The following is a 56,161-nucleotide window of genomic DNA, read 5'->3' as shown; positions in this document are numbered from 1 at the left end:
ACAGGCACAATCCGCCTTGATGACCTGCCAGTTCGCCTAGGCACCAGCTCAGGTAGTCAGAGCTGCGAATCGCCTTGAGCTTGTCGTCACTGTTGCTTTCGTTGATGAACAGCGGCACATCACCGGGCGTGTTTACGGCAAACCCATCGAGCAATTGACTGCCGCTGGCGCTGCGTTGACGGCTGCTGCCGTCCTGTTGTTTGAGCAGGTGCAAGCCACCGTGCAAGTACAGCAGGCGGGTGCCGGTGCCGCGCGTGTGGCGGACATCGAAGTCGCCGTCGTCGTTGAATAACGACTGAAACCCTTCCGGGGCATGGCTGGCCGCCCAGTGACAGAGCAGGTCGTAGTTGCTGGAATAGACGCTGTGATAGTTGCGCAGTTCGCTGTTGATCAACTGCAAGGTTGCCGTCGGCAGCAGGCGCCAGGGGATGTGCACGCTGCGCACCGCGTGAATCAAGGCTTCTTTGATTGCGTAGTAGCGGTTCAGCGGTGCCGATGAGCTGATTGCCAGGGCGGCGTTGATGCGTACCGTGGTGTTCAAGGCACTGAGCACCGGTTCGAACAGTTCACTGCCAAAGGACTTGAACAACGCCTGGTCGGTCAGGCTCAGGGGCTTGTGGCGCACGCGCTGGGCTTCTTCGAACAGGGAAAAATAGGTAAACGGGCGCCACAGCGCACGACTGGCACCATTGCCCAGCAGGAGGCCGGTGCTGGGGTGTGCGGCATTCAGGTTCGGCCAGAGGTGGAGGCTGGCGTCGAGGTCGGCGTCGGGCATGGGGCAATGTTCCAGGTGCGTCTTTGGATCGGCGCGACTTTAGCATGCCATCGGCTTGTCATCAGTGTTGGTGACTATGCTGGTTTTGCTAGCGACGAAGAAGAGGAAGGTCATGCAAGGATTTTGTAAGCGGTGGGCTCTGCTCTTACTGCCCCTGGCCACTCTGGCTGAGGCTGTCCAGAGCAGTGAGCTGGCAGCCCGCCAGAGCATCCCGTCCCCGGCGGTGATTGCCCATCGAGGGGCTTCCTTCGATGCCCCGGAATCCACCGCTGCCGCTTACCTGCTGGCCCGCGACCTGGGTGCCGACTACCTTGAGCTGGACCTGCAGCGCAGCAAGGATGGCGTGTTAGTGGCGGTGCACGATGACACCCTGCAACGCACCAGTGATGTCGCCCAGCGCTTCCCCGAGCGCAAGGACAGCCCGGTCAGTGCCTTCACCGTGGCCGAGCTGAAATCACTGGATGCTGGTAGCTGGTTCAATCAGGCCCATCCCGAACGGGCACGAGAGGGTTTTAAAGGCCTGCAGATCCTTACCCTGGACGAAATCATGGACATTGCCGAAGGCCACCCCGACAAGCGCCCAGGCTTGTATATCGAAACCAAAGAACCAACGTTTTCCCCAGGCATCGAGGCCGACCTCAAAGCCCGCCTGCGCGCGCGTGGCTGGCTGGACAAGCCGGGACGCGTGGTGCTGCAGAGTTTTGATCGCAATAGCCTGACGCTGTTGCACCAGCATATGCCGCAGGTGCCCAAGGTGCTGCTGTTATGGATTGGCAAAGGCTATATCGAGCCAGCCTCCGGGCAAAGCTTTGCCGAATCCGGTGAGCGCGATAAGGCGGCCTTCTATGCGCGCCAGCAACCCAAGGACAACGCCGAGTTTGAGCGTTGGCTTGATTACGCCAAGGACGCCGGTGCCATTGGCACCGGGCCGTCGGCAACGCGGACGGCGGGAGGGTCACAAAGCTATGCCGACCTGGTACAACCCTGGATGAATAAGCTCAGTCATGACAAAGGCTTGCTGGTGCATGTGTACACGGTTGACGAGACGGTGGATTTCGCCAAAGTCATGGCGGCGGGTGTCGATGGCATTTTCACCAATCGCAGTGCTCAGTTGTTGCGCTATTTATCCCGGCCGCCAGCGCTGAATGAAGCACAGATCCTTACGGCGAGCGGTTATTGAGGATCTGGTCGGAAATCGGCGGCTACCGTAGACTCCGGCCTTTGCGTAGTCGCCCAGGACCGGTTCCCCATGACCTTCTCACTGTTGTTCGCTGTGCTCGCTTCCGGATTTATCTACGGCATCACCCCAGGGCCGGGCGTGCTCGCAGTGCTGGGGATCGGTGCATCGCGTGGTCGGCGTGCCGGGGCTGGGTTCCTCTGTGGTCATCTGCTCGGTGATGTACTGTGGTGCAGCACGGCCCTGGTGGCGATTGTCGGGGCTCGGCAGATCGGCAGTTCAGTATTCGACATTCTTGGCTTGCTCAGTGGCTTGTACCTGTTCTGGCTCGGCCTGCGTGCCTTGCGCAGTCGTCCGGGGAGCACTGGCGGCGAGCAAGGGCCGGTGCGCAAGCCATTCTGGCACGGCATCGTTTTCGGCCTGACTAATCCCAAGGCGTACCCGGTGGCGGTGGCCACCTTCACCGCGCTGATCTCCAGCCGTGCCGAAACCCTGGAGTGGTCAATGTTGCCAGCGTTGATTGCGCTGAGCTTTCTCGGCGGCCTGCTGGCTTATGTGATCCTGATTGCAATCGTCGGCGCCCGCCACGTTCGCACCCTCTACACCCGCTATGAACTGTGGATCACCCGTGCTTGCGGGGTGATGTTCATCGGCTTTGCCGTCAATGCCCTGATGCATGCGCTGCCGGGGTTGATGCCACGTTCCTGAGCGACTTTCGCCTTACATCGCTGGCAAGGCCAGCTCCCATAGGTCCGGGGTTTACAGGTGACATTGTAGGAGCCGGACTTGCCGGCGATGGGGCCGTCTCGGTAGTCAATCAGAGCGGCTGGAGCAAGCTTTCCTTACGGCTGCGATTACGCCACAAACGGTACGCGCGAATCCCCGAACGTACCGATCCAAACAGCATGCCGTGCTCCATTTCCCGTGCAATCCCCGAGCGCACCAGCATGCGTAAGAACTGCCCGCGCGCTCGGGCAATACCGAAGTGGATGCCCCGTGCAGTGAGGGTGTCGCGCACTTCGCGCAGCGCGGAAATACCGCTGACGTCGATGGAACTCACCGCTTCGGCGTCAAACAGCACTGCCCGTGGCTCAAGCTCCTGTTGTACCGCTTCGAGCAGGCGCATCTTGAAGTAGTCGGCGTTGAAAAACAGAATCGCATCATCGAAGCGATACACCACCAGGCCTTTGACCGTGCGCGCTTCCTTGTGCTGACGGATGTCCACCTGGCCTTCAACGCCGGGCATCCAGCCGAGCACCGCATCGGTGGGTTGGTAGATGCTGTAGAGCAAACGCAGGATCGCCAGGGTCACGGCAATGATAATGCCCGGCAACACGCCGACCCCCAGCACGCCTGCGGTGGTCAGTACACACAGCCAGAATTCGAAGCGGCTGAGCTTGTAGATTTTGCGCAGGGATTTCACGTCGATCAGGCCCCAGCCGGCCATCAGCAGCACCGCGCCCAGGGCTGCCTGAGGAATCCAGGCCATCGGCGCGGTAAAGAACAACAGGATGATGGCGATCACCAAGGCGGCGATAATCCCCACCAGTTGGCTCTTGCCACCGACCATGTCGTTGACGGCGGTGCGTGAGTCGGCGCCACTGATGGCGAAACCTTGGGACATCCCGGCAGCGATGTTGGTTACGCCAAGTGCGAGGAATTCGTGGTTGGCATTGATCGCGTAGCCATGCCGGGCGGCAAAGCTGCGGGCAGTGAGCATTGCGCTGCAAAAGCTCACCGTGGCGATACCAAGGGCGTCACGCAGCAGACTTTTCATCTCACCGAGGTTGGTTTCAGGCCAGGCCAATTCTGGAATACCGGCAGGCACCGGGCCGAGAATCGCCACGCCGAAGTGGTCCAGGCCAAACACGCCGACCACCAGTGTCGCCAGCACCACGGTGACCAGTGCGGCGGGTAGGCGCGGGAATCGGCGGGGTATCCAGATCAACAGCGCCAGACCGGCCAGACCGATGCTCAGCGTTACCCAGTGGATTTCCCCCAGACGCTGCAGCAGGTTGATCAGACTGAGGATGAAACCATCACCTTCAATCTTGAACCCCAGCACTTTACCCAACTGACCGGCCAGCAGGCTCAAACCGATGCCGTTGAGGTAACCGATCAAAATCGGACGTGAGAAAAAACTGGCAATAAAGCCGGCGCGGGCCAACCCGGCGCCGATCAACATCAGGCCCACCAGGAGGGTGATAATCACCGACAACTGCGCCAGTCGGGCGGGATCCCCCATCGCCAGCGGGGCAATGGCCCCGGCCACCATGGCGCAGGTGGCCGCATCTGGGCCGACCATCAACTGGCGCGAACTGCCGACCAGGGCATAGACCATCATCGGCAGAATGCACGCGTACAGCCCGTACTGCGGCGGCAGGCCGACAATTTGCGCATAGGCGATGGCAATCGGTATTTGAATCGCTGCTACCGACAACCCGGCCTGCAGGTCGGCGTGGAACCATTCGCGGCGATAACGCAAGAGATTAGCCAGGCCCGGGAGCCAGCGAGACAGCAGCATGAAAGGGTCCTTTCGAGTGTTGCGCGACAGGGCTGAAAAACAGGCAATTGCCTTTATTAAAGCGTATTGCGAGTACCGGGGTAGGGGTTCAGATCAAAAGGTTGTGCTGGCGGCTGTCGCCAGCTTGTCCGGGCTAGGGGGTGGGGGATAGGGAGGTTTTTGAAACGATTACAACAGCTGCGAGGGCACAAGTAGATAAGATCAAAAAACAATAGTTGGTGAGTATGAGTGTTTTTAATTTTTTAGGAAATGCCAAGATTTCAGGTAATGAACCAAGTTCTCTTTTCGCGCTTAGGACTGGCATGGTTAAAACTATAGCTATGGCGTTGAGCCTGTAAATGGCGCCTACCCATCCGCTGTGCAGCAGCATTTTCCTGTTGTTGAGTATCCAGGCGGAATTGACTAAATGGATCTCCGCTTTTTCTAGCTTGAAACGTATTAAATAGGCCATGTAGAACAAATTCAAAAGCATCGCTGCTAGTACCACTCCAGCAATAATGCCAAGCTCAAATCTTGTAGTGCTCATAGGTCTCGTGAATATCAGTTGTCGCCAATGTTTGTCGAGTTTTTAGAGTCGTCGGTTCTTACGTCAGTGCAGGTGCTAAGATGTACGTGCTATGTTTTTGATAAGCTCACGGTAATCGTAAGGCAGCACAGTAGTAAAATTAAAGAGAGATAATTGCTTAATATAAGTAACTTTAATTTTTTAGGAAATGCCAGTATTTCAGGGAGGTCGACTAGATTTCTTTTTTTACTTAATTTAGGCATGGCTAGCATTATTGCAATTGCATTTAGCTTGTAAATGGACCCTATCCACCCTGTTTTTGCTAGGGCTTTTTTGTTGTCTTGTATCCAGTTTGAGTTGGGGAGGTGGCTTTCAGCAATGGGTAGCTTGAAGGTTGCTAAATACGCCATGAAGACAATATTCAAAAGCATCATTATACTTATTGCGCCAACGATAAATCCTAATTCTATTTGGTTCACTTTTAGAATGCCTCGTAGATGGCATTGCCAAGCAGTTCACCGCCTTTACCACCTATATGGCCGGCGGCGGCTCCACCAATGATTGAGCCTATAAAAGCACAAGCAAATGCACCAGGTCCTCCAGTTGCAATGCCGAGTGCAATAACGCAAAGGCTGGTTGCGGCCATTGCGCCTACGCCACCCCCGGCCGATCCGCTTAGTATGGTAATTCCGAGCTTGCTTGTTTCAACATATTTTGCTTTCCTGCATTCGTCTTCACGACCACTTGAACACGCATTGTTGATGGATATTCCGGTTGCGGTAATATCTAATCCTATGCCTAAGTATGTTCCGTGTTTCAAAAGATTTGAAGCTTTCGCCACGTCATTAATTGTGTCGGCGTACCCTGCGATTACTCCAGAGTGTAAATAGCTTTTCGTGGAGATCCCAAGTGTTTTCTTGATAGACCCCTGGTTGCGCAGGCCTGACCCGTAGCTGGCAAAGCTTTTTAGTTGGTTTTCGAGCTTTGCAAATAGGATTTTTCGTTTTACGTAAAAGGCTTCCCGGCTGAGGATTGTTCCACTTCTAAGATGATCTTTATGGGCTGTGTCAATTTCTTCAAGCGTTATCTTGATACCTTCCAGATGTTTGCTCCAAGAGCTGCTCATGCTGCCAATGCCAAGAGCGGAGTATCCCAGCGTTTTTGTTAGAAGCTCATGGTTCTCAATAAGAAAACCATCGCTTTGTGCGCCGTTGGTCGTCAATGCCGTATGGGTATTGGCGGCCATCCTCATATAAAAAGCTTCTTCGGCTGTACAGGAGGGAGTAGAGTTGTCTCCAACGATTATAATCTCGCCTGGTAAGACTACCGAGTTAACAATGTGCGAATTCAATATGTCGAATTTTGCGCTAGAGTTTTTACCTAGCTGTAAATTTGACTTAAGGTATGAGTAATTTTGTACGTGTGGATTTATGAAGCTCTTGACTTCTGGCATCGGCGATTGCCTCAGGAGTACTTTTTATTATTGATTCGATCCCAGCCGCCAGCAACGTTACCTCCGCCGCTACCATCCCCTCGTTTTTGCTGGGTGTAGGTCGTTTTTATCCGGCCGTAATTTAGACTGATGGACTCAGTTGGAACGCCATCATTCGCACTTTGCGAATAGTCTGAAATAATCACTTCTTCCAATGTGATCTCAAAGTACTTGAGTTTTTCACCGCCGGCACGATGTAGTGTAACGACAACTTCTTTTAAGTGTTCGCCTGCACAGCTGGCCTCTATGAGCTTGCAGCTGGATTTGTCTAGATTTTTGGTGAACGTGAAGTCGCTCACGGTTGTGCGTCCAGAAGACGCTCCGCCAGACGAACTTGCGGTAGCTGATGTGCTTTGATGAGTACCGAATCGGTACCCGGTGATTTCTATCCAGTCCTTGTGTTGATCATCAAGGGCTTCGCCAGGAATACCATCGATTTTGAGGAAAGCGTCAAATTCCATGTTCAACCATCCTTGTCTGCATGTCATTTGAACAGTAGAACATTTTGAACGGGTAACGCCACCCCTGTTGGGGGGCTCAGGAGCGAGACCTGTTATCTGAATATTTCAACGTAGGATTCTGCTATCCATGCCGCCTACTTTGTAAACAAGGACAGGGTGCGTTATGGGCTCGGTGGGCAAGTTTGGTGAACAGATGGGCTGAGAGAATGTAGGGCGACAGCGTGCCTGGGTAGTGCTGCAAAGTAGTTAAATTCCGCTCGAGTGGCGGTGGAGGCTGTTGCGCTGGATAACCTGCGGATGCCCCGTATGAAAGGGCTAGGCGCCTCATCGCTTCCAGTTCAAAGAGCTGTAGAAGACTAACGAGTCAGGGGAATGCTGGAGCGGGTGAAGGGAATCGAACCCTCGTTATCAGCTTGGGAAGCTGGAGTAATGCCATTATACGACACCCGCTTTCAGGGCTGACGTTGTACCAGATGTGCGCGGCGATTTGAAGCCTTGGGTGGTAAAAAAGCCTTGTTAGGGGGCCGGTAGCGCGAGGTCAGGCATCTTCCTTCTGCCCTATGGGGCCGCTGATGCAAGAGGCTGCGCTACCGCCAACCAGGGTATTCAGATCGCCAGCGCATGATGCCCCGGCACGTACTGATTACGAACGCGCGATTCGCGCACAGGCGCTTTCAGGAAACCCAGCAGTACGTCACGCGTAGCATTGCAGGCGGCCTTGTGCTCCATGTCGAGGAAGTGGCCGGTGGCGCGAATCTCGCTGAAGTGGCTGTTGCGCACGTGCTGGCTGAACTGCCGGGCATCATCGGTGGTGGTGTATTCGTCCCACTCGCCGTTCATGAACAACACCGGGATGTCGATCACCCGTGCCGAGCGCAGGGCGTTGCCCAGATCATGGTCAAGCACCTGGTTGATGTGAAAGTGCATCTGCGCGTATTCGTGGTTGTCCAGGCTGCTGACGTGCCGGTAGTTGAAGCGCTTGAACAACGACGGCAGGTGTTTGCCAATGGTGTCGTTGACCAGATTACCGACCTGGTAGCGGTCACAGGCACTGAGGTACTGGCAGCCACGTTCGAGGTAGTCGCGCATCGGTTCGTTGATCACCGGTGAGAACGAGCTGACCACGGCCTTTTCGATGCGTCGAGGCTTGTGCGCCAGTGCCAGCAGGGTGCAGGCACCGCCCCAGGAGAACGACATCACGTGGTCGGCGGCGAAATGCTCGATCAATTCGAGGAGGATCTGCCCTTCGGTTTCCTTGGTCAGCAAGCGCTCGTGGCGGTTGTGCGCCTTGGACTTGCCGGCATAGGGTTGATCGTAAAGCACCACGTTGAACTGCGGATGCAGGCTACGCACTGTCTGGGCAAACGAGGCCGTAGTGGCCAGCGAGCCATTGATCAGGATGATCGTCTTCTCAGCGGCGTCTGCGCGATAGAACTCCGTGTAAACCCGATACTGACCTTGTATATCAAGCACAGCAATTTCTGGCCTCATGTCGTCGACTCCTGGCGCAAAAAGGGTGTTCGCACATGCAAGGATGCGCGTTCTTTATGACAGGTAGGCATACGCCTTGAAGTGAAGCTGAGGGCCCTTGTCGATCCGTGTGCTGCGCTGGTCGACCGGTATTGTTCTAGGTGGGCAATCTGCCGGACGCCAATGCTTCGAGGCACGGGTCACCAGCAAAAAGGTGTCTTGGACTGCAGGCGTGACTGGCAAGTCACATGCAGACCGACGATTGGATTCAAGCAGGCAGCGCAGTAACCCGCAAGTGCCTTTGGGGAAATTGGCGAAATCTTTCCGCTAGGCGGTCGTGACTTCAAATTGCCAGGATCTCCTCGGGATAGAGCGCACGGTATTCGCCAGGAAGCAGCCCCGGGTCCAGTTGCAGAGGGCCCATGCACTCGCGGTGCAGGCGCACGACCTTGTTGTCGAAGTGACCGAACATGCGTTTTACCTGATGATAACGGCCTTCGACGATGCTCAGGCGAGCGCTGCGCGGACCGAGCAAGGTCAGTTCGGCGGGCTGGGTGGTGAGGTCTTCGAAGGCGAAATAGAAGCCTTGGCGAAACTTGTCGATGTAGTGAGGCTCGATGACCTGCTCAGTCTCGACGTAGTAAATCTTCGCCAGTTTGGTTTGCGGTTGTGTCAGACGTCGTGACCACTGGCCGTCGTTGGTCAGCAGCATCAGGCCGGTGGTGTTGAAATCCAGGCGTCCGGCGATGTGCAGTTCGTGCTTGTCTGCCTCACCAATCAAATCCAGTACGGTGCGGTGCTCCGGGTCCTGGGTGGCGCTAACGCAGCCTTGGGGTTTGTGCAGCATCAGATAGCGCGCCGCGCGTCCGTCCTGAAGCACTTGATCATCGATCTCGATGCGGCTGAACTCGCGCACTTCCAGGCGCGGGTCACTTACGTAATAGCCGTCCACGCGCACCCGTCGCTCGGCCAGCAGCAAGCGTACTTGCTGACGGTTGAAGCAGGGCAGGTTACTGAGGAATCGATCGAGACGCATACGAGGCCAGACGCTGGGCGTTGCAGTTTAACCGGCGCTTACGTTGTTTGCCGCCTGCAGTTGCTCGAGCACTTGGGCGCAGGCCGGGCACAGGCAGGCTTTGTTGCGCTGTTCGCCAGGAAGTGCCTCAATGACTTCGGGGGCGATGCTGACGCTGTAGCACCAGCACGCCTGAGCCGCAGTGCGTGGGTCGGCAAGGCTGCAACGGTTGCTGGCGCCACAGGCGGGACAGCTTTGCGGGTTATTCATCGTCGGACCTGGACATCTCTACGCAGACGCGATTGCGTCCGCTTTGTTTGGCACGGTAAAGCGCATGGTCGGCGCGGGCAATCAGGCTGTGCAGGGTATCGTCAGGCTGCAGGCTGCTCAAGCCGATACTGGTGGTCAAACGGATCACTTTGTCGGCGAAGTTGAATGGCCGTTGTTCGGTGTGCCGGCGGATTTTTTCCGCGACCTCTTGGGCCTTCACTGCGTCGCTATCCTTGAGCAGAACGATAAATTCTTCACCGCCCCATCGACAGATAATATCCGCCTGACGCAAGCAATTTTCCAGTACCTGGGCAAACTGGCGCAGCACTTCGTCGCCGGCCAGGTGGCCATGGGTATCGTTGAGTTGTTTGAAGTGATCCAGGTCGATCAGCAAGGCGACCAGGCGCTTGGGTTCACGCAGGGCTTCGTTCAGCGCTTGCGCGGCCAGCAGGTCGAAACCGCGGCGATTGGGCAACCCGGTCAGGCTGTCGAGGGTGGCCAGGGTTTCAATGTTGTCCTGGTGGCGTTTGACCATGGCATTGAGCAGTGACAGTACGACCAGGCCGATGATGGTGCAGATTGCCAGGTTCAGGTAAAGCGACTGGCGGATGTTGTCCAGGGCGCCGTCTTCTCGTTTGTCGACGAACAGATACCAGTTCAGTTCCGGTACCAGGCGTACATTGAGAAAGTGGCTGTCGGCGTTGCGACTCAGGTACTCATAGCTGCCGCTGATCGGCGTGGGCATTTGTTTGAGCAGTTCGCGTACCCCATCCAGCTCGCGCAGCGCCTGCCCGGTGCGCGCGCCGTGCGCCCCACCTTTGGAGCCGGTCAGGACTACCTGGCCTTGGCGATCGACGAAGTAGACCTGGCGCTGGTAGCGTTGCTGGTAGTCATCGATCAGGCGCACCACGGCTTCGGCACTTAGACCGATACCCGTCACGCCGATAAAGTTGCCGTGGTAGTCGTGCACACGGTAGTTGATGAAGACCGTGAGCTTGTCCTGGTTGGCCATGTCCAGGTCGACGTTGATTTCGTAGGGCGCCTGCATTTTCAGCACGCGAAAGTACCAGGCATCGCGCGGTTCCTGCGCGTCGATTTGCTTGAGCACACCCATTTTCGCCTGGTAGTAGTTGCCGCTGGCGCTGGAGACGAAATAGGCGGTGTAAGCGTGGTACTGGCCCATGACCTCATTGAGGTAGCGGGAGATTTGCGTCGGGTCACGCTCGCCAGCCAACGCCCAGTCACGCAGAAAGGTGTCGTGGGCCATCATCGAGGAAATCAGGATCGGTCGCACCAGATCCTTCTGAATTTCCGAATACACCGTGTCAGAGGTCAGAGGCAGCTCGGTATTGACGATGTTGTCGCGGATCGAACTGCGCGAGGCGAAGTAACTCAGCAGCGATGTGGCGAGAAAGCCGCAGCCGAGCAACAAGATCAAGGTCAGGATCAACGAGCGCTGCGAAAACAGGGCGGAGCGAGGCAATATGACAGTCCCTTGTTATAGGCCAGTGGCGTTCATTCTAGTGCGATGGCCGAAAAATAACTGGACAAATATCAAGGGTATTGGCGTTGTTTCAAATTATTGCGGCAATGGCACCGGATTCGCTTTGGGAGGTCTTATCCAGTGTCGATGTGGCATTGCTCATCGACGCCGACCAGCGCCGCTGGGATGGGCAGTTCCGCGGTCCAGGAGGCCGCTATGTATCGCCGACTTTTGCTTGTTGCAGTGCTGAGTTTGCTGACCGCCGCGTGTGTCCCTTACGGAGGTAACGGTTACTATCGAAGCGAAGTCTATACTGCTGATCGCTATGGCTATCCAGGTTATTACCGGCCGGTCTATCCCAATAACCGCGGCTACTATGTGGCGCCACAGCCACGCTATTACTCACCGCCGCTGAACCACTACCGACCAGCGCCACATTACTATCGTCCTGCTCCCCACGACTATCGCTCAACACCGCATTATTACCGCTCGGCGCCGGATCGTTACTACAAGGCCTATCCCGGGCGCGGGCATGAGCGTTACCGGCAGGGGGCCACACGCCATGACCGCTACGACCGCCGCGGTGACGGTCGCGGCGAGCGCAACTGGCATCGTTGAGCTCTTCAAGCCAGGTCTGCCAAGGGATGGCGACCTTCCCAGGCTTTGGCAAAATGCGCGTTGATCACAGCCTCTGGCACCTGGGCGATATCCGCCCAGTGCCAGCGTGGTTTCTGGTCTTTGTCGATTAATCGGGCCCGCACACCTTCACTGAACTCAGGGTGCTGGCAACAATTGAGGCTCATGGTGTATTCCATCTGGAACACCTGGACTAACGACAGGTGCCGTGCCCGTTGGATCTGCTCCCAAACCAGGTGCGCGGTCAGTGGGCAGCCTTCGAGCATGGTGCGCGCGGCGTTGGCCAGTAGTGGGTCGGGGTGATTGCGCAGCGTGGCGATCGCGCGCCAGGCGCAGACCGGATCGCTGACATCCAGCAGTGCATCGATTTGCTGGCGGCGGGGCAGCCATTGGGCGTCTGGCATCTCAGCCTGGGTCCGATGCTGCTGGGCCTTGAGCAGGCTGTTCAATTGCAACGCAGTCTGTTCCTGCCAGTTCAGTTGCAACAGGTCGTCGATCAGCTCTTCTTGCTGGTTTTCCCCCAGCAGGCGGTCCGCCAAGTCCAGATCCAAGGCGTCGCGAGCATTGATGCCGGCGCCGGTCATCCCTAGAAACAGTCCGAGTTTTCCCGGCAGGCGGGCGAGAAACCAACTGGCGCCAACATCTGGGTACAAACCGATACTGATTTCGGGCATGGCCAGGCGGCTGCTTGGCGTGACGATGCGCACATTGGCCCCTTGCAGCAGGCCCATGCCACCACCAAGTACATGACCGTGGCCCCAGCACAGTAAGGGTTTGCGGTAGGTGTGCAGGCGGTAGTCCAGGCGATACTCATCGGCGAAGAAACGCGCGGCCAATGGCGGCACCTGCCCGGGATGATTGCGGCAAGCCTGGACCAGGCTGCGCACATCACCCCCGGCACAAAACGCTTTGGCGCCGGCCCCGCGCAGTAGCACGCAGACAATTTCCGGGTTGTTGGCCCACTCAGCCAATTGCTGGTCGAGCACTTCGATCATCGGTAACGACAAGGCATTTAGGGCTTTGGCGGCATCCAGCGTGGCGATGCCGATGCGTGCGCCATCGACGCCGGTGAGTTCTTCGCACTGTACGGCCATGGGCGACCTCATTCGTCTGATCCGGACAAGTATGGTCGGTGTCGCTGAAACTGCCGGTCGCTGGTCGGATCGATTGACAAGTACCGGCAGCTTTCCTAGTGTCGCGCCATTGTTTACGGATGGCCCCATGACTGACGACGATCGCATCAAACTTGAACCGAGCTGGAAAGAAGCGCTGCGCGCCGAATTCGAGCAGCCCTATATGCAGCAGCTGCGTGAATTTCTGCGCGAGGAGCATGCAGCGGGCAAAGAGATCTACCCGCCGGGGCCGTTGATTTTCAATGCGCTCAATTCCACGCCGCTGGACCAGGTGAAAGTCGTGATCCTCGGCCAGGACCCTTACCATGGCCCGGGCCAGGCCCATGGCCTGTGCTTTTCGGTGCAGCCGGGGATTGCGACGCCGCCCTCACTGGTCAACATCTATAAAGAACTGCACCGCGACCTGAACATCGAAATCCCCAAACACGGTTGCCTGCAATATTGGGCCGATCAGGGTGTGTTGCTGCTTAACACCACGATGACCGTGGAGCGGGCCAATGCCGCCTCGCATGCCAAGAAGGGCTGGGAGTTTTTCACCGACCGTGTAATCGAAGTGGTCAGTGAACACCAGCCCAATACCGTGTTCCTGCTTTGGGGCGCCCATGCGCAGAGCAAGCAGAAGCTGATCGACGGGACCAAGCACCTGGTGCTCAAGTCAGTGCATCCGTCACCGTTGTCGGCCTATCGTGGCTTTTTGGGTTGTGGGCATTTCAGCCGCACCAACAAGTTCCTCGAACAGCACGGCCTGGCGCCAGTGGAATGGGCGTTGCCACCGCTGTAAAGGTAAAAAGGAAGCTTTAGCTTCCTTCTTTATTGTTTGGTTTGACGGCCTGGCGTTCGCCTATCCAATGACGGAACAGCGGCTCGGCGAGAAACAGCACGAACAGCAACCGCATCACCTGCAATGCGGTCACCAAGGGGACTGACAGCTGTAGGGTCTCAGCGGTCAGGCTCATCTCGGCGATACCACCGGGCATCATGCCCAACGTTAAGGAACGCAGGTCCAGCTGGGTCAGGTGGCTCAAGATCCAGGCAGCGGCAGCGGCAATCAGCATGCTCAGCGCCGTTGCAATCAAGGTCCGGCCGAGAAAAGACGGCGCGCGGCGAAAGAACGCCCGATTGAAATGGCATCCCAGGCCACTGCCGATCAGCCATTGGCCAATTTGGCTGGCGCCGTCGGGCAGGGCGATTTGCAAGTCGCCGCCAACACTGGCAATGGCTGCCACCAACAGCGGACCAAACAGCCAGGGATTAGGTTGCTTGAGGCGTTGCCACAGCCAGGCCATGGCAATCCCCAGCGGGCAGATCAGCGCCAACCAGCTCCAGCTGACGCTGCCGGCATGGGTGATCGCTACGCCGTCACCGAGCAGGAACTTGAACAGCGCTGGTACACACAGCACCACTGCCAGTACCCGCAGGCTCTGTGCGGCCGCGACCTGGCTGAGCGCCGCGCCATTGCGCGCGCCGAGGTTGACCATTTCTCCGGAGCCGCCCGGCATGCTGGAAAAGAACGCGGTGGCGCGGTCTTCACCGGTGCGGCGCAGTAGCCAGATACCGATCACGCTGGAGACGCTGGTGATCAGCGCACCACAAAAGATCAGACCGAAGTTGCTGGCCACTTGCTCCACTACCGCAGGGGTGAAGTGCAAGCCGATACCGATGCCGATGATCCATTGGCCGCATTTGCGACCACCGGGGATTTCGCTCAATTGCCAGGGCGTCAGGCAACGCACCAGGATGATCGCCAGTAACGAGCCGACCATCCATGGCAGCGGCCAGCCGATCAGGCTGGCGAGGTAACCGCCCGCCAGCCCGACCAGCCCTGTGGCCCAGCATAACTGCGACGGCCGATCAGACATCGGCCAGGGCACGCCGTTGAACACTGCGCTTGCGCCAGATACGCAGCAGCGGCAGGAACAACATCACCGCAGTCAGTGCCCAGACAGTCAGGCTGATCGGGCTGGCCCAGAGAATCTCCAGGCCGCCATTGGAGATCGACAACGCTCGGCGCAGGTTCTGCTCCATCAAACCGCCGAGGATGAAACCCAGCAGCAGCGGCGACAGCGGGAAGTCCAGCTTGCGCAGGATGTAACCGAAGATACCGATGGCGATCATCAGGAACAGGTCGAAGGTGGTGGCATGTACCGCATACACACCGATTGCGGTGATGATTGCAATCACCGGTACCAGCGCCCAGTTCGGCACGGCGAGGATCCGGGTGAAGATGCGCACCATCGGAATGTTGAGGATCACCAGCATGACGTTGGCGATGAACAACGAAGCGATCAGGCCCCAGACAATATCCGGCTGCTGTTGGAACAGCAGTGGGCCAGGAGTGATGTTATAGAGCGACAGCGCACCGATCATCACTGCAGTGGTGCCCGAGCCTGGCACACCAAGAGTCAGCATCGGTACCAGGGCACCACAGCAAGCGCCGCCGATGGCTGTTTCCGGTGCGGCCAGGCCGCGCTTGTCACCTTGGCCGAACGTACCGCTGGCACCGGCCAGACGTTTTTCAGTCATGTAGGCGACAGCACTGGCCAGCGTGGCACCGGCGCCGGGCAATACCCCCATGATGAAGCCGAGCACACCGCAACGGATGTTCACCAGAAACACCGAGGAGGCTTCCTTGAAGTTGAACAGCATGCGTCCGGTGGCTTTCACCGCCTGATGGCCATGGTGGGTTTTTTCCAGCAGCAGGAGGATTTCGCTGATGGAGAACAGGCCCAATACCAGCACTACGAACTGAATGCCGTCGGCCAGGTGGATGCTGTCGCCGGTGAACCGGTATACACCGCTGTTGGCATCGATGCCGACCCCGGAGAGAAACAGGCCGATCAATGCCGCGATAAAGGTCTTCAGGGGTTTGTCACCAGCCATGCCGCCAAGGCAGACAATGGCAAAGACCATCAGCACGAAGTATTCCGCGGGTCCGAAAGCGATCGCCCATTTCGCCAGCAACGGCGCAAACAACACCATGCCGCAGGTGGCGATGAAGGCACCGATGAACGAGCTCCAGGCCGACAGCGACAGCGCCACACCGGCCAGGCCTTTGCGGGCCATAGGATAACCGTCGAGGGTGGTCATCACTGTCGAGGCTTCGCCTGGAATATTGAGCAGAATCGAGCTGATCCGCCCGCCGTACTCGCAGCCAAGGTACACCGCAGCCAGCAGGATCAGCGCCGATTCTGGCGGTAGACCGAGGGCGAAGGCGATAGGAATCAACAAGGCGACGCCGTTGATTGGGCCCAGGCCCGGCAACAAGCCGACCACAGTGCCGATCAGCGTGCCGCACAAAGCGGTGACCAGGTTGTAGGGGCTCAGTGCAACGCCGAAGCCCTGGCCGAGATAGCCAAGCGTATCCATGTCAGTTCTCCAGTACGTCGAGTAGGCCCAAGGGCAGAGGCACATCCATTACGCGGTCGAACAACCCGTACAAGGCGATGCTCATCAGGCCGATGATCACCACGCTGGGTAGCCAGCGCCCGCCATAAAGACGCGCCATTGGCACACCGATGAGGATGCTGCTGAGAATGAATCCGAACGATTCGAATGTGCCGGCGAATACCAGCAGCAGAGCAATGCACAGGCCGACCTTGCGCAGCGTGTCGCGGTCAAGTTCGGGTTCGTCGTCCTTGCGCACAATCGTGGTTGGGCGAATGGCCAGGTAGAGCAGGGCGGCGCCCATCAGGCCGAGCATCAGCAAGGGAAAGGCGCGAGGGCCGACCGGTTCATAGGAAAAGGCGGCCTGGTAAGGCCAGGCCATGACGGCCAGTACCGCACAGGCCGCTAGCAATATCAGGGCGAAGACGCGTTGCAGGATCATCGGGGGAATCCTCTTTTCGCTGGGCAAGCCCGTGCCCACAAACACTGTGTCATCCTGTGGGGGTGGGCTTGCCTGGCGATGCTTCTAAGGGGTTAGGGACTTACTGAATCAGCCCAAATTCCTTGGCCAGGGTCTTGTAGTCCGCCACCTGCTTCTTCACGTAGGTGTCCAGTTCGGCACCGGTCATGGCGAAGGGGAACAGTTCGCGTTGGTCGCGCAGCTTGGCGAAGTCTTCTGAGGCGAGCATCTTGTCGAACGAGGTCTTCCACCAGTCGTACTGTTCATCGGTGACCTTCGGCCCCACGTAGAAGCCACGCACTACCGGCCAGACGATGTCGTAACCCTGTTCTTTGGCGGTCGGAATGTCCTTCATTTCCGGCTCGTCGAGACGCTTCTCGGCGAATACCGCGAGCAGGCGCATGTCACCGCTCTGGATGTGCGGCATGGAGTCGGAGATGTCGGTACTGCCGACCTGGATATGCCCGCCGAGCAGCGCGGTGGCAATTTCACCACCGCCTTCGAGGGCGACGTAGCGCAGATCGCGCGGGTTGATGCCGGCCGCTTTGGCAATCAGCGCGGTCTGCATCCAGTCCTGGCTGCCGACGGTGCCGCCGGAGCCGATGACCACTTTGCTCGGGTCTTTCTTCAGCGCGGCAACCAGATCATCGAGGGTCTTGTAGGGTGAGTCGCTTTTCACCGCGATGGCGCCGTAGCTGGTGCCGACCGCTGCCAGCCAGCGCACGGCGTTCTCGTCGAAACGACCGAACTTGCCTTGGGCCAGGTTGAGCAGTGAGCCGCTGGACCAGGCCACCAGGGTGCCGGCATCGGCTGGACGCTGGGCGACCACGGCGTTGTAGGCAACCGCGCCGACGCCGCCAGGCATATAGGTCACGCGCATGGGTTTGGTGAGGATCTTCTCGTTGACCAGGGCGCTTTGCACCAGTTTGCAGGTCAAGTCGAAGCCACCGCCGGGGGAGGCCGGGGCGATGCACTCAGGGCGTTTGGGTTCTTCGCTTGCCAGGGCTTGGCCGGCAAACATGAGGCAGGCTGTGGCGAGGGCGATTCGGCGCAGTGAAAAGGTCATCGTCTATCTCCGTGAGCATTATTGTTATCGGGGATTACCACAGCGCAAGGCTGTAACTTACCAGCAGCCGCACTTCGTCCGCGTCGCGGGCGAAGTTGGAGCGGAAGGTAGCGTTGCGCAGGCGCACGGCGACGTTTTTCAGGGCGCCACTTTGCACCACATACTTGAACTCGGTGTTGCGTTCCCATTCCTTGCCTTCACCGCCATCGGCCAGGCTGACATTATCGCCGCTGATGTAGCGCGTCATGAAGGTCAGGCCAGGGATGCCCAGTTTGGCAAAGTCATAGTCGTAGCGGGCTTGCCAGGAGCGTTCGTCGGCGCCGGCGAAGTCGTTGATCTGGACGAAGTTGACCAGGTACGGGTCGGCGCCATCGACGTAAGGGAAGGCGGTGTCGCCAGACAGGTGCTGATAGCCGGCACTGAGCTTGTGGCCCACGAGGCTGTAGCTGAGCATGCCGTTGAGCGCGGTGTTGTCGATATTACCGCCGCGAGCCTGGCCCTGGTCGTCACTGAAGGCCATGCGCAGGTCGGCGCCGAAGGTGCCGGGGCCCCAGGGCTGACTGGCGATCATGCCGACGAAGTGCTGACGATAGACATCATCGAGCTGGGCCCAGTGGTAGCTACCGGTGATCTTGTCGGTGAACTTGTAGTCCAGGCCGGCCATGTCGAAATGGTTACCGGCAACGGTGCCAAGAAAGCGACTGTTCTTGTTGTTGAGGGCAATATCCTGGTTGTCGGTGCTGTCGCGATCCTTGGCCTTTTCCAGGCGGCCGCCGGTGAACGTCAGGTTTTTGATTTCGCCGGAGGTCAACAGGCCACCTTCGAAAGTCTGCGGCAGGATGCGGCCGTCGTTCGGCTGCAGTGTCGGCAGTTCCGGCATCAGGGTGCCGACCTTCAATTCGGTTTGCGAGATCTTCACCTTGCCGGTCAGGCCGAGCTTGGAGTACTCGTCAGCGGCACGCCCGCTATCGTGGGTCGGCAACAGGCCGCTGCCGGTGCGGTCAGGGCTGGAGTCGAGCTTGATACCGAGCATTCCCAGGGCATCGAGACCAAAGCCAACAGTGCCGTCGGTGTAGCCTGACTCGAAGTTGAGCATGAACCCCTGGGCCCACTCATCACGTTTGGACTGCTGGGCGCTGGTGCCATCGCGAAAGTCGCGGTTGAAGTACATGTTGCGGGTTTCGAAGGTCGCCTTGCTGTCATCGAAGAAGGCGGCCTGGCTCAGCGGGGCGACGCCGGCAAGGGCGAGGGCGCTGGCAACTGTGGTCTGGCGGGAAGGTAAACGGCGAGTAGGCGCGTACGCCTGTGGCTGTGTCGACAGCATCGTCAGTGACTCCGTTATTGTTCTTATTAGTTCGAACTTCATGTTCGGTTGTACGGCAAGCAGAGTGAGCCGTGAGAGGATGCTAGGGGCTGAACCTTTCGCTAACCTTTCAGCAGCTTTTCATTGTTACCAAGGCTTCACAGGCGGGCTGTCGGCTGTACACTCCGCGGCATTGATCGCGACGCGACCGGAGAAAGAACGATGCGTGTGCTGCTCGTCGAAGACCATCTGCAGCTGGCTGAAAGCGTGGCCCAGGCCCTGAAAAGCACCGGCCTTACTGTGGATGTACTGCACGATGGCGTGGCCGCCGACCTGGCCCTGGCCAGCGAGGAATATGCCGTGGCCGTACTCGATGTGGGCTTGCCACGCATGGACGGCTTCGAAGTGCTGGCGCGCCTGCGGGCTCGCGGCAAGACCCTGCCGGTGCTGATGCTGACCGCTCGCAGCGACGTCAAGGACCGGGTCCATGGCCTCAATCTTGGTGCTGATGACTACCTGGCCAAGCCGTTCGAACTGACGGAGCTGGAGGCACGGGTAAAGGCCCTGTTACGCCGTAGTGTGCTCGGGGGCGAGCGTCAGCAACGCTGTGGGCCGCTGGTGTACGACCTCGATACCCGACGCTTCAGCCTCGGTGACGAACTGCTGACACTGACCTCCCGCGAGCAGGCCGTGCTCGAGGCGCTGATTGCCCGCCCTGGGCGAGTGATGAGCAAGGAACAATTAGCCGCTCAAGTATTCGGCCTGGATGAAGAGGCCAGTGCCGATGCCATCGAAATCTACGTCCATCGCCTGCGCAAGAAGCTCGATGGACATGCCGTGGCCATCGTCACTTTCAGAGGGCTCGGTTACCTGCTCGAGCACCGCGATGCGTGACAGCGGCAGCCTGCGCGGGCGGCTGCTATGGAATCTGGCGATCCTCTTGGTGGTACTGATGCTGGCCAGCGGTCTGAGTGCCTACTGGAACGGTCGAGAAGCCGCCGACACGGCCTACGACCGCACCTTGCTGGCCTCGGCCCGGACCATCGCTGCCGGTTTGTCGCAGCGTGATGGCACCCTCAGTGCCGATGTGCCCTATGTGGCCCTGGATACCTTTGCTTATGACAGTGCCGGACGCATCTACTACCAGGTCAACGACATCCATCAGCGGCTGATATCCGGTTACGAAAATTTGCCCGCGCCGCCGCCTGGCACCCCGCGTACCGATGACTACCCGGCCTTGGCGCGCTTTTACAACGCTCGCTACCAAGGCCAGGATGTGCGCGTGGTCAGCCTGCTCAAGGCGGTTTCCGAACCCAACATGAACGGCATGGCCGAGATTCGCGTGGCTGAAACCGAAGAGGCGCGGGTGCGTATGGCCCGCAGTCTGATGGCCGATACTCTGCTGCGCCTGGGGATGCTGGCGCTTGGTGCGTTGATGCTGGTGTGGTTTGCCGTCAGTGCGGCGCTGCGGCCGCTGGAGCGCTTGCGGAGCGCCGTGGAAGAACGACAGCCCGATGACTTGCGGGCCCTGCCGCTGGTCGAGGTGCAGCGTGAGTTGAGCCCGCTGGTGCGTGCCTTGAACCATTTCACCGAGCGCCTGCGCGATCAGTTCGAGCGTCAAGCGCAGTTTATCGCTGAAGCCGCGCATGAACTACGCACGCCGCTGGCTGCGCTCAAGGCTCGGGTCGAATTAGGCCTGCGTTCGAATGAACCAGAGGTCTGGCGTGACACGCTGGAGTCGGCGGCCCAGGGCACTGATCGTCTGACACATCTGGCCAACCAGTTGCTATCCCTGGCGCGGGTTGAAAACGGCGCCAGGGCTATCGCCGAAGGGGGCGCGCAGTCACTCGACCTGAGCCAGTTGGCACGTGAACTGGGTATGGCGATGGCGCCTTTGGCCTATGGTCGTGGTGTGGCGCTGGCGTTGGAAGCCGACGCTCCGGTCTTGGTGCGGGGCGAACCGACCTTGCTCAACGAGTTGCTCAGCAACCTGGTAGACAACGCGTTGGCGCATACGCCCAAGGGCGGCAATGTGATTTTGCGCGTCTATGCGCCTGGGGTGCTGGAAGTCGAGGACGATGGCCCGGGCATTCCTGAGCAGGAGCGCGAACGGGTGTTTGAGCGCTTTTATCGACGTAGCGCCCAAGGCACCGGATTGGGGCTGGCGATTGTCGGTGAGATCTGCCGCGCACACCTGGCCCAGATCAGTCTGCATGATGGTGAAGGGGGCGGTTTGAAGGTGCGTGTCAGTTTCACCGTGAACTAGCGGAACATCGAGCGGGCAAACAGCAGGTCGCTGGCTTCCAGTTCAGTACCGGTGGGCAGCCCCAGGTGGCGGTACGCAGGCAGCGCTGCCAGAGGGCGCGATCTGGCGGTGGCTGGGCTCAAGGCGCGGGCGATCTGGACAATGTCGACGTAGTCGACTCGATCGCTGCCACGGTCCAGATCCAGGACCTGGCCTGGAAGCCTGACCAATTGTTCGGGAAATTCCCAGCTGCTGAGGATTTTGTCGCCCAGTGCCGGATGAATCTGATCGATCACGTAATTCAGGCACACTGGGTCCGAGAGCAGTTCGTTGTGCTCTTCGGCATAAATCAGAATCGGCAATACACCAATCTGGTGAACCAGGCCGGCCAGAGCGCCCTGGTCAGGCTTGAGCTGGGTATAGCGCTGACACAGCTCATAGCTGATGCCCGCCACCTCCAGACTGGTAGCCCAGACTTCACGCATCTTCTTTTCGACCACCTCGGAGCGGGCGTGAAAGATCTGCTCGATCACCAGGCCGACCGCCAGGTTGCAGCTGTAATTGATGCCTAAGCGAGTGATTGCAGTCTGCAGATCAGTGACTTCGACTGAAGCGCGCAGCAACGGGCTGTTGACCACCTTGATCAGGCGTGCCGAGAGGGCGGCGTCGCGGCCGATGACCTTGCTCAGGGCACTAACGCTGATTTCGCTGTCTTCGGCGGCCTCGCGGATGCTCAAGGCAACCTCCGGCAAGGTCGGCAGCACCAGGTCATCGTTGTCGATGGCGGCCAGCAACTGGGCCTGGACCATCTCGGCCAGCTTGTTCATCGTGATTCTCTAGCGCAATTCAAGGAGAGCCCCAGCCTGTTCGGGCCGGGGCAGGGCAGGCTTAGCGCTGGATCTCGCGGTCGCGATCCAGTTCGTAAGGCAATGACAGCAGCGCCAGGCGCGGGCCGTCAGGGCTGCCCAGGTGCAGGTTGTTGTCTGCCACAGCATCGGCGCTCAACACGGCCAGCAGTTCACTGCCCTCTGCGCTGCGTGCGGCCAGAACTACTTCGCCCACTGACGAACCGTGGGTCGGCGAGAAGATCTCGGTGCCAGGTTCGGGCACGCTGTCGCCGCTCAATGCCACACGGTATTGGCGACGTTTGAGTTTGCCCAGGTACTGCATGCGCGCGACGATTTCCTGGCCGGTATAGCAGCCTTTCTTGAAACTGACGCCGCCAACGGCCTGCAGGTTGATCATCTGCGGGATGAACAGCTCGCGAGTCTGGGCCATGACCTGGCCGATGCCGGCCCGGATTTGCCCGAGCAGCCAATTGTTAAGCTCGCCCTGCGGCAGTTTCTCGGCCAACTGCGCCTGAATGCTGGCAGCCTGTTCAGCAGGCACCCACAGCTCGATTCGAGCAGGCGACACAAGAATCGCAATCAGGCCGCTGTGACGTGTAATGCCATCCACCTGTGCCGGCAGCTCAAGGCCCAAGGCCTGCAATGCCGCTTCACCGTTTTGCAGGCCAAAGCGCAGCCAGGCGTCGCTCTCGTCGGTCAGTTTGGCCTTGGAGAACACGGCGTACTTTTTCAGGTCGGCCAGTTGCGCTTCGAGCAGCTCGCGGGTCATCGCCAGCAGAAAGCCATCGGCCTCAGGCAGGATGCGAAAGCTCGACTGCATTCGGCCTTTGACCATGCAACGAGCGCCCAGGCTGCTGGTGCTGTCGCTGAGGTAGTTGAGGTTGCAGGTCAGTTGGCCTTGCAGGAACTTGCCGGCATCCGAGCCGCGGACGGCGAGGATGCCTTCGTGGGACAGGGTGCAGAAAAAAGCGGAATCGGCCATGGGTCATCGCAGGGTAGTAAGACTGGGGGTCATGATAGAGCGCTGTCGGCAAAATAGGTAGTTGAGGGCACCCCTCTGTCATTATTTACTCACATGTCCGGACCAACGTCGCGTGTCCCAGGGGCGCTGGCTCTGTATACTGGCGGCCTATTTTCGGAGGGCGCCATGGTCGAACAAATTGAACTCAACAAGCTCTTTTGGCACAGCCGTCGTGGCATGCTCGAGCTGGACGTGTTGCTGGTTCCTTTCAGCCAGGACGTCTTTCCAACCTTGAGTCCGGAAGACCGCAAACTCTACTGGCGCTTGCTGAGCTGTGAAGACCAGGACATGTTCGGCTGGTTCATGGAGCGCAGCGAGTCCGAAGACCCTGAGCTGCAGCGCATGGTTCGCATCATTCTGGACCGTGTCCAGCCCAAGTGAGCGGTTCGAGTGCCGCTGGCAGGGCTCAACAAGCTTGCTGGCGGCCTACTTGGCCAGCTTGCTGCTGGCCTTATTGGCGCTGAGTCTGCTGCAGATCCCAGGGTGGCTGCAGGTGGCCGGCGTTGTTCTATGCGTGCTGCACGCCGGCTGGATGATCCCCCGGCGCATTCTGCTCAATCACCCGCAGGCGATTCGCGGCTTGCGCCGCGACCGTGACGGTTGGCAATTGTTCAGTCTGGCTCAGGGCTGGCAGCCGGTACAGTTACAGCCCGATAGCCTGGCCTTGCCGGGCCTGATCGTGCTGCGCTATCGCCGCCAAGGGTGGTTTTTCACCCAAGGCCTGTGCATTGCCCATGACGCGCTGGAGCCGGAGCAACACCGGCGCCTGCGCGTGCGGTTGAAGTTCAGTCGGCGTAGGTGGGCGGCTGCACAATAGTGTCGCGTGCTTCGGCGAGCATGCCGGGATAGTCCAGGGTGTAATGCAGCCCCCGGCTTTCCTTGCGCTGCATGGCGCAGCGGATCATCAGTTCGGCAACCTGGGCCAGGTTGCGCAACTCGATCAGGTCGCGGCTGACCTTGTAGTTGCTGTAGAACTCATCGATTTCATCCAGCAGCAGGCGCACACGGTGCTCGGCACGTTGCAAGCGCTTGTTGGTACGCACGATGCCGACGTAGTCCCACATGAAACGCCGCAGTTCGTCCCAATTGTGCGCGATGATCACGTCTTCGTCCGAGTCGGTAACCTGGCTGGCATCCCAGCAAGGCAGGGCCCGTGGCATGCTCACCTGGTCCAGGTGCGCTTCGATATCGGTGGCCGCGGCGCGGCCATACACGAAGCATTCGAGCAGTGAGTTGCTGGCCATGCGGTTGGCACCGTGCAAGCCGGTGAAGCTGGTTTCGCCGATGGCATACAGGCCAGGCACGTCGGTGTGGCCACGGTCGTCGACCATCACCCCGCCGCAGGTGTAGTGGGCAGCCGGCACCACCGGGATCGGCTGGCGGGTGATGTCGATGCCAAACGTCAGGCAGCGCTCATACACGGTGGGGAAGTGGCTTTTGATGAACGCTTGCGGCTTGTGGCTGATGTCCAGGTACACACAATCCACGCCCAGGCGTTTCATCTCGTGGTCGATGGCGCGGGCGACGATATCGCGTGGCGCCAGTTCTTCGCGTGGGTCGAAGCGCGGCATGAAGCGCTCACCGTTGGGTAGGCGTAGCAACGCCCCTTCGCCGCGCAGGGCCTCGGTGATCAGGAAACTCTTGGCCTGCGGGTGATACAGGCAGGTCGGGTGGAACTGGTTGAACTCCAGGTTGGCCACCCGACAACCGGCACGCCAGGCCATGGCGATGCCATCGCCGCAGGCACCGTCGGGGTTACTGGTGTACAGGTAAACCTTGGCCGCACCGCCGGTGGCAAGCACGGTGAAGCGTGCAGCAAAGGTGTCGACTTCGCCGGTATTGCGGTTGAGTACGTAGGCGCCCAGGCAGCGCTCGCCGTCCTGACCCAGACGGCGCTCGGTAATCAGGTCAACCGCCACCCGCTGTTCCAGCAGTTCGATGTTGGGCCGTTGCCGCGCCTGGGCCAGCAAGGTGGTAAAAATCGCTGCTCCGGTAGCATCGGCAGCATGGATGATGCGTCGATGGCTATGGCCGCCTTCGCGGGTCAGGTGAAACTCGAATCCACCGTCATCGACGCTGGCGTTTTCGTCGCGGGTAAATGGCACGCCTTGGTCGATCAGCCACTGGATCGCCTCGCGGCTATGTTCGACGGTAAAGCGCACAGCGTCTTCATGGCACAGGCCTCCCCCAGCATTAAGGGTGTCCTCGACGTGGGACTGCACGGTATCGGTGTCATCCAGCACCGCAGCGACCCCACCCTGGGCCCAGTAAGTTGAACCGTTGGCGAGATCGCCCTTGCTCAGCACGGCAATACGCAGGTGCCCGGGGAGGTTCAGCGCCAAGCTCAGACCGGCGGCGCCGCTGCCGATCACGAGGACATCATGTTGTAGTTGTTGGCTCATGTCAGGACACTAGTATCTGGAGAGGGGGATCGGCACAATAGTCAGGCGCTTATGGCAATGTGAAACTATCGTGAATCTGGACCGGTTGCCTTTATAGCAGCCCCAAGGCCCTGATTTCCAATGGTGCTGTAGGGTCCTGATAGCTTGTTGTGGGAACTTTCCGTGCTGAGCGGTTATCCATAGAAGGCTGCCTGCACACCACATTGCCGCGGCGACGCATGGCAGTAGCCCGTAACAAGGCGCTGTCGGCGTATTCGAGACCCGATTATCGACGCAGCCGGCCGTGACCGCGCTGCGTTTTTCGTGCGAGCCGACCAAGGGCCGCAGGAAACTTGCTTGGAGGGGAGAACTTTTGCGAAAAGCCCGAGTCTATGGTTGCAAGCCTGAACGATGCTTCTCGCAACGCTCCTTCACGTTCACTGAGGAGTGTTCATGCTAACCCAGGAAGAGGATCAGCAGCTTGTCGAGCGCGTGCAGCGTGGCGACAGGCGAGCGTTTGATCTGTTGGTGCTGAAGTATCAGCACAAGATTCTCGGGTTGATCGTGCGTTTTGTTCACGACACCCATGAAGCCCAGGATGTGGCGCAGGAAGCTTTTATCAAAGCTTACCGGGCGCTTGGTAATTTTCGCGGAGACAGTGCTTTTTATACCTGGCTGTACCGCATTGCCATCAACACGGCAAAGAACTATCTGGTGTCCCGCGGTCGGCGGCCACCGGACAGCGATGTAAGTTCCGAGGATGCGGAATTTTACGACGGCGATCATGGCCTCAAGGATCTGGAGTCCCCCGAGCGTGCGTTGTTGCGAGATGAGATCGAAGGCACCGTCCATCGGACCATTCAGCAACTGCCAGAAGATTTACGGACGGCGTTAACTTTACGTGAATTTGATGGTCTGAGTTACGAGGACATTGCGAGCGTCATGCAGTGTCCAGTGGGTACCGTGCGCTCCCGGATTTTCCGCGCTCGGGAGGCCATAGATAAAGCCCTGCAGCCGTTGTTGCAGGAAACCTGAGACAGCGGCGACAGCCAAGAGAGGAACCGCCATGAGTCGTGAAGCGTTGCAGGAATCGCTGTCCGCGGTGATGGATAACGAAGCGGACGAACTGGAATTACGTCGGGTATTGAACGCCGTCGATGATGCCGAAACCCGTGCCACCTGGTCGCGTTATCAGGTTGCCCGCGCAGCCATGCACAAGGAACTGGTGCTGCCGCAACTGGATATCGCCGCCGCTGTCTCTGCCGCGCTGGCTGACGAAGCCGCGCCGGTCAAGGTCAACCGTGGTCCATGGCGCAGCCTGGGTCGCCTGGCGGTAGCCGCCTCGGTAACGGTCGCGGTGCTGGCCGGTGTGCGTCTGTACAACCAGGACGAGATCAGTGGTGCCCAACTGGCTGCCCAGCAACCTGCACAGCAGAATCTGAGCATGCCACAAGTCCAGGGCCCAGCCGTGTTGGCAGGCTATAGTGAAAATGCAGAACAGCCTGGTCCGATGGCCAATGGCGTCCTGCAAGGGCAATCCGGCTGGCACGACCAGCGTCTGCCCGGCTATCTGCGCCAGCATGCTCAGGAAGCAGCCCTCAAAGGTACCGAGAGTGCTCTGCCTTATGCCCGTGCGGCTAGCCTGGAAAACCGTTAAGTAAGGAGGATCATGCGCGCGCTACCTCTTGTACCGCTGTTGCTGGGTGGCTGGCTGATTCTGCCGGCCCATGCGGCCAACTCCTCACCGGAGGCAGGCGACTGGCTCAAGAAGCTAGCCCAGGCCGAGCAACAGCAGAGTTATCAGGGTACTTTCGTTTACGAACGTAACGCCAGCTTCTCCACCCACGACATCTGGCATCGCGTCCAGGATGGCAAGGTCAGCGAGCGCTTGCTGCAGCTCGATGGCTCGGCCCAGGAAGTCGTGCGTGTCGACGGGCATACTCAATGCGTGAGCGGAACCCTGGTGCCGGGTGTGGCCAACTCCCCGGAGACTACCGCGCGAGTGCTTGATCCCCTGAAGCTGATGAGCTGGTACGACCTTGGGGTCGCCGGCAAGTCACGGGTGGCGGACCGTGCCGCGGTTATTGTGACCCTGACCCCGCGTGACCAGCATCGATACGCTTTCGAGTTGCATCTGGACAGCAAGACCGGTCTGCCGCTCAAGTCGTTGATGCTCGACGACAAGGGACGTTTGCTTGAACGTTTTCAGTTCACCCGTCTGGATACCTCCACTGCACCGACCGACGACGAGCTTAAGCCAAGCGCGCTGTGCAAAGCGGTAACTCACGTGGCGGCGCAGGCTGCACAGCCTGTCACCGGCTGGCGTTCGGACTGGCTGCCCCCTGGTTTCGAGCTGGTTGATAGCTCGATAGGCAAAGACCCGCAAGGCAAGAACACCGTCAACAGCCTGATGTACGATGATGGCTTGGCACGCTTTTCGGTGTTCGTTGAGGCCTTGGACGGAGGCTCCGCAGCGGATATTCGCACTCAGTTGGGGCCTACTGTCGCCGTCTCGCGCCGCTTGACTACGCCCAAGGGAGAGGTGATGGTAACTGTCGTTGGCGAAATTCCGATCGGCACTGCCGAACGAATTGCTTTGTCGATGCGTTCCCAGGATACCCAGGCGCAAAAATGACCAGCGGACACAGTGCTGAATGGCCGAGGATTGCTTGGCTGACATGATTGGCAAGCTTTGCAGTTTGCAAATAACTCAGAATTTTTCTATAGGTCAGTCCTTTCGGGGTCTGGCCTTTCCTGCGTTTGCAGGGCCCTACTGCTAACCACGCTCGATGTGACGGGAGCCGTATGTCAATACCACGCTTGAAAACCTACCTATCGTTGTTCGCCGCCGTGCTCATGCTCGGCCAGGTGGCCACCGTACAGGCCGAAGCCCTACCGGACTTCACCACCTTGGTCGAGCAGGCGTCGCCTGCGGTGGTCAATATCAGTACCAAGCAGAAATTGCCTGATCGCAAGTACGCATCCGGTGAGATGCCTGACCTTGAAGGCTTGCCGCCGATGTTCCGCGAGTTCTTCGAGCGCAATATGCCGCAAGCCCCGCGTTCGCCGCGTGGCGATCGCCAGCGTGAGGCGCAGTCGCTGGGTTCGGGCTTCATCATTTCCAGCGACGGTTACGTCCTGACCAACAACCACGTGGTAGCCGACGCCGACGAAATCATCGTGCGCCTGTCTGATCGCAGCGAGTTGCAAGCCAAGCTGGTGGGCACCGACCCACGCACCGACGTGGCTCTGCTCAAGGTTGAAGGCAAGAACTTGCCGACCGTCAAACTGGGTGACTCCGAGAAACTCAAGGTTGGCGAATGGGTGCTGGCCATCGGTTCGCCGTTTGGTTTCGACCACTCGGTGACCAAAGGTATCGTCAGCGCCAAGGGCCGGACCCTGCCGAACGACACCTACGTGCCATTCATCCAGACCGATGTGGCGATCAACCCGGGTAACTCCGGTGGTCCGCTGTTCAACATGAATGGTGAAGTGGTGGGTATCAACTCGCAGATCTTCACCCGCTCCGGCGGTTTCATGGGCTTGTCGTTCGCGATCCCGATCGATGTGGCGCTGGATGTCTCAAACCAACTGAAGAAAGACGGCAAGGTCAGTCGCGGCTGGCTGGGCGTGGTGATTCAGGAGGTCAACAAAGACCTGGCCGAATCCTTCGGTCTGGATAAACCGGCCGGTGCCCTGGTGGCACAGGTGCTGGAAGATGGCCCGGCAGCCAAGGGTGGCCTGCAGGTGGGTGACGTGATCCTGAGCATGAACGGTCAGCCGATTGTCATGTCTGCTGATTTGCCGCATCTAGTTGGCAGTCTGAAGGATGGCGCCAAGGCCAAGCTCGACATCATTCGTAACGGCAAGCGTCAGGACCTGAGCATCACTGTGGGTGCGCTGCCGGACGACGACGCTGATATCACCACCAATGCCCAGGGCGGTGTTGAGCGCAGCAGCAATCGTCTCGGTGTGTCGGTTGCCGACCTCACCGCTGAGCAAAAGAAAGCCCTCGAACTCAAGGGTGGTGTGGTCATCAAGGAAGTCCAGGATGGCCCGGCCGCCTTGATCGGCCTGCGTCCGGGTGATGTCATCAGCCACCTGAACAACCAGGCGATTCTCTCGGCCAAGCAGTTCACTGAAATTGCCAAGGAACTGCCGAAGAATCGCTCGGTGTCGATGCGCGTGCTGCGTCAGGGCCGTGCCAGTTTCATAACCTTCAAGCTGGCTGAGTAAACCAGGCGTCTTGTTTGGCGCTCTCTGGTGCTGGAAGTAAAAAGCCCGATGCACACGCATCGGGCTTTCTGTTTTCTGGCCGCTATGAGAGTCGACATGCCTAACTGAAAATGGACATCACGGTCCCGACAACGCCGATAGCTGCTGTTGAGTTGAAGCAGAGCAAAGTGTTGTCCAAGCGTGCAAGGCAGCCGATTCCTTCAGTTATGCCGGCAAGACCGTCAAATGGCTGGTATTGCGTATCGACCGTGCCGTTTGGCATGAAACGCATGTATCGGATTCCGTTCCCCTCACCAATGACTACGAGCTTGTTATCAAGCGCTAGGGTCATGCTATGCCAGCTGTTGTCAAGCGGAGGGGAAAGATCTGTCAGGACAGGTTCGCCATTGTTGAAACTCGTATCCGGTGAGCCATTCTGTGTGAACTGCCAAAGCAATGCGTGATTTCTGAGTGGGTTGCCGGCATGGGCACAGCCTGCAACGATGAGTTCTCCGCTTGGTCGCTGTAAAAAATGATTGAGCGATGTGGGTTGTTCAGCTGCGCGCAACCGGATAACCCCCTCAGCACCAAAAGAGGGGTCCAGCGTTCCATCGTTGCGGTAACAGGCGATAAAGCCCTGTTGTTCTGGTTTCCCAAGTGCCTGCGTTCCTGAGACAAGAAAGGTGTCAGGTAGCTGCACCAGGCCGCAAATCGAAACATCATCATCGCCTGGCAGGATTTCGATAAACTCAAGCGAGCCAAATCCAGGTGTGCCATCCAGGCCCTGGCGATAGACCCTGGCGGTCCCAGGCCGGTCTTGGGTGGCGAGGAGATTGATACTCGCCAGCAGATGCTGGGCATTGACAGTCAACCGATTTTTGCCAATCACCAGTCCGGTGTCGTCTGGAACGCCCAGCCAGGAAGTTCGAGTGGGCCCGGCACCATCGGGGCTAAACCAGCAGATGACGGGCTTTGTCAGTTGGGACCCCCAGGCGGCACTCCACCCCAGCAACAGGATGTGCTCATCCTCTGTGACTGCCAAAGCTTCGGTGGATGATTGTTCCTCGGAATTGAACAGTCCGAATTTAATGCCTTCGTCGGCGAAATGGAGATCGATTTCTCCGTTTGCGCTAAAGCGGGTCATGGCGTAATACCGTCTACCACTGCTGTCGAATGCCAGTGCACTGGCGAGAATATTCTCCTGTTGAAGGGCAATATCTGTGATATTCCGACCTTGCGAGATGAATTGCGGTAGCTCGGCTCGACCGAGTACGCCGAAATTGGGGTCGTAATTGCCAGCTGGCAGTGTCGAAGTGTTCATGCGCGGGCTCCAAGGGGGCGTGCGTCCTGAGTTTAAGCGCCCGAGCGAGGCTGCTGAACTGGCAGAATTACTAGGTCGGGCGTACCAATCGAGCAATGCAGCAACATCAACATCCAATGGTTAGTGGGTGGGCGTGGCGGCTTGCACAGGCTTCAGGTACAATTCCCGGCTATTTTTCGGTGGGCGTCCGGCCCGCAGCCTTTTTGAGTGTTGACCCGTGAGTGATTTGAGTCATATCCGCAATTTCTCCATCATCGCCCACATTGACCATGGCAAGTCGACCCTGGCCGACCGCTTCATTCAGATGTGCGGTGGCCTGTCTGCGCGTGAAATGGAAGCCCAGGTACTCGATTCCATGGACCTGGAGCGTGAGCGCGGTATCACCATCAAGGCTCACAGCGTCACCCTGCACTACAAGGCGCAGGACGGCAAAACCTACCAGCTGAACTTCATTGACACCCCTGGCCACGTTGACTTCACCTATGAAGTCAGCCGCTCCCTGGCGGCGTGCGAGGGTGCATTGCTGGTGGTCGATGCTGGCCAGGGCGTTGAAGCCCAATCGGTTGCCAACTGCTACACCGCCATCGAGCAGGGCCTTGAGGTCATGCCGGTGCTGAACAAGATGGACCTGCCCCAGGCTGACCCGGACAAAGTCAAGGACGAGATCGAGAAGATCATCGGCATTGACGCTACCGACGCCGTGGCTTGCAGTGCCAAGAGCGGCATGGGCGTGGACGAGGTGCTCGAGCGCCTGGTACACACCATCCCTGCACCCACCGGTGACATCGAGGCGCCGCTGCAGGCGCTGATCATCGACTCCTGGTTCGACAACTACCTGGGCGTCGTGTCCCTGGTACGTGTGCGTCACGGTCGAGTGAAGAAGGGTGACAAGATCCTGGTCAAGTCCACCGGCAAGGTGCACCTGGTCGACAGCGTCGGTGTATTTACCCCCAAACACACCCAGACCGCAGACCTCAAAGCGGGTGAAGTAGGCTTCATCATCGCCAGCATCAAGGACATTCATGGTGCCCCAGTCGGTGACACCCTGACCTTGAACTCCACCCCCGAAGTTGAAGTGCTGCCAGGCTTCAAACGCATTCAGCCACAAGTTTATGCCGGCCTGTTCCCGGTCAGTTCCGATGATTTCGAAGATTTTCGTGATGCATTGCAGAAACTGACCTTGAACGACTCGTCGCTGCAGTACATGCCGGAAAGCTCTGACGCACTGGGCTTCGGTTTCCGTTGTGGCTTCCTCGGCATGCTGCACATGGAGATCATCCAGGAGCGCCTGGAGCGCGAATACGATCTGGACCTGATCACCACCGCGCCGAGCGTAATCTTTGAGGTCAAACTCAAGACCGGCGAAACCATCCACGTCGACAACCCGTCGAAGCTGCCGGATGTGTCCTCGGTCGAAGATTTCCGTGAGCCGATCGTTTCGGCGACCATCCTTGTGCCTCAAGAGCACCTAGGCAACGTCATTACCCTGTGCATCGAGAAGCGTGGCGTTCAACGCGACATGCAGTTCCTCGGTTCGCAGGTGCAAGTGCGCTACGACCTGCCGATGAACGAAGTGGTACTGGACTTCTTTGACCGTCTGAAGTCCACCAGCCGTGGTTATGCGTCGCTGGACTACCATTTCGACCGCTACCAGTCGGCCAACCTGGTCAAGCTCGATGTACTGATCAACGGTGACAAAGTCGACGCCCTGGCGTTGATCGTGCACCGCGACAATGCGCACTACAAGGGCCGCGCATTGACCGAGAAGATGAAGGAACTGATTCCTCGGCAGATGTTTGACGTGGCAATCCAGGCCGCCATTGGCGGGCAGATTGTGGCGCGAACCACTGTCAAGGCGCTCAGAAAGAACGTACTGGCCAAATGCTACGGTGGTGACGTGAGCCGTAAGCGCAAGCTGTTGGAGAAGCAGAAGGCCGGTAAGAAACGCATGAAACAGGTCGGCAACGTGGAAATTCCACAAGAAGCCTTCCTCGCCGTGCTCAGGTTGGAATAATTAGGTCCTATGTCGCTAAATTTCCCGCTGTTGCTAGTCATCGCCGTTGCCGTCTGCGGTCTGTTGGCCCTGGTCGATCTGCTGTTCCTGGCCCCGCGCCGGCGTTCGGCAATCGCCAACTATCAGGGCAGCGTCAACCAGCCCGAAATGGCAGTGGTCGAGCAGTTGAACAAGGAGCCGTTGCTGGTTGAGTACGGCAAGTCGTTCTTCCCGGTGCTGTTCATTGTCCTGGTGTTGCGTTCATTCCTGGTCGAGCCTTTCCAGATCCCGTCGGGATCGATGAAGCCGACCTTGGAAGTGGGCGATTTCATCCTGGTGAACAAGTTCTCCTACGGCATTCGCCTGCCGGTGGTCGACAAGAAGATCATCGAGATCGGTGACCCGCAGCGCGGCGACGTCATGGTGTTCCGCTATCCGAGCGACCCTAACGTCAACTACATCAAGCGTGTGGTTGGCTTGCCGGGCGATCAGATTCGCTACACCAGCGACAAGAAGCTGTTCGTCAACGGCAAACCGATTGCCGAACAGTTGGTAGGCACCGAACCAGGCACCCTGGGCAGTGCTGAGCTGTACAAGGAAAAACTCGGCGAAGCCGAGCACCTGATCCGCAAGGAAATGAGCCGCTATCGCATGCCGCCTGACCAGCAATGGACAGTCCCGGCCGGCCACTACTTTATGATGGGTGACAACCGCGACAACTCCAACGACAGCCGTTACTGGGATGATCCCAATATTCCCAAGGCGCTGCATGGCATGGTCCCGGACCAGAACATCGTCGGCAAGGCCTTCGCGGTCTGGATGAGCTGGCCAGAGCCTAAGCTCAGCCACTTCCCCAACCTTTCGCGGGTCGGTCTGATCAAGTAACACCACAACGGCGCTGTCCTGGGACAGCGCCGAATGCATTTCTGGCATAGGCTAGTTCAGAGGGATCCGTGGATCCGCCTGAGCCGCCAGTGCCAGTTGGCACGAGCCAAACAGTCTTTCAGGATTTTGATTTGAACAAAGCGTTGAATATCGACCACGAACTGCGCGTGGGTACACTGTGAGCGTTCCTTTGAGCCGCCTCGAGCGCCAGCTCGGTTACACCTTCAAGAACCAGGAGCTGATGCTGCTGGCCCTGACGCACCGCAGTTTTGCCGGGCGTAATAACGAACGCCTCGAGTTTCTCGGCGATGCGATCCTCAACTTCGTCGCCGGTGAAGCGCTGTTCGAGCGCTTTCCCCAGGCCCGTGAAGGCCAGTTGTCGCGCTTGCGCGCGCGTTTGGTCAAGGGCGAGACCCTGGCGGTACTTGCTCGCGGTTTCGACCTCGGCGAGTACCTGCGTCTGGGTTCCGGTGAGCTGAAAAGCGGAGGTTTTCGCCGCGAATCGATCCTGGCTGACGCGCTAGAAGCGTTGATCGGCGCGATCTACCTGGATTCAGACATGCAGACCGCGCGCGAGCGTGTGCTGGCCTGGCTGACCGGGGAGTTCGAAAGCCTGACCCTGGTCGATACCAATAAGGACCCGAAAACCCGTCTGCAGGAATTCTTGCAGTCGCGGGCCTGCGACCTGCCGCGTTACGAAGTGGTGGATATTCAAGGTGAACCCCATTGCCGGACGTTTTTCGTCGAATGCGAAGTGACCCTTTTGACTGAAAAAAGCCGAGGGCAGGGCGTTAGCCGGCGTATCGCCGAGCAAGTCGCGGCCGCTGCAGCACTGATCGCCCTGGGCGTGGAGAATGGCAATGACTGATTCGAATACTACTCGCTGCGGCTACGTCGCCATTGTCGGCCGCCCGAACGTCGGCAAGTCGACCCTGCTCAACCACATCCTCGGCCAGAAGCTGGCGATCACCTCGCGCAAGCCGCAGACCACCCGCCACAACATGCTGGGGATCAAGACCGAGGGTGATATCCAGGCGATCTACGTCGATACCCCGGGTATGCACAAGGGCAACGAAAAGGCCCTCAACCGCTACATGAATCGCACCGCCTCGGCCGCTCTCAAGGACGTCGATGTGGTGATCTTTGTGGTCGACCGCACCAAGTGGACCGACGAAGACCAGCTGGTGCTGGAGCGTGTGCAGTATGTGCAGGGCCCGGTGATCCTGGCGATCAACAAGACCGACCGAATCGAAGAGAAAGGCGATTTGATCCCGCACCTGCAGTGGCTGCAGGAGCAACTGCCGAACGCTGAGATCGTGCCGATCTCCGCCCAGCAGGGGCACAACCTCGATGCCCTGGAAGGTCTGATCGCCAAGCACCTGCCAGAAAATGATCACTTCTTCCCGGAAGACCAGATCACCGACCGCAGCAGCCGCTTCCTCGCCGCCGAGCTGGTTCGCGAAAAGATCATGCGCCAGTTGGGTGCTGAGCTGCCGTACCAGATCACCGTGGAAATCGAAGAGTTCAAGCAGCAGGGCAAGATCCTGCATATCCATGCGCTGATTCTGGTCGAGCGTGACGGTCAGAAGAAGATCATCATTGGCGACAAGGGCGAGCGCATCAAGCGCATTGGGTCCGAGGCGCGCAAGGATATGGAAGTGCTGTTCGACGCCAAGGTCATGCTCAACCTCTGGGTCAAGGTCAAGGGCGGCTGGTCCGACGACGAACGCGCCTTGCGTTCGCTGGGCTACGGCGACCTCTGATCGCATCAGGCCCGGCAGCGTCCGCTGTCGGGTCGAACCTCTTCGAAAGCGCCGCTCATGGAACTGCCAATTGGCCAACCGGCCTACGTGCTGCACAGCCGGCCCTACCGTGAAACCAGTGCGCTGGTGGACTTCCTCACCCCGCAAGGGCGCCTGCGCGCGGTATTGCGCCGTGCGCGTGGCAAGGGCGGCAGCCAGGCGCGTCCCTTCGTTCCCCTTGAAGTCGAATTTCGCGGACGCGGCGAGCTGAAGACGGTCAGCCGTCTGGACAGTGTCGGCGTGGCCGCCTGGCTCAATGGCGATGCGTTGTTCAGCGGCCTGTACCTCAACGAATTGTTGATTCGCCTGCTGCCCGCAGAAGATCCACAACCGGTGCTGTTCGAGCATTACGCTGCCACCCTGCAAGCGCTGGCTGCCGGGCGGCCGCTTGAACCGTTACTGCGCGCTTTCGAATGGCGTCTGCTCGATGAGCTTGGCTATGCCTTCGCCCTGGACCAGGACGTCAATGGCGAGCCGCTGGTGATGGACGGCCTGTACCGCCTGCAGGTAGACGCTGGGCTTGAGCGCGTGTACTTGCTGCAACCCGGATTGTTCCGCGGTGAAGCGCTTGCCGCCATGGCTGAGGCCGACTGGAATGTGCCTGGCGCCTTGAGTGCGGCCAAGCGTTTGATGCGTCAGGCGCTGGCCGTGCACTTGGGTGGGCGGCCACTGGTCAGTCGCGAACTGTTTCGCAAGCGCTGAGCACGTCGTATGCTGTCAGGCTCAACTTTCAGGAGAGCCTCTTCGTGACTCAAAGCAACCGCATGCTCCTCGGCGTGAACATCGACCACGTGGCGACTCTGCGCCAGGCGCGAGGTACGCGCTATCCCGACCCGGTCAAGGCCGCGCTGGACGCCGAAGAAGCGGGCGCCGATGGCATCACCGTGCACCTGCGCGAAGACCGCCGGCATATCCAGGAGCGCGACGTACTGGTGCTCAAGGACGTGCTGCAAACGCGCATGAACTTCGAAATGGGCGTCACCGAAGAAATGATGGTGTTCGCCGAGCGTATCCGTCCGGCGCACATTTGCCTGGTACCGGAAACCCGTCAGGAACTGACCACTGAAGGTGGCCTGGACGTCGCCGGTCAGGAGGCGCGGATCAAGGCTGCGGTTGAGCGTTTGTCGCGCATGGGTTCGGAAGTTTCCCTGTTCATCGACGCCGATGAACGACAGATCGAAGCGTCACGCCGCGTTGGGGCTCCGGCGATCGAACTGCACACCGGCCGTTATGCCGATGCCCAGACCCCGACCGAGGTTGCTGAAGAGCTCAAACGTGTCGCCGACGGGGTGGCCTTTGGCTTGGCCCAGGGTTTGATCGTCAATGCCGGCCATGGCCTGCATTACCACAACGTTGAAGCCGTTGCTGCTATCAAGGGCATAAATGAGCTGAACATTGGGCATGCACTGGTGGCCCATGCGCTGTTTGTTGGCTTCAAGTCGGCGGTGGCGGAGATGAAAGCGTTGATCATGGCGGCGAGTCGCCACTAATCAACCTGAACTGAGTTGTAGGAGCAACTGTCTGTCCCACAGTTAACTAGGTGACAGACAGTTGCTCCTACATTTATGCAGTCTGAGCAAAAACCAGGCTGAAGCGGGTCAATCCATTCAACTCGCTCTTCACCTCAACCCGCCCGCCATGCACGTCCATGATCGACTTCACGATCGCCAACCCCAAGCCAGTCCCCCCTTCCAGTCGACAGCGCCCTGAACCCGCCCGATAAAACCGCTCGAACAGATACGGTAAATGCGCCGGCTCAATACCCGACCCGTGATTCTCCACCGACAACCGTACTTCATCACCGCAGCGCTCGATGGCGATGTCAATCGGCAACGCCTCGGGACTATGACGGATGGCATTGCTCAACAGGTTCGACAGCGCCCGCTGCACCATCAGGCGATCAGCCATGACGGTGCCCCAACCGTGTAAACGCAGGGTGATGCCTTTCTGTTCGCTGCTGAATTCAAACAGTTCACTGACGCGTTTGGCTTCATCGGCCAGGTTCACCGGCTTTAGGGCTACCAGGGTCTGCGGCTGACTGACCTGGGCGAGGAACAGCATGTCGTTGATGATCCGGTTGAGCCGGGTCAGTTCTTCGATGCTCGCCTCCAGCACGTCCTTGTATTGCTCCACCGGGCGCTCACGGGCCAGGGTGACCTGGGCTTTGCCCATCAGGTTGCCGATCGGCGTGCGCAGTTCGTGGGCAAGGTCGTCGGAGAACTGCGAGAGTTGCTGCACGCCGCCATCAAGACGGTCGAGCATGACATTGATGGTGATGGCCAGTTCACTCAGTTCCAGCGGCAAATCATTCACCGGCAGGCGCAACGCCAGTTGCTGGGCGGACACTTGTTCGGCGATGTGGCGGAACCTGCGCAATGGCATCAGCCCACGTTGCACCAGTTTCCAGGCACCGAAGCCGATCAGCAGCACCAGCAATGGCAGGGCCAGCAACGTTGAGCGCAGGTAAGCCTGCAACAGGCTGTGGTCATCAGCAAGATTGACCGTGAGCAGTACGCGTACATCGGTGCCGTCCTGCAGACGCATCAGTCGTGAGGCGGTGAGCAGGTGATTGTCGGCGCTGTCACGCCATTGGTGGAAGGACAGTTGTGTGCTGCCGGGGATCTGCATCAGGGCCTCGGCTTCGAGCCCCGGTCCCAAGGTCAGCAGGGCGGAATGGCGGCCAGTCAGGGCGATTACGCTCAGGCTCAGGTTGTCATGACCCATCACCACATCCAGTAGCGGGTGCGCGGAGGTTTGCAGGTCACCGCTCTTGAGGTCGATGTTCAGGCCATGTTCGATCTGGCCCATCTTCGCCGTCAGGCTTTTGCGCGCCCGGCTGTCCAGTTCATGGTCCAGGGCCAGCACTGCCAGGCACGCCAGGAGCAGCACCAGGGCTGCGCCCATCAAGCTGACACTCAGCCCCAGGCGCAGGGACAGTCGCGCCGATTTCATTCGCGGGCCTCGAGCACGTAACCGACGCCACGCAGGGTGTGGATCAGTTTGTCGTCGAAGGGGTCATCAATCTTGGCTCGCAGGCGGCGAATCGAAACTTCCACGACGTTGGTGTCACAGTCGAAATTCATGTCCCAGACCAGCGAGATGATCTGAGTCCGCGACAGCACTTCGCCGCTCTGGCGCATCAACAGGTGCAGCAGAGCGAACTCCTTGGCGGTCAGGTCGATGCGCTGGCCACCGCGATACGCTCGGTGACGACCAGGGTCCAGCTCCAGGTCGGCGACTTTCAGGGTGTTTGGTTGCAAGGCTTGATCGTTGCGGCGCAACAGGCTGCGGATGCGTGCCAGTAGTTCGGGGAACTCGAAAGGCTTGAGCAGGTAGTCGTCGGCGCCCAGGTCCAGGCCTTTGACCCGGTCTGACAAGCGACCATGGGCGGTGAGCATCATGATCCGGGTGCTGGAGTCAGCGCGCAGGCGCTGGAGTACGGTCCAGCCATCGAGCTCAGGCAGGTTGACGTCGAGAATGATCAGGTCGTAAGCCTGCTGGCGAGCCAGGTGCAGGCCGTCGGCACCGCTGTGGGCGCAATCGACGATGTAGCCGTTTTCGCTCAAGCCCTGTTGCAGGTAATCGGCGGTACGGAGCTCGTCCTCGATAATCAGTAAGCGCATGGAATGACCCGATGATGGAAAAGGCGGTGATTCTCAACCCTGAAGTAACTGCAGGGTCAAGCGCCGCAGAGGCAGCAAGCGGCGGATACTAATTCATCCTGTGTACGGCTGCGGCTGGATAACAGATTTGTAATTTTCAAGTCATCTTGGGGATAAACCCCGGTTACTACAGTGCGGGCTTCGAAAAAGGCGCAGGAGTCCCTCATGTTTTGCACCCTGGACAGGCCCGGCACAGGCCGTGGCCGTATTCTGCTGACGTTGGTATTGCTGGCCTTGCCGTCGTTGGCACTAGCGCAAGGTAGCGTGTTGACCCTCGACAGTGCCCTGCGTACAGCCTGGGATAACAACCCTGAACTGGCGGCGGCGCGTTGGGGCATTGATATCGCTGAAGGCGAGCGGATTCAGGCGGGTGTATTGCCTAACCCGGAAGTGGGCTGGGAAATGGAAGACACCCGCTCAGGCTCGCAGACCACCACCGTCAGTGTCAGCCAGATGTTCGAATTGGGTGGCAAGCGCGGTGCGCGATTGAGCCTGGCCGGGCGCGATGCAGAGTTGGCAGCGTTGGAGCTTGAGCGCCAGCGCAACGTTTTGCGCGCTGAGGTGTTCGGTGCCTTTCAGGCAGCGGTGCAAGCCCAGGAAGGGCTGCAACTGGCCGAGGAATCATTGCGCTTGAGTGAGCGCGGTTTGCAGGTAGTGCAGGGACGGGTCAAGGCGGGCAGCGCCTCACCGGTAGAGGCAACCCGGGCTCAAGTGCAGGTGTCCGAGGTGCGTCTGGCGCAGGGCCGGGCCGAACAGGCATTAACAGTCGCCTATCAGCAATTGGCAGCAACCACGGGCGCATCCATGGCGCAGTTCAGCCGGGTCGAGCAGGCAGACGCCGAGACGCTGACGATGCCAAGCCGTACGCTGCTGCTCGAACGCCTGGAGCAGACGCCGGACATGCGCATGGCGCGGCTGCAAATCGATCAGCGCGAAGCCGCACTCGATCTTGCCCGGACCCAGCGAATTCCAGATCTGACGGTTAGTGTCGGCAGCCAGTACAGCGAGACCGATCGCGAACGCATCAATGTCGTCGGCGTGTCGATGCCTATCCCTTTGTTCGACCGTAACCAGGGCAATGTCCTGGCGGCGGCCCGGCGCGCCGATCAGGCCCGTGATCAGCGCAACGGTGCTGAACTGCGCCTGCGTAGCGAAGTGGTTCAGGCCCTGGCGCAATGGGGCACTGCCGCCCAGGAAGTGCAAGCCTTCGACCGCTCGATTCTGTCTTCGGCGAAGCAAGCAGTGGATGCCGCTACCCGCGGCTTCGAGCGCGGCAAATTCAGTTTTCTCGATGTCCTCGATGCTCAGCGCACCCTGGTCGCGGCCCGTCTGCAGTACCTCCAGGCGCAGGCCCAGCAGAGCGAGGCGCGAGCGCGCCTGGAGCGGATTTTCGGTGATCTGAGTCTGGCCAGTCGTTAAGCCCCCATTTTTGATCGAAGCCACTCATCCGACGGTGAGTGCTAAGGAGTCTGCATGAACAAGAAGTCGACAACGCTGCTGATCGCGGCCTTGTTGCTGGGCCTGGGGCTGGGCGTGCTGTTGGCGCGCCCGGGCGCTGCGCTGCAAGGCGCGGCGGCACCCGTCTCAGCTCATGAACACGCTGAAGGTGAGCATGAAGAAGAGGGGGAAAGCGAGCATGCTGAGCCTGCCAAGGCTGGTCACGCGGAGGAGGGGGCGATCACCCTCAGCCAGGAACAGATCGACCTCGCCGGTATCGAGTTGGCCACTGTTGGCCCACGGCAATTGCAGCGGACCCTGGCGCTGCCGGGGGAGATCCGTTTCGATGAGGACCGTACCGCGCACATAGTGCCCAGGGCCGCCGGCGTGGTCGAGTCAGTTGCCGTGGTACTCGGTCAGCAGGTCAAGGCCGGTGATTTGCTGGCGGTGATCGCCAGCCCGCAGATTTCCGAACAGCGCAGTGAACTGGCTGCAAGCCAGCGCCGTCTGGAACTGGCACGCAGTACCTATCAACGAGAAAAAGACTTGTGGCAGGAAGGTATCTCCGCCGAGCAGGACTACCTGCAAGCGCGTCAGGCGTTGCAGGAGGCTGAAATTGCCCAGGCCAATGCCCGGCAGAAAATCAGCGCCCTGAGCGGCACCACGGTGCTGGCAGGCGGCAACCGCTACGAACTTCGTGCCCCGTTCGCCGGGCAGATCGTCGAGAAGCATCTGGTGCCGGGCGAGGTGGTCAATGAGACCAGCGCAGCGTTCACCTTGTCCGACCTGTCGCGGGTCTGGGCAACATTCGGCGTGGCGCCGCGGGACCTGGGCAAAGTCCGCAGCGGCATGGCAGTGATTATTGTCGCCAGCGAACTGGGTGAGCAGGTCGAAGGGCGGATCACTCATGTCGGCAGCTTGCTTGGTGAGCAGACCCGCACTGCCAGCGTCCGGGTGACGCTGGACAACCCGCAGGGTGCCTGGCGCCCAGGGTTGTTTGTGGCGGTTCAGGTGCCGACGGAAAAGCTTGCCGAGGCCTTGAGTGTGCCGGACCAGGCGATCCAGACCCTCGAAGAAAAACCCACGGTATTCGTGCGTACCACCGAAGGTTTCATCGCCCAGCCTGTGGAACTGGGTAGCAGTGCCAACGGCTATGTCGAAATCCGCAAGGGCCTGCAAGCCGGTCAGCAGGTGGCGGCGTTGGGCAGCTTCGTCCTCAAGTCGGAGCTGGGCAAAGCCAGCGCCGAACACGCCCACTGATCTGCGCGAGTACCTCTTATGTTCGAACGCCTTATTCAATTTGCCATCGAGCAGCGTCTAATGGTGCTGCTGGCCGTGTTGCTAATGGCCGGACTCGGGGTGGCCAGCTATCAAAAACTGCCGATTGATGCCGTCCCCGACATCACCAACGTCCAGGTCCAGATCAATACCCAGGCGGCGGGCTTCTCGCCATTGGAAACCGAACAGCGCATCACCTTCGCCATCGAGACAGCCATGGCCGGCTTGCCCGGCCTGGAACAGACGCGCTCGCTATCGCGTTCGGGGTTGTCGCAGGTGACGGTGATCTTCGAGGAAGGCACTGACCTGTTCTTCGCCCGTCAATTGGTCAACGAGCGTCTGCAGCAAGCCCGTGGGCAATTGCCTGACGGCGTAGAGGCGGCGATGGGGCCGATCTCCACCGGCCTTGGCGAGATTTTTCTGTGGACGGTGGAAGCTGCCGAGGATGCGCGCAAGGCCGATGGCAGCCCCTATACACCCACCGACCTGCGGGAAATCCAGGACTGGATCATCAAGCCGCAACTGCGCAACGTCCGTGGGGTGGCGGAGATCAATACCATTGGCGGCTTCGCCAAGGAATACCAGATTGCCCCCGATCCCAAGCGCCTGGCGTCCTACAAGTTGACCTTGAGTGATTTGCTGACCGCCCTGGAGCGTAACAATGCCAACGTCGGTGCCGGTTACATCGAGCGTCGCGGTGAGCAGCTGTTGATCCGTGCGCCAGGACAACTGGCCGGAATCGAAGATATCGCCAATATCGTTCTGGCGAATATCGACGGTACTCCGATTCGTGTGCGTAACGTCGCAGAAGTCGGTATCGGCCGTGAACTGCGCAGTGGTGCAGCCACCGAGAACGGCCGCGAAGTGGTGCTCGGTACGGTGTTCATGTTGATTGGCGAGAACAGTCGCACGGTGTCCCAGGCTGTGGCGCAGAAACTGGTTGAGATCAACCGCTCGTTACCGGCCGGGGTCAGCGCGGTGACGGTTTATGACCGCACCAACCTGGTCGACAAAGCCATCGCCACGGTGAAGAAGAACCTGATCGAAGGCGCGATCCTGGTGATCGTCATTTTGTTCCTGTTCCTCGGCAACATCCGTGCGGCGCTGATCACTGCGATGGTCATTCCGCTGTCGATGCTGTTCACCTTCACCGGCATGTTCAGCAACAAGGTCAGCGCCAACCTGATGAGCCTCGGCGCGCTGGACTTCGGCATCATCGTCGATGGTGCGGTGGTGATCGTCGAGAACGCCATTCGCCGTCTGGCTCACGCGCAACAGCATCATGGCCGGCTGCTGACCCGTTCCGAGCGCTTCCATGAAGTCTTCAACGCCGCCCGCGAAGCCCGTCGGCCACTGATCTTCGGGCAACTGATCATCATGGTGGTGTACCTGCCGATCTTTGCCCTGAGCGGAGTAGAAGGCAAGATGTTCCACCCCATGGCCTTCACCGTGGTGATTGCCTTGCTCGGGGCGATGCTGCTTTCAGTGACCTTTGTGCCAGCGGCGATTGCCCTGTTTGTCACCGGCAAGGTCAAGGAAGACGAAAACCTGCTGATGCGCAGTGCCAAGCGCGGTTATGCGCCGCTGTTGCAGTGGGTCATGGGCCATCGCACCTTGGCCTTCACCCTGGCCGGGGTGATGGTGCTGTTGTCGGGCCTGTTGGCCAGCCGCATGGGCAGCGAGTTCGTGCCGAGCTTGAGCGAAGGTGATTTCGCCTTGCAGGCGTTGCGAGTGCCAGGCACCAGTTTGAGCCAATCGGTGGCGTTGCAGCAGCGCCTGGAACAAAGCGTGTTGAGTCAGGTGCCGGAGATTGAACGGGTATTTGCCCGTACCGGCACCGCCGAGATTGCCTCGGATCCGATGCCGCCGAACATCTCCGACAGCTATGTGATGCTCAAGCCGCAGGAGCAGTGGCCTGACCCGAGCAAGTCGCGTGAGCAACTGATCGCTGATATTCAGCGCGCCAGTGCGCGGGTGCCGGGCAGCAACTACGAGTTGTCGCAACCTATCCAGCTGCGTTTCAACGAGTTGATTTCCGGAGTGCGCAGCGACGTCGCGGTGAAGGTTTTCGGCGACGACATGGACCAGCTCAATCGCACGGCGGCGCAGATTGCGGCAACCCTGCAGGCGGTGCCAGGGGCATCGGAGGTCAAGGTTGAGCAGACCTCAGGATTGCCGGTGTTGACCATTGAAGTCGATCGCGACAAAGCGGCACGTTATGGCCTCAATGTCGGTGACGTGCAAGACACGATCGCCGTGGCCGTGGGCGGCCGACAGGCAGGAACCCTGTACCAGGGGGACCGCCGCTTCGACATGGTGGTGCGCCTGTCCGACAACTTACGTACCGATATCGACGGTCTATCGCAGTTGTTGATTCCGGTGCCGGCGGGCACTGCCGGCAACGGTCAAATTGGCTTTATCACCCTCGCCGATGTCGCCAGCCTGCAGTTGGTCCAGGGCCCCAATCAGATCAGCCGCGAGGATGGCAAGCGCCTGGTGGTGGTCAGCGCCAACGTGCGGGGCCGTGATATTGGCTCGTTTGTCGAGGAGGCGGGTGAGCGTCTCGACAGCCAGGTCAGCATTCCGGCTGGCTATTGGATTCGCTGGGGCGGTCAGTTCGAGCAACTGCAATCGGCAGCGCAGCGCTTGCAGGTGGTGGTGCCCGTGGCGCTGCTGCTGGTGTTTGGTTTGTTGTTCATGATGTTCAACAACCTCAAGGACGGCTTGCTGGTGTTCACCGGTATTCCCTTTGCCCTGACCGGTGGGGTGGTGGCGCTGTGGTTGCGGGACATTCCCTTGTCGATTTCGGCGGGTGTGGGCTTTATTGCCTTGTCTGGCGTGGCGGTGCTCAACGGTCTGGTGATGATTGCCTTTATCCGCGGCTTGCGGGAGCAGGGGCGGACGTTGCGTCAAGCCATTGATGAGGGCGCGCTGACCCGGCTGCGACCGGTGCTGATGACCGCGTTGGTCGCCTCGTTGGGCTTTATCCCCATGGCCCTGGCAACTGGAACGGGTGCTGAGGTTCAGCGACCACTGGCGACGGTGGTGATCGGCGGGATTCTGTCTTCCACGGCGTTGACCCTGCTGGTGCTGCCGGCGTTGTACTACCGCGCTCACCGCAAGGACGAAGAGGAAGATCCGGTTGAAGTGACAAAACTGTAATCTCGCACTCATCTTCGAGTTATTCAGCCCTTGTCAGGATATTCACGGTGGCCGCACCAGCGGCCGTCGTGCGTAGTACTGCCAATAATAATCAGGAGTTGAAGATGGGGAATAAAACCACAGCCTGTGTAATCGGCATTCTGGCCCTGGCCAGTTGTGCAGTCAGCAATGCAGCCACACAGCCTCAAGGCTTTATTGAAGACAGCAGTCTTACGCTGCTCAGCCGCAATTTCTATTTCAATCGTGACTACCGCAAGGGTGGCGAATCACCTACTGGCAAGGCCGGTTATGCCGAGGCCTGGGCCCAGGCGTTCATTGCCCGTTTCGAGTCGGGTTACACTCAGGGCACCATCGGTTTTGGGGTCGATGCCCATGCCATGTTGGCGCTCAAGCTCGACAGCGGCGATGGCCGTAGTGGTGGCCGCAGTTCGTTCGACATGTTGCCGGTCGACAGCGACGGCGACACGGCAAGCAACTTCAGCAAGTTGGGCGGCGCGCTCAAAGCCCGTTTGTTCGACACTGAAATCAAAGTGGGCGACGTGTTTCCCGCTACGCCGGTGGTGCACTACGGTGACTCGCGCTTGTTGCCGGAAAGCTTCACCGGTTGGACCTTGGAAAACACCACGCTGGAAGGTCTGACCGTGCAGGGCGGACGCCTGCATGCCATGAGCCAACCGCTCTCGAGCAACAACCGTGACGGCTTTGAGACGTTCTACGCCGGGCCCGTCGATTCGCCGTGGCTGGCTTACTTCGGTGGGGACTACCAGGCCACTGACAACCTCAGTCTCAGTCTCTACAGCAGCCGTCTGAAGGATGCCTGGGACCAGTACTACACGGGGCTCAGCTACCAGTACCCGATCTCCGACCAGCTCAATGTCTTTACCGGTTTCAATTACTACAAGGCCAAGGATCAGGGGCAGCAACTGTTGGGCCGCTTCGACAATGACATCTGGAGTGCCAAGGTAGGGGTAAGTTATGGCGCTCACACCCTGGCGTTGACGCATCAACGCAACGAAGGCGAAAACGATTTCGACTACCTGCGTCAGTCCGACTCGATCTACCTCGACAACTCGATCCAGTACAGCGACTTCAATTCGCCCAAGGAGCGTTCGTGGATGTTGCGTTACGACCTGGACATGGCCAGTTACGGCATACCCGGTTTGACCTTCATGACCCGCTACGGCCGTGGCAGTGACATCGACTATAGCGATGCCAACAGCGTGTACATGCGTCGAGACAGCGACGGTAATCCACTGACGGATCAGAAGCGCTGGGAGCGCGATATTGAAGCGAAGTACGTGGTGCAGTCGGGCACGTTCAAAGACCTGTCACTGCGTATGCGGCAGGCCACCACTCGCGCCACGGCATTCGAGTCGGACCTGGACGAAGTGCGTCTGATCGTCGAGTACCCGCTGACCCTGTTGTAGGGCCTTTATTGCAACACTGTAATGTCCGCCTCACCTTGCCGTTAGCTTGCCTTTCGTAAGATTGAACCGTACTCAAATTCAATCACGAGGTGAGCAACATGAGCCTGATCAAGTATGCGCTGATGGGCGTTCTGGCCCTGGGCAGTGGTGCCGCGCTGGCTGAAGGTGGTGCGGAACGTTCGCAACAATTCTGGGAGAAGTTCCGCCTGAGCCAGGAGCAGATCCACGGCAACAAGGATCAGGCGGTTGTTGCCACCGACGCGCGCAAGCGCAGCGATGCTCAGCAGAAAGTCGCTAAAGAGTAGTTCCATTCACCTTAGAAGCTCCCCCGCTCCTTTGGAAAAGGTGAATATTCGGCGCCCACCCGGGCGCCTTTTTTTATTTGCGCGCCACCAGTACCGCGCGACGCGGCGCCGGCAGGCCTTCAATGGTACGGCTGTGGTCGGCGGGGTCGAGGAAGTCGCCGAGCGACTGGTAACGCATCCACTCGGTGCTGCGTTGCTCCTCGATGCTGGTGACGCTGACATCGACGCAGCGTACATCGCTCAAGCCTGCGCGGCGCAGCCAGCGCTCCAGGGCCGGCACCGACGGCAGGAACCAGACATTGCGCATCTGCGCGTAACGGTCTTCGGGCACCAGCACTTGATTTTCGTCGCCCTCGATGACCAGGGTTTCCAGTACCAGTTCGCCGCCCTTGACCAGGCAGTCCTTGAGCGCCAGTAGGTGCTCGATGGGCGAACGGCGGTGATAGAACACCCCCATGGAAAACACGGTGTCGAAGCCTTCGAGGTTGGCTGGCAGGTCTTCCAGGGCGAAGGGCAGGTGCCAGGCAGGCAGTTCTGGCAGGTAGCGCTGAACGGCCTGGAACTGGCAGAAAAACAGCCAATTGGGGTCGACACCGATGACGCTGTCGGCACCGGCACCGAGCATGCGCCACTGGTAGTAGCCGTTGCCGCAGCCGACATCGAGGATACGCTTGCCCTTGAGGTCAAGGTGCGGGGCGACCCGTGACCATTTCCAGTCGGAGCGCCACTCGGTATCGACGTGCACGCCGAACAGGTCGAACGGGCCCTTGCGCCACGGCGACAAGCCCATCAGCGCTTGGCGCATGTGCTCGCGAGTGTCCGGGTCGCAGTCGCAATCCAGGTTCAGGCCATTGACCAGGTCGACCTGGCTCGGCACCAAGGCTGGAAGGGCCTCAAGCGCGTTTTGCCAGCGCTCAAGGTCGCCATGACCTTTCTCCATTTTGGCATCGAGTTGCGCTTGCAGGCCTTGTGACCATTGCGCCAGGGGAGTACCCGCCAGACGGCGGACCAGAGGGGACAGATCAATCATGGCAGGGCAATCAACGAGGCAAAGTTAAGGCATTGGAACCAGGGCACGACCTTGGAGAAACCGGCCGCCAGTAGGCGTTCGCGGTGTTCTTCAAGGCTGTCGGGTTTCATCACGTTTTCAATGGCGCTGCGCTTCTGGGCAATTTCCAGTTCGCTATAACCATTGGCGCGTTTGAAGGCGACATGCAGGTCGGTGAGCAGGGCGTGTTCTTGCGCATCATTGAAGCGCAGCTTTTCCGAGAGGATCAGGGCGCCACCGGGTAACAGCGCGGTGCGGATGCGGGTGAGCAGTTCCAGGCGCTGCGCGGGGGCGATGAACTGCAAGGTGAAGTTCAAGGCCACTACCGAGGCCGGCTGGAATTCAAGTGCGAGGATGTCGCCCTCAATCACTTCCACCGGCAGCAATTCCTGGAACATCGAGTCCTGGGCGGTGAGGTATTGCCGGCAGCGCTCAACCATGGCGGTGGAGTTATCGACGGCGATGACCCGGCAACCGTCGCTGCGCACATGGCGGCGCAGGGATTGGGTCACAGCGCCGAGTGAACTGCCCAGGTCATACAGCGCAGTGTTCGGTTGCGCGAACTGAGCCGCCAGTACGCCAAGGTTCTCGACAATGGCCGGGTAACCAGGCACCGAGCGCTTGATCATGTCCGGGAACACCCGCACCACGTCTTCGTTGAAGGCGAAGTCGGGCACCTGGCCAAGCGGCTGGGCGAATAGGCGGTCGGGTTCTTTGCTCACGGCGGCAATCCAGGCGTTAGGCGTAAAAGGCGGGCATTTTAGCCAAAGTCGCCGGCAGATGCATGGCCTGCCTGACCAGTGCCGTCACTTCACGTTAATGGCGCAGTCGAAGGTTTGCACCGGACGCACTTCTGGAGCCCAAGGTTGTTGGTAGACCAGCAGCAAATGCCCCTCACCAGCGGCCTGGGCCTGGAAGCGCCACACCGATTGTCCGGCGCTGCCAACCACGCCGGCGTCTTCTGGATGACTGTAGACTTCGGGGCCCAGGCTGCGCAGGACGCCGGCAGCAGGGTTCTGCAGCAGCCAGCGGTAGCCGGTGCTGGGGTTGCTGGGCAGGGTCAGGGTGAGGTTCTGGCCGGTTTGCAGTTGCAGCGGGCATTGGCCTTGTTTTTCCAGCTCAACGGTGTGGCGTGGCTGCTGGGCGCAAGCGGTGAGCAAGGCCAGGCTCAAAGGGACAAGCAGGCGGGCGGCAGTCATGTTGGCTCCGGATGAAAGTCGAAGGCGCAGCATAACCGAAGCTGATAGCGGGGCAAGCCCGCTTCCACCGCACCGGTATGAGTGGGCTGCCCCGCGATGCGCGTCAACGGATCAGAACAGCACCTTGGCGACATCACTGAAACGCTTGGCGAAGTGCACGCTCAACCCTTCCTTGAGGTAGTCGGGCAGTTCTTCGAAGTCTCCGCGGTTGGCTTCCGGCAGGATTAGCTCGAAGATTTTCTGGCGCCGTGCTGCAATCACCTTCTCACGCACACCACCAATCGGCAGGACTTGCCCGGTCAAGGTCAGTTCGCCGGTCATGGCCACACCTTTTTTCGGAACCTGATCACGGGCCAGGGACAGCAGCGCGCTGGCCATGGTGACCCCGGCACTCGGGCCGTCCTTGGGGGTGGCGCCTTCGGGCACGTGCAGGTGAATGAATGCCTCGTTGAAAAAGCTTGGATCACCGCCGTACTGCTTGAGGTTGGCGCTGACATAGCTGTAGGCGATTTCGGCAGACTCTTTCATCACCTCACCCAGTTGGCCGGTGAGCTTGAAGCCGCGATTGAGGGTATGAATGCGCGTTGCCTCGATCGGCAGCGTGGCGCCGCCCATGCTGGTCCAGGCAAGGCCCGTGATCACACCCTTGCCGGCCAGTACCTGCTCGCTGCGAAACACTGGCATACCCAACGAGGCTTCAAGGTCTTTGGGTGCGATCTTGATTTTTTTCTCGGGATCTTCCAACAGTTGCACTACGGCTTTGCGTATCAGCTTGCCCAGCTGCTTTTCCAGCTGACGTACACCGGCTTCACGGGCATAACCCTCGATGACCGTGCGCAGGGCAGAGTCGGTAATGCTCAGGCTGGTTTTTGCCACACCGGCCTTGGCCAGTTGCTTGGGCCACAGGTGACGTTTGGCGATGGCCAGTTTTTCTTCGGTGATGTAGCCCGACAGGCGGATGACTTCCATACGGTCGAGCAGCGGCCCGGGAATCGAGTCCAAGGTGTTGGCGGTACAGACGAACAGCACCTTGGACAAGTCCAGGCGCAGGTCCAGGTAGTGGTCAAGGAAGTCGACATTCTGCTCGGGGTCGAGGGTTTCCAGCAGTGCCGAAGCCGGGTCGCCCTGGTAGCTCTGGCCCATCTTGTCGATCTCGTCGAGCATGATGACTGGATTCATCACCTCGACATCCTTGAGCGCTTGCACCAACTTGCCCGGTTGGGCGCCGATGTAGGTGCGACGGTGGCCCTTGATCTCGGCTTCATCACGCATACCGCCGACGCTGAAGCGATAGAACGGTCGACCCAGTGACTCGGCAATGGATTTACCGATGCTGGTTTTACCGACGCCGGGCGGGCCAACCAACAGGACGATAGAACCGCTGATTTCACCCTTGTAAGCGCCGATGGCAAGAAATTCGAGAATCCTGTCCTTGATATCGTCGAGCCCGGCGTGGTGCTGATCGAGCACTTTGCGTGCGTGTCTGAGGTCGAGCTTGTCTTTGCCGTACACGCCCCAGGGCAGGGCGGTGGCCCAGTCCAGATAGTTTCGCGTCACTGCGTATTCCGGAGAACCGGTCTCGAGTATCGACAGCTTGTTCATTTCTTCGTCGATACGCTTCTGCGCCGCCGGCGGTAGGGTTTTGCCCTGCAGGCGTTGCTCGAACTGTTCGAGATCGGCGCTACGGTCGTCCTTGGTCAGCCCCAGCTCCTGCTGGATGACTTTGAGCTGCTCTTTAAGGAAGAATTCGCGCTGATGTTCGCCGATCTGGCGGTTAACTTCGGCAGAGATCTCGTTCTGCAGGTGAGCGACCTCGACCTCTTTGCGCAGCATCGGCAAGACCTTCTCCATGCGCTTGAGCATGGGCACGCAGTCGAGCACTTCTTGCAACTGGTTACCGGTGGCCGAGGTCAGCGCGGCGGCGAAGTCGGTCAACGGTGAGGGGTCATTGGGGCTGAAGCGGTTGAGGTAATTCTTCAGCTCCTCGCTGTACAGCGGGTTAAGCGGCAACAGCTCTTTGATGGCATTGATCAAGGCCATGCCGTAGGCCTTGACCTCATCGGTCGGCTCGCTTGGCTGATGCGGGTATTCGACTTCCACCAGGTAGGGTGGGCGATGGTGTTTGAGCCAGGTACGGATGCGAACCCGGGTCAGGCCCTGGGCGACGAACTGCAATTTGCCGTTTTCGCGGCTGGCGTGGTGCACCTTGACCAGGGTGCCGTACAGCGGCAGGGCCGAGGTGTCGAAATGGCGATGATCTTCTGGTGGGGTGTCCATGAAGAACAGGGCCAGGGAATGGTGAGGCGTCTTGGACACCAGGTCTAGGGTTTCGGCCCAGGGTTCTTCATTGACGATCACCGGCAGCACTTGCGCGGGAAAGAACGGGCGGTTGTGGATCGGGATGACATAGACCCGTTCCGGCAGTTGCTGGTTGGGCAGGGCGAGGTTATGGCCGGTGTGCTTGGAGGCCTCAGGGTGCTCGACTTCGGCGTGTTCCTCGGGATGTTCGGGTAGATCCTGCTGATCGCTCATGGGGCACCTGCGTAATGACTATGGTGCTTAGATGGGGACTTGAGCTTCAAGCTTCAAGCTTCAAGCCGCAACTAGCGATTGCAGTGCTTGCAGCTTGAAGCTTGTAACTTGCAGCTATCGCCTACTCCGCCAATTTGTAAGCAATTACGTAATCGCCCATTTTGGTCCCCAGCGAGCCGTGGCCGCCAGCGGTCACCAGGACGTACTGCTTGCCGTCCTTGCCGGTGTAGGTCATCGGTGTGGCCTGGCCACCTGCCGGCAGGCGTGATTTCCACAGCTCCTTGCCGGTATTGCTGTCGTAGGCACGCAAGTACTGGTCCAGGGTGCCACTGAGGAAGCCCAGGCCACTGGCGGTGACGATCGAGCCGCCCATGCTTGGCACACCGATCGGCAAGCCGATCGGGATCGGCGAGCTGTCACGGCTGGTGCCGTTCTTGTGCTTCCACACCACTTGGTTGGTGGTCAGATCGATACCCGCCACATAACCCCAGGCCGGCGCTTGGCAAGGTACGCCCAGTGGCGACATGAATGGGTGCATGATCACCGCGTACGGGGCGCCGGTATTCGGTTGCACACCGCTGGTTTCGCTCTCGCGCTTGCTGCCGGCGGCGACTTGCTCACGAGGCACCATTTTCGAGACGAAGGCCATGTAGTTCGGCGAGGTGAAGAGCATCTGCCGGACCGGGTCGACCGAGACGCTGCCCCAGTTGAATACGCCAACGTTACCCGGATAGACCAGGCTGCCCTGCAGTGACGGCGGGGTGTACTGGCCTTCGTAGCGCAGTTCGCGGAACTGGATGCGGCAGAGCATCTGGTCGAACGGGCTGGCGCCCCACATGGCTTGTTCGGTCAAGTCCGGGCCGAGCAGGTTGAGGTCCGAGCGCGCTTGGGTCGGTGCAGTATGGTCGCCTTCGACAGCACCTTGCGGGGCCGGGATCTCACGAATCGGCACGATCGGGGTGCCGTCACGACGGTCCAGCACATACAGGCTGCCTTGCTTGGTCGGGGCGATCAGTGCCGGTTTGACGCCATCGGCGGTTTTCAGGTCGAGCAGCGTCGGCTGGCTGCCGACGTCCATGTCCCACAGGTCGTGGTGGGTGAACTGGTAGTTCCAGCGCACCTTGCCGTTGGCCAGGTCGAGGGCGACGATGCCGGCGCTGAACTTCTCGGCGCCAGGCGTGCGGTCAGCGCCCCACTGGTCAGGGGTCTGGTTGCCCAAGGGCAGGAAGACCATACCCAGCTTTTCGTCGACACTGGCCAGCGACCACATGTTTGCCGAGTTGCGGCTGTAGGTCTTGCCCGCTGCCAGTGGTGCGGTGTCATCCGGATTGTTGCTGTCCCAGTTCCACACCAGACGGCCATCGTGAACGTCGTAGGCACGAATCACCCCGGACGGCTCGTTGGTCGACTCGTTATCGGTGACATGGCCACCGATGATCACCAGTTCACGGGTGATCGCCGCTGGCGAGGTGGAGTAGTAACCGCCAGCAGTGAACGGGCCGATGCCAGTGGTCAGGTCGATTACACCCTGGTTACCAAAGCCTTCACAGACTTTACCGGTGTCGGCGTTCAGGGCAATCAGGCGTGCGTCGGCGGTGGGCAGGTAGAGGCGACGTGGGCAGCTGCGTGCAACGACCTGGCCAGCATCAGAGATTTTCGGCGCGGGGCTGCCGTCAACACTGACGTAGTTGTTCTCGTCGTAGTACGACACACCACGGCAGGTCATGTGGGCGAAACCCTTGAAGCCGACCGGGCTCTTGATCTGCGGATCGAAGCGCCAGATTTCGGCTCCGGTGTCCGGGTCCAGGGCCAGCACCTTGCTGTGGGCCGTGCAGGCGTAGAGCTTGCCGTTGACCTTGAGCGGAGTGTTCTGGTTGGTCAGTTCGACCGGGTCATTGTCGGTCGGCAAGTCACCGGTGCGGATGCGCCAGGCTTCCTGCAGCTTGTGCACGTTGTCCGGGGTGATCTGGCGTAGCGGTGAGTAGCGATCACCGAACTCGGTGCGGCCGTAAGCCTGCCACTCGCCATCAGGCATCTGCGGCGCGGTGCTGCTCAGACCGCTGCTGTCGCGACCCAACTTGCCCTTGATTTCACCGGGGTGGGTGAACTGGCTGGCCACCGCGGTGGCGCCCGAAAGGACTACGGCCAGGCTCAGCAGGGCCGGGTTGATGTTCGACGGATTGCCAAGCAGCGGGCGACGCGCCCAGGGCAACAGCAGCACCACGCCGAGGGCGAACCACAGGGCCAGGCGCGGCACCAGCTGCCACCAATCCAGGCCTACTTCCCACAGGGCCCAGAGGGTGCTGCCCAGCAGCACCAGGCCATACAGGCCCAGGGCGTGCCGGCGCAGGGCCAACAGGAGGATGCCCGACAAGGCGAAGCCGATACCGGCGATCAGGTAATACAGCGAGCCGCCAAGCTGGCTCAATTTAATGCCGCCCGCCAGCAGGGCCAGGCCCATCAGCAGCAACAGCACACCAATCAGGCGCGGCAGCCAGCGGGTTCTACTCAAGGCACCTTCTGTGCTCATCGTGTGTTCTCCGTTAGGTGAAAAGGGCGATTAAAAACTGCTTTGAATCTTGATCCCGCCGATCAGCGCGTCGTCGACCTGGCTCACGCCACCGGGATGGCGGATGTACTGCAGGTTCGGGCGCACGGTCAGCCAGTCAGCCAGGTGAATGCCGTAATACAGCTCGGCGCTGTATTCGGTGTCCTGGATCGGACGGAACAGGGGGTCGTTGTAGTCGCTGACGCCGTTGGCTTGATTAAGCGCTTTGGCGTTCTTGCGGTAGGCAGGGTTGACGTGCACGCGGGCCAGGGCGAAACCGATGTCGTCCTTGGCGCGGGCATCGAAGGGCCCCTTGTACACCACACCTGCCTGAACATAGTTGTCGATAGCGTTGGTCTTCTTGTCGTGCAACGTGGCGTTGGCAAATACGCTCAGGCCACGGGAATGGTCGGAGGCTTGCGACATCACCTGTTGCTGGGCCCCGAGCCAGAAGCCGTGCTTGCTCGAACTGCTGCGATAAGCCTGGCCGCTCAGTGCCGCCGGTTGGTCGTTGCTGTCCTTGTAGACATCAGTTGCCTTGGCATTACTGTAGTAGTAACCGGCGCGATATTCCCCTTTCAGGCCGTTGACGGCCGGGCTCCACACCAGTTCGACGGGGATCACCGCACCTTGGGTGCCGCTGCCGCTGAGCTTGAAGCCGTTGTCTCGATCCAGGTTAGAGGGGTTCTGTTCATAGGCGCCGATTTGCGTATAGAGCTCGGGGGTCAGGTTGTACTTGACCCGCAGCGCCCACTGGCTGACGGGCCAGTTGTACCAGATGTCGCCTGCCCAGTTGCCGACCTGGGAGCCGCAGAACGCCAGGTTCTGGAAGTCGCAGGGGAAGCTGTTGAAATCCTCGCCCTGACCGAAACGGCCGAATTTCACATCCAGGGCGCCGTCGAAGTATTTCTGCTTGATCCACATCTGCGTCAGTCGCCAGGTCTGGCCACGGCCCCAGACTTCCTGGGCCGAGGTGAAACCCCCGACCCGCGGGTCGTTGATGCGGTCATTGCTGATGTTGTTGCCATTGCGCTCGGTGACGGTCAGTTGGAACTCGGCATCGTGCCAGCCGAGTATCTTCTGCAGGTCGAGGTGAGTGCCGAGGGTGAACTGGTCGCTGTAGCGTGCAGTTGTGTCGTCGTCATAGCCGCCGTGCAGGTTGGCGCCCATCTCACCGGTGTAGCCGAGGGTAAAGTCGTAGCCGCGCTCAGCCAGCTCCGTGCGGGTGCCGCGCCAATCGCCAAGCATCCATGGCGAGTCGCTGGCGAACATCGCAGCCGCCTGGGCAGTCGGTGCCAGGCTGGCGATGGCCAGACCCGAAAGCAATGTTCGGGTGGCAGGGGAAAGGCGTGAACGATGAATCTGAGGCATGAGATAGCGCTATCTTTTGATTGTTGAAAAAACGGCAAGTACGCCGGTTCCTGAGGATCATCGGCGATAAGGCTGCAGGGGCGTCAACTGAAGCGGTTCAGCTTGCGGCGGGGAGGATATAGCTGAATTTGTAATAAAAAAAGTCTAATCACCAAGAGGCAGCGTTGCCGAATCGGTAACAGTCCGGTGGTAACAAAATTTGCAGCAGTTGTCGGTGTGAACTGTCTTTTGTTGTGGGAGCAACTGTCTTCACCATGCTATTCGTCACCGCCATTCGGTACCGTCGCGTAGCATGGCGTTCAGCCTGATCAGCAGTATCCGCATACA

General features: G+C 59.6%; 51 protein-coding genes and 1 tRNA gene (1 of these 52 cut by a window edge). 23 read left to right on the top strand and 29 right to left on the bottom strand.

Annotation, left to right across the window (positions count from 1 at the left end; translation table 11 throughout):
- Positions 1-775: the 5' portion of a DUF4917 family protein gene (locus ACQRAX_RS22350; RefSeq protein WP_412039703.1), read on the bottom strand. 248 nt of this gene lie to the left of the window's left edge; only the first 775 of its 1,023 coding nucleotides appear in the window; the start codon lies at positions 773-775; its stop codon lies beyond the left edge, outside the window.
- Between the two features lie 112 nt (positions 776-887).
- Here ACQRAX_RS22350 and ACQRAX_RS22345 point away from each other — a divergent pair, with 112 nt between their 5' ends.
- Both ACQRAX_RS22345 and ACQRAX_RS22340 read left to right on the top strand, forming a co-directional pair.
- Positions 888-1,955, top strand: coding sequence for a glycerophosphodiester phosphodiesterase (locus ACQRAX_RS22345; RefSeq protein ID WP_412039702.1), 1,068 nt, complete (start codon positions 888-890; stop codon positions 1,953-1,955).
- Positions 1,956-2,024: 69 nt separating this feature from the next.
- Positions 2,025-2,660 (top strand): LysE family translocator, encoded by a 636-nt coding sequence (locus ACQRAX_RS22340; RefSeq protein ID WP_412039701.1) that lies wholly within the window; start codon positions 2,025-2,027, stop codon positions 2,658-2,660.
- A 109-nt stretch (positions 2,661-2,769) separates the two neighbouring features.
- On the opposite strand, the gene ACQRAX_RS22335 is transcribed toward ACQRAX_RS22340, so the two are convergent.
- The 10 genes from ACQRAX_RS22335 to ACQRAX_RS22290 form a co-directional block, all read right to left on the bottom strand.
- The gene (locus ACQRAX_RS22335; RefSeq protein WP_412039700.1) at positions 2,770-4,476 is read right to left on the bottom strand and encodes a SulP family inorganic anion transporter; all 1,707 of its coding nucleotides are present in this window, start codon (positions 4,474-4,476) and stop codon (positions 2,770-2,772) included.
- 133 nt (positions 4,477-4,609) lie between these two features.
- Positions 4,610-5,002 (bottom strand): hypothetical protein, encoded by a 393-nt coding sequence (locus ACQRAX_RS22330; protein WP_412039699.1) that lies wholly within the window; start codon positions 5,000-5,002, stop codon positions 4,610-4,612.
- An 89-nt stretch (positions 5,003-5,091) separates the two neighbouring features.
- A complete protein-coding gene (locus ACQRAX_RS22325) occupies positions 5,092-5,460 on the bottom strand; it encodes a hypothetical protein (protein ID WP_412039698.1) in 369 nt (122 codons plus the stop codon).
- A gap of 2 nt (positions 5,461-5,462) precedes the next feature.
- Complete coding sequence (locus ACQRAX_RS22320; RefSeq protein ID WP_412039697.1) at positions 5,463-6,434, bottom strand: hypothetical protein; 972 nt, start codon at positions 6,432-6,434, stop codon at positions 5,463-5,465.
- 11 nt (positions 6,435-6,445) lie between these two features.
- Positions 6,446-6,934: an Hcp family type VI secretion system effector gene (locus ACQRAX_RS22315; protein WP_412039696.1), complete on the bottom strand. Its 489-nt coding sequence runs from the start codon at positions 6,932-6,934 to the stop codon at positions 6,446-6,448.
- A 376-nt stretch (positions 6,935-7,310) separates the two neighbouring features.
- A tRNA-Gly gene (locus ACQRAX_RS22310) sits at positions 7,311-7,384 on the bottom strand.
- Between the two features lie 156 nt (positions 7,385-7,540).
- Positions 7,541-8,425, bottom strand: a complete 885-nt coding sequence (locus ACQRAX_RS22305) for an alpha/beta fold hydrolase (RefSeq protein WP_412039695.1) — start codon at positions 8,423-8,425, stop codon at positions 7,541-7,543.
- A 322-nt stretch (positions 8,426-8,747) separates the two neighbouring features.
- Positions 8,748-9,440 carry a pseudouridine synthase gene (locus tag ACQRAX_RS22300; protein ID WP_412039694.1) on the bottom strand — a complete coding sequence of 231 codons (693 nt, stop codon included), beginning with the start codon at positions 9,438-9,440 and terminating at the stop codon, positions 8,748-8,750.
- Positions 9,441-9,467: 27 nt separating this feature from the next.
- Entirely contained in the window at positions 9,468-9,689 is a 222-nt protein-coding gene (locus tag ACQRAX_RS22295) for a cysteine-rich CWC family protein (protein ID WP_412039693.1), read from the bottom strand.
- Positions 9,682-11,172 carry a sensor domain-containing diguanylate cyclase gene (locus tag ACQRAX_RS22290; protein WP_412039692.1) on the bottom strand — a complete coding sequence of 497 codons (1,491 nt, stop codon included), beginning with the start codon at positions 11,170-11,172 and terminating at the stop codon, positions 9,682-9,684. Before ACQRAX_RS22290 ends, ACQRAX_RS22295 begins: the two co-directional genes overlap by 8 nt.
- A 216-nt stretch (positions 11,173-11,388) precedes the next feature.
- Between ACQRAX_RS22290 and ACQRAX_RS22285 the strand changes: the two genes are divergently transcribed.
- Positions 11,389-11,790: a hypothetical protein gene (locus ACQRAX_RS22285; RefSeq protein WP_412039691.1), complete on the top strand. Its 402-nt coding sequence runs from the start codon at positions 11,389-11,391 to the stop codon at positions 11,788-11,790.
- Between the two features lie 5 nt (positions 11,791-11,795).
- Here ACQRAX_RS22285 and ACQRAX_RS22280 read toward each other — a convergent pair whose 3' ends face one another.
- Complete coding sequence (locus tag ACQRAX_RS22280; RefSeq protein WP_412039690.1) at positions 11,796-12,902, bottom strand: enoyl-CoA hydratase/isomerase family protein; 1,107 nt, start codon at positions 12,900-12,902, stop codon at positions 11,796-11,798.
- Positions 12,903-13,029: 127 nt separating this feature from the next.
- On the opposite strand from ACQRAX_RS22280, the gene ung reads away from it, so the two are divergent.
- Positions 13,030-13,722 (top strand): uracil-DNA glycosylase, encoded by a 693-nt coding sequence (ung, locus tag ACQRAX_RS22275; RefSeq protein ID WP_412039689.1) that lies wholly within the window; start codon positions 13,030-13,032, stop codon positions 13,720-13,722.
- 16 nt (positions 13,723-13,738) lie between these two features.
- Here ung and ACQRAX_RS22270 read toward each other — a convergent pair whose 3' ends face one another.
- From ACQRAX_RS22270 to ACQRAX_RS22250, 5 genes are all read right to left on the bottom strand, one after another.
- Positions 13,739-14,800: an AbrB family transcriptional regulator gene (locus ACQRAX_RS22270; protein WP_412039688.1), complete on the bottom strand. Its 1,062-nt coding sequence runs from the start codon at positions 14,798-14,800 to the stop codon at positions 13,739-13,741.
- On the bottom strand, positions 14,793-16,307 hold the full coding sequence (locus tag ACQRAX_RS22265) for a tripartite tricarboxylate transporter permease (protein ID WP_412039687.1): 1,515 nt from the start codon (positions 16,305-16,307) through the stop codon (positions 14,793-14,795). The genes ACQRAX_RS22270 and ACQRAX_RS22265 overlap by 8 nt, the downstream gene beginning before the upstream one ends.
- A 1-nt stretch (position 16,308) precedes the next feature.
- Positions 16,309-16,767 carry a tripartite tricarboxylate transporter TctB family protein gene (locus tag ACQRAX_RS22260; RefSeq protein ID WP_412039686.1) on the bottom strand — a complete coding sequence of 153 codons (459 nt, stop codon included), beginning with the start codon at positions 16,765-16,767 and terminating at the stop codon, positions 16,309-16,311.
- Between the two features lie 100 nt (positions 16,768-16,867).
- Positions 16,868-17,851 (bottom strand): Bug family tripartite tricarboxylate transporter substrate binding protein, encoded by a 984-nt coding sequence (locus ACQRAX_RS22255; RefSeq protein WP_412039685.1) that lies wholly within the window; start codon positions 17,849-17,851, stop codon positions 16,868-16,870.
- Positions 17,852-17,885: 34 nt separating this feature from the next.
- Positions 17,886-19,175, bottom strand: coding sequence for an OprD family porin (locus ACQRAX_RS22250; protein WP_412039684.1), 1,290 nt, complete (start codon positions 19,173-19,175; stop codon positions 17,886-17,888).
- Between the two features lie 201 nt (positions 19,176-19,376).
- Here ACQRAX_RS22250 and ACQRAX_RS22245 point away from each other — a divergent pair, with 201 nt between their 5' ends.
- Together ACQRAX_RS22245 and ACQRAX_RS22240 are read left to right on the top strand one after the other, a co-directional pair.
- On the top strand, positions 19,377-20,048 hold the full coding sequence (locus tag ACQRAX_RS22245) for a response regulator (protein ID WP_412039683.1): 672 nt from the start codon (positions 19,377-19,379) through the stop codon (positions 20,046-20,048).
- Positions 20,041-21,420, top strand: a complete 1,380-nt coding sequence (locus ACQRAX_RS22240; protein ID WP_412039682.1) for a sensor histidine kinase — start codon at positions 20,041-20,043, stop codon at positions 21,418-21,420. Before ACQRAX_RS22245 ends, ACQRAX_RS22240 begins: the two co-directional genes overlap by 8 nt.
- Here the strand turns inward: ACQRAX_RS22240 and ACQRAX_RS22235 are convergent.
- Both ACQRAX_RS22235 and ACQRAX_RS22230 read right to left on the bottom strand, forming a co-directional pair.
- A complete protein-coding gene (locus ACQRAX_RS22235) occupies positions 21,417-22,226 on the bottom strand; it encodes an HDOD domain-containing protein (protein ID WP_412039681.1) in 810 nt (269 codons plus the stop codon). The genes ACQRAX_RS22240 and ACQRAX_RS22235 overlap by 4 nt on opposite strands.
- Positions 22,227-22,287: 61 nt before the next feature.
- On the bottom strand, positions 22,288-23,229 hold the full coding sequence (locus tag ACQRAX_RS22230) for a YgfZ/GcvT domain-containing protein (RefSeq protein ID WP_412039680.1): 942 nt from the start codon (positions 23,227-23,229) through the stop codon (positions 22,288-22,290).
- A 165-nt stretch (positions 23,230-23,394) separates the two neighbouring features.
- Here ACQRAX_RS22230 and ACQRAX_RS22225 point away from each other — a divergent pair, with 165 nt between their 5' ends.
- Positions 23,395-23,649, top strand: coding sequence for a succinate dehydrogenase assembly factor 2 (locus tag ACQRAX_RS22225; RefSeq protein WP_412039679.1), 255 nt, complete (start codon positions 23,395-23,397; stop codon positions 23,647-23,649).
- Positions 23,633-24,085, top strand: a complete 453-nt coding sequence (locus tag ACQRAX_RS22220; RefSeq protein WP_412039678.1) for a protein YgfX — start codon at positions 23,633-23,635, stop codon at positions 24,083-24,085. Before ACQRAX_RS22225 ends, ACQRAX_RS22220 begins: the two co-directional genes overlap by 17 nt.
- Here ACQRAX_RS22220 and nadB read toward each other — a convergent pair.
- Positions 24,054-25,670 (bottom strand): L-aspartate oxidase, encoded by a 1,617-nt coding sequence (gene nadB / locus ACQRAX_RS22215; protein WP_412039677.1) that lies wholly within the window; start codon positions 25,668-25,670, stop codon positions 24,054-24,056. The two genes, ACQRAX_RS22220 and nadB, sit on opposite strands and share 32 nt — an antisense overlap.
- A 432-nt stretch (positions 25,671-26,102) precedes the next feature.
- Here nadB and rpoE point away from each other — a divergent pair, with 432 nt between their 5' ends.
- From rpoE to ACQRAX_RS22195, 4 genes are all read left to right on the top strand, one after another.
- On the top strand, positions 26,103-26,684 hold the full coding sequence (rpoE, locus tag ACQRAX_RS22210) for an RNA polymerase sigma factor RpoE (protein ID WP_010220971.1): 582 nt from the start codon (positions 26,103-26,105) through the stop codon (positions 26,682-26,684).
- A gap of 31 nt (positions 26,685-26,715) precedes the next feature.
- Complete coding sequence (locus ACQRAX_RS22205) at positions 26,716-27,306, top strand: RseA family anti-sigma factor (RefSeq protein WP_412039676.1); 591 nt, start codon at positions 26,716-26,718, stop codon at positions 27,304-27,306.
- 12 nt (positions 27,307-27,318) lie between these two features.
- Entirely contained in the window at positions 27,319-28,284 is a 966-nt protein-coding gene (locus tag ACQRAX_RS22200; protein ID WP_412039675.1) for a MucB/RseB C-terminal domain-containing protein, read from the top strand.
- A gap of 221 nt (positions 28,285-28,505) precedes the next feature.
- Positions 28,506-29,885, top strand: coding sequence for a DegQ family serine endoprotease (locus ACQRAX_RS22195; protein WP_412039905.1), 1,380 nt, complete (start codon positions 28,506-28,508; stop codon positions 29,883-29,885).
- Positions 29,886-29,985: 100 nt separating this feature from the next.
- On the opposite strand, the gene ACQRAX_RS22190 is transcribed toward ACQRAX_RS22195, so the two are convergent.
- A complete protein-coding gene (locus tag ACQRAX_RS22190) occupies positions 29,986-31,185 on the bottom strand; it encodes a hypothetical protein (RefSeq protein ID WP_412039674.1) in 1,200 nt (399 codons plus the stop codon).
- Positions 31,186-31,402: 217 nt separating this feature from the next.
- Here ACQRAX_RS22190 and lepA point away from each other — a divergent pair, with 217 nt between their 5' ends.
- From lepA to pdxJ, 6 genes are all read left to right on the top strand, one after another.
- Positions 31,403-33,199, top strand: coding sequence for a translation elongation factor 4 (lepA, locus tag ACQRAX_RS22185; protein WP_412039673.1), 1,797 nt, complete (start codon positions 31,403-31,405; stop codon positions 33,197-33,199).
- Between the two features lie 9 nt (positions 33,200-33,208).
- A complete protein-coding gene (gene lepB / locus ACQRAX_RS22180) occupies positions 33,209-34,063 on the top strand; it encodes a signal peptidase I (RefSeq protein WP_412039672.1) in 855 nt (284 codons plus the stop codon).
- A gap of 178 nt (positions 34,064-34,241) precedes the next feature.
- Positions 34,242-34,931 carry a ribonuclease III gene (gene rnc / locus ACQRAX_RS22175; RefSeq protein WP_412039671.1) on the top strand — a complete coding sequence of 230 codons (690 nt, stop codon included), beginning with the start codon at positions 34,242-34,244 and terminating at the stop codon, positions 34,929-34,931.
- Positions 34,924-35,826: a GTPase Era gene (era, locus tag ACQRAX_RS22170; RefSeq protein ID WP_045185654.1), complete on the top strand. Its 903-nt coding sequence runs from the start codon at positions 34,924-34,926 to the stop codon at positions 35,824-35,826. The genes rnc and era overlap by 8 nt, the downstream gene beginning before the upstream one ends.
- Positions 35,827-35,883: 57 nt before the next feature.
- On the top strand, positions 35,884-36,567 hold the full coding sequence (recO, locus tag ACQRAX_RS22165) for a DNA repair protein RecO (RefSeq protein WP_412039670.1): 684 nt from the start codon (positions 35,884-35,886) through the stop codon (positions 36,565-36,567).
- Positions 36,568-36,629: 62 nt separating this feature from the next.
- Positions 36,630-37,355 (top strand): pyridoxine 5'-phosphate synthase, encoded by a 726-nt coding sequence (pdxJ, locus tag ACQRAX_RS22160; protein WP_412039904.1) that lies wholly within the window; start codon positions 36,630-36,632, stop codon positions 37,353-37,355.
- Between the two features lie 73 nt (positions 37,356-37,428).
- On the opposite strand, the gene ACQRAX_RS22155 is transcribed toward pdxJ, so the two are convergent.
- Both ACQRAX_RS22155 and ACQRAX_RS22150 read right to left on the bottom strand, forming a co-directional pair.
- Positions 37,429-38,817: a heavy metal sensor histidine kinase gene (locus ACQRAX_RS22155; protein ID WP_412039669.1), complete on the bottom strand. Its 1,389-nt coding sequence runs from the start codon at positions 38,815-38,817 to the stop codon at positions 37,429-37,431.
- Positions 38,814-39,488, bottom strand: coding sequence for a heavy metal response regulator transcription factor (locus tag ACQRAX_RS22150; RefSeq protein ID WP_412039668.1), 675 nt, complete (start codon positions 39,486-39,488; stop codon positions 38,814-38,816). The genes ACQRAX_RS22155 and ACQRAX_RS22150 overlap by 4 nt, the downstream gene beginning before the upstream one ends.
- A 204-nt stretch (positions 39,489-39,692) precedes the next feature.
- Here ACQRAX_RS22150 and ACQRAX_RS22145 point away from each other — a divergent pair, with 204 nt between their 5' ends.
- The 5 genes from ACQRAX_RS22145 to ACQRAX_RS22125 all read left to right on the top strand — a co-directional run bounded on the left by ACQRAX_RS22145 (position 39,693) and on the right by ACQRAX_RS22125 (position 47,136).
- Positions 39,693-40,946: a TolC family protein gene (locus ACQRAX_RS22145; protein ID WP_412039667.1), complete on the top strand. Its 1,254-nt coding sequence runs from the start codon at positions 39,693-39,695 to the stop codon at positions 40,944-40,946.
- Positions 40,947-41,000: 54 nt separating this feature from the next.
- Positions 41,001-42,224, top strand: coding sequence for an efflux RND transporter periplasmic adaptor subunit (locus ACQRAX_RS22140; RefSeq protein ID WP_412039666.1), 1,224 nt, complete (start codon positions 41,001-41,003; stop codon positions 42,222-42,224).
- Between the two features lie 18 nt (positions 42,225-42,242).
- Positions 42,243-45,404, top strand: a complete 3,162-nt coding sequence (locus tag ACQRAX_RS22135; RefSeq protein ID WP_412039665.1) for a CusA/CzcA family heavy metal efflux RND transporter — start codon at positions 42,243-42,245, stop codon at positions 45,402-45,404.
- Between the two features lie 104 nt (positions 45,405-45,508).
- Positions 45,509-46,831 carry an OprD family porin gene (locus tag ACQRAX_RS22130; protein WP_412039664.1) on the top strand — a complete coding sequence of 441 codons (1,323 nt, stop codon included), beginning with the start codon at positions 45,509-45,511 and terminating at the stop codon, positions 46,829-46,831.
- 98 nt (positions 46,832-46,929) lie between these two features.
- Positions 46,930-47,136 carry a hypothetical protein gene (locus ACQRAX_RS22125; protein ID WP_412039663.1) on the top strand — a complete coding sequence of 69 codons (207 nt, stop codon included), beginning with the start codon at positions 46,930-46,932 and terminating at the stop codon, positions 47,134-47,136.
- Positions 47,137-47,209: 73 nt separating this feature from the next.
- Here the strand turns inward: ACQRAX_RS22125 and cmoB are convergent, their stop codons facing one another.
- The 6 genes from cmoB to ACQRAX_RS22095 all read right to left on the bottom strand — a co-directional run bounded on the left by cmoB (position 47,210) and on the right by ACQRAX_RS22095 (position 55,834).
- Positions 47,210-48,166, bottom strand: a complete 957-nt coding sequence (cmoB, locus tag ACQRAX_RS22120) for a tRNA 5-methoxyuridine(34)/uridine 5-oxyacetic acid(34) synthase CmoB (protein ID WP_412039662.1) — start codon at positions 48,164-48,166, stop codon at positions 47,210-47,212.
- Positions 48,163-48,906, bottom strand: coding sequence for a carboxy-S-adenosyl-L-methionine synthase CmoA (cmoA, locus tag ACQRAX_RS22115; protein WP_412039661.1), 744 nt, complete (start codon positions 48,904-48,906; stop codon positions 48,163-48,165). Before cmoA ends, cmoB begins: the two co-directional genes overlap by 4 nt.
- An 84-nt stretch (positions 48,907-48,990) precedes the next feature.
- Positions 48,991-49,383: a protease inhibitor I42 family protein gene (locus tag ACQRAX_RS22110; RefSeq protein WP_412039660.1), complete on the bottom strand. Its 393-nt coding sequence runs from the start codon at positions 49,381-49,383 to the stop codon at positions 48,991-48,993.
- A 111-nt stretch (positions 49,384-49,494) separates the two neighbouring features.
- Positions 49,495-51,915 carry an endopeptidase La gene (gene lon, locus ACQRAX_RS22105; RefSeq protein ID WP_412039659.1) on the bottom strand — a complete coding sequence of 807 codons (2,421 nt, stop codon included), beginning with the start codon at positions 51,913-51,915 and terminating at the stop codon, positions 49,495-49,497.
- 121 nt (positions 51,916-52,036) lie between these two features.
- Positions 52,037-54,445 (bottom strand): glucose/quinate/shikimate family membrane-bound PQQ-dependent dehydrogenase, encoded by a 2,409-nt coding sequence (locus ACQRAX_RS22100; protein WP_412039658.1) that lies wholly within the window; start codon positions 54,443-54,445, stop codon positions 52,037-52,039.
- A 30-nt stretch (positions 54,446-54,475) separates the two neighbouring features.
- The gene (locus ACQRAX_RS22095) at positions 54,476-55,834 is read right to left on the bottom strand and encodes a carbohydrate porin (RefSeq protein WP_412039657.1); all 1,359 of its coding nucleotides are present in this window, start codon (positions 55,832-55,834) and stop codon (positions 54,476-54,478) included.
- Positions 55,835-56,161: the final 327 nt, after the last annotated feature.

The organism is Pseudomonas sp. UM16, assembly GCF_050312595.1.
Taxonomy (GTDB): domain Bacteria; phylum Pseudomonadota; class Gammaproteobacteria; order Pseudomonadales; family Pseudomonadaceae; genus Aquipseudomonas.
Note: the sequence above shows the minus strand (reverse complement) of the source record. Positions and strands in the feature narration are given on the sequence as shown.

What these genes read in the sequence shown, in the direction of transcription:
- ACQRAX_RS22195 (WP_412039905.1), top strand. Translation starts at nt 28,506, where the DNA reads ATGCTCGGCCAGGTGGCCACCGTACAGGCCGAAGCCCTACCGGACTTC.
- ACQRAX_RS22285 (WP_412039691.1), top strand. Translation starts at nt 11,389, where the DNA reads ATGTATCGCCGACTTTTGCTTGTTGCAGTGCTGAGTTTGCTGACCGCC.
- ACQRAX_RS22100 (WP_412039658.1), bottom strand. Translation starts at nt 54,445, where the DNA reads ATGAGCACAGAAGGTGCCTTGAGTAGAACCCGCTGGCTGCCGCGCCTG.
- ACQRAX_RS22280 (WP_412039690.1), bottom strand. Translation starts at nt 12,902, where the DNA reads ATGGCCGTACAGTGCGAAGAACTCACCGGCGTCGATGGCGCACGCATC.
- ACQRAX_RS22245 (WP_412039683.1), top strand. Translation starts at nt 19,377, where the DNA reads ATGCGTGTGCTGCTCGTCGAAGACCATCTGCAGCTGGCTGAAAGCGTG.
- ACQRAX_RS22330 (WP_412039699.1), bottom strand. Translation starts at nt 5,002, where the DNA reads ATGAGCACTACAAGATTTGAGCTTGGCATTATTGCTGGAGTGGTACTA.
- ACQRAX_RS22340 (WP_412039701.1), top strand. Translation starts at nt 2,025, where the DNA reads ATGACCTTCTCACTGTTGTTCGCTGTGCTCGCTTCCGGATTTATCTAC.
- ACQRAX_RS22155 (WP_412039669.1), bottom strand. Translation starts at nt 38,817, where the DNA reads ATGAAATCGGCGCGACTGTCCCTGCGCCTGGGGCTGAGTGTCAGCTTG.
- ACQRAX_RS22135 (WP_412039665.1), top strand. Translation starts at nt 42,243, where the DNA reads ATGTTCGAACGCCTTATTCAATTTGCCATCGAGCAGCGTCTAATGGTG.
- ACQRAX_RS22140 (WP_412039666.1), top strand. Translation starts at nt 41,001, where the DNA reads ATGAACAAGAAGTCGACAACGCTGCTGATCGCGGCCTTGTTGCTGGGC.
- ACQRAX_RS22270 (WP_412039688.1), bottom strand. Translation starts at nt 14,800, where the DNA reads ATGTCTGATCGGCCGTCGCAGTTATGCTGGGCCACAGGGCTGGTCGGG.
- ACQRAX_RS22250 (WP_412039684.1), bottom strand. Translation starts at nt 19,175, where the DNA reads ATGCTGTCGACACAGCCACAGGCGTACGCGCCTACTCGCCGTTTACCT.
- ACQRAX_RS22345 (WP_412039702.1), top strand. Translation starts at nt 888, where the DNA reads ATGCAAGGATTTTGTAAGCGGTGGGCTCTGCTCTTACTGCCCCTGGCC.
- lon (WP_412039659.1), bottom strand. Translation starts at nt 51,915, where the DNA reads ATGAGCGATCAGCAGGATCTACCCGAACATCCCGAGGAACACGCCGAA.
- ung (WP_412039689.1), top strand. Translation starts at nt 13,030, where the DNA reads ATGACTGACGACGATCGCATCAAACTTGAACCGAGCTGGAAAGAAGCG.
- ACQRAX_RS22225 (WP_412039679.1), top strand. Translation starts at nt 23,395, where the DNA reads ATGGTCGAACAAATTGAACTCAACAAGCTCTTTTGGCACAGCCGTCGT.
- ACQRAX_RS22230 (WP_412039680.1), bottom strand. Translation starts at nt 23,229, where the DNA reads ATGGCCGATTCCGCTTTTTTCTGCACCCTGTCCCACGAAGGCATCCTC.
- ACQRAX_RS22095 (WP_412039657.1), bottom strand. Translation starts at nt 55,834, where the DNA reads ATGCCTCAGATTCATCGTTCACGCCTTTCCCCTGCCACCCGAACATTG.
- ACQRAX_RS22190 (WP_412039674.1), bottom strand. Translation starts at nt 31,185, where the DNA reads ATGAACACTTCGACACTGCCAGCTGGCAATTACGACCCCAATTTCGGC.
- ACQRAX_RS22145 (WP_412039667.1), top strand. Translation starts at nt 39,693, where the DNA reads ATGTTTTGCACCCTGGACAGGCCCGGCACAGGCCGTGGCCGTATTCTG.
- ACQRAX_RS22320 (WP_412039697.1), bottom strand. Translation starts at nt 6,434, where the DNA reads ATGCCAGAAGTCAAGAGCTTCATAAATCCACACGTACAAAATTACTCA.
- ACQRAX_RS22260 (WP_412039686.1), bottom strand. Translation starts at nt 16,767, where the DNA reads ATGATCCTGCAACGCGTCTTCGCCCTGATATTGCTAGCGGCCTGTGCG.
- ACQRAX_RS22240 (WP_412039682.1), top strand. Translation starts at nt 20,041, where the DNA reads ATGCGTGACAGCGGCAGCCTGCGCGGGCGGCTGCTATGGAATCTGGCG.
- rpoE (WP_010220971.1), top strand. Translation starts at nt 26,103, where the DNA reads ATGCTAACCCAGGAAGAGGATCAGCAGCTTGTCGAGCGCGTGCAGCGT.
- ACQRAX_RS22295 (WP_412039693.1), bottom strand. Translation starts at nt 9,689, where the DNA reads ATGAATAACCCGCAAAGCTGTCCCGCCTGTGGCGCCAGCAACCGTTGC.
- nadB (WP_412039677.1), bottom strand. Translation starts at nt 25,670, where the DNA reads ATGAGCCAACAACTACAACATGATGTCCTCGTGATCGGCAGCGGCGCC.
- ACQRAX_RS22200 (WP_412039675.1), top strand. Translation starts at nt 27,319, where the DNA reads ATGCGCGCGCTACCTCTTGTACCGCTGTTGCTGGGTGGCTGGCTGATT.
- lepB (WP_412039672.1), top strand. Translation starts at nt 33,209, where the DNA reads ATGTCGCTAAATTTCCCGCTGTTGCTAGTCATCGCCGTTGCCGTCTGC.
- ACQRAX_RS22255 (WP_412039685.1), bottom strand. Translation starts at nt 17,851, where the DNA reads ATGACCTTTTCACTGCGCCGAATCGCCCTCGCCACAGCCTGCCTCATG.
- ACQRAX_RS22265 (WP_412039687.1), bottom strand. Translation starts at nt 16,307, where the DNA reads ATGGATACGCTTGGCTATCTCGGCCAGGGCTTCGGCGTTGCACTGAGC.
- ACQRAX_RS22305 (WP_412039695.1), bottom strand. Translation starts at nt 8,425, where the DNA reads ATGAGGCCAGAAATTGCTGTGCTTGATATACAAGGTCAGTATCGGGTT.
- pdxJ (WP_412039904.1), top strand. Translation starts at nt 36,630, where the DNA reads ATGCTCCTCGGCGTGAACATCGACCACGTGGCGACTCTGCGCCAGGCG.
- ACQRAX_RS22130 (WP_412039664.1), top strand. Translation starts at nt 45,509, where the DNA reads ATGGGGAATAAAACCACAGCCTGTGTAATCGGCATTCTGGCCCTGGCC.
- ACQRAX_RS22315 (WP_412039696.1), bottom strand. Translation starts at nt 6,934, where the DNA reads ATGGAATTTGACGCTTTCCTCAAAATCGATGGTATTCCTGGCGAAGCC.
- ACQRAX_RS22125 (WP_412039663.1), top strand. Translation starts at nt 46,930, where the DNA reads ATGAGCCTGATCAAGTATGCGCTGATGGGCGTTCTGGCCCTGGGCAGT.
- ACQRAX_RS22205 (WP_412039676.1), top strand. Translation starts at nt 26,716, where the DNA reads ATGAGTCGTGAAGCGTTGCAGGAATCGCTGTCCGCGGTGATGGATAAC.
- era (WP_045185654.1), top strand. Translation starts at nt 34,924, where the DNA reads ATGACTGATTCGAATACTACTCGCTGCGGCTACGTCGCCATTGTCGGC.
- ACQRAX_RS22110 (WP_412039660.1), bottom strand. Translation starts at nt 49,383, where the DNA reads ATGACTGCCGCCCGCCTGCTTGTCCCTTTGAGCCTGGCCTTGCTCACC.
- ACQRAX_RS22300 (WP_412039694.1), bottom strand. Translation starts at nt 9,440, where the DNA reads ATGCGTCTCGATCGATTCCTCAGTAACCTGCCCTGCTTCAACCGTCAG.
- cmoB (WP_412039662.1), bottom strand. Translation starts at nt 48,166, where the DNA reads ATGATTGATCTGTCCCCTCTGGTCCGCCGTCTGGCGGGTACTCCCCTG.
- recO (WP_412039670.1), top strand. Translation starts at nt 35,884, where the DNA reads ATGGAACTGCCAATTGGCCAACCGGCCTACGTGCTGCACAGCCGGCCC.
- ACQRAX_RS22150 (WP_412039668.1), bottom strand. Translation starts at nt 39,488, where the DNA reads ATGCGCTTACTGATTATCGAGGACGAGCTCCGTACCGCCGATTACCTG.
- ACQRAX_RS22335 (WP_412039700.1), bottom strand. Translation starts at nt 4,476, where the DNA reads ATGCTGCTGTCTCGCTGGCTCCCGGGCCTGGCTAATCTCTTGCGTTAT.
- ACQRAX_RS22235 (WP_412039681.1), bottom strand. Translation starts at nt 22,226, where the DNA reads ATGAACAAGCTGGCCGAGATGGTCCAGGCCCAGTTGCTGGCCGCCATC.